At 50.8% G+C, this 57273-nt stretch carries 60 protein-coding genes, 1 other RNA gene and 2 other annotated features (1 of these 63 running past the window's edge); of the genes, 7 read left to right on the plus strand and 54 right to left on the minus strand.

Going from position 1 to position 57273, the window contains the following annotated elements:
* Positions 1 to 78: 78 nt before the first annotated feature.
* From NSQ22_RS13195 to NSQ22_RS13230, 8 genes are read right to left on the minus strand one after another with little or no spacing between them, the layout of a single operon-like run.
* A complete protein-coding gene (locus tag NSQ22_RS13195; RefSeq protein ID WP_011887848.1) occupies positions 79 to 822 on the minus strand; it encodes a class I SAM-dependent methyltransferase in 744 nt (247 codons plus the stop codon).
* A complete protein-coding gene (gene rsfS, locus NSQ22_RS13200; RefSeq protein ID WP_008879935.1) occupies positions 819 to 1175 on the minus strand; it encodes a ribosome silencing factor in 357 nt (118 codons plus the stop codon). The genes NSQ22_RS13195 and rsfS overlap by 4 nt, the downstream gene beginning before the upstream one ends.
* Positions 1176 to 1180: 5 nt before the next feature.
* The gene (gene yqeK / locus NSQ22_RS13205) at positions 1181 to 1750 is read right to left on the minus strand and encodes a bis(5'-nucleosyl)-tetraphosphatase (symmetrical) YqeK (RefSeq protein WP_008879936.1); all 570 of its coding nucleotides are present in this window, start codon (positions 1748 to 1750) and stop codon (positions 1181 to 1183) included.
* Entirely contained in the window at positions 1659 to 2309 is a 651-nt protein-coding gene (locus NSQ22_RS13210; protein WP_011887850.1) for a nicotinate-nucleotide adenylyltransferase, read from the minus strand. Before NSQ22_RS13210 ends, yqeK begins: the two co-directional genes overlap by 92 nt.
* 39 nt (positions 2310 to 2348) lie before the next feature.
* Positions 2349 to 2642, minus strand: a complete 294-nt coding sequence (gene yhbY / locus NSQ22_RS13215; protein WP_008879937.1) for a ribosome assembly RNA-binding protein YhbY — start codon at positions 2640 to 2642, stop codon at positions 2349 to 2351.
* 3 nt (positions 2643 to 2645) lie between these two features.
* Positions 2646 to 3476 carry a shikimate dehydrogenase gene (gene aroE / locus NSQ22_RS13220; RefSeq protein ID WP_011887851.1) on the minus strand — a complete coding sequence of 277 codons (831 nt, stop codon included), beginning with the start codon at positions 3474 to 3476 and terminating at the stop codon, positions 2646 to 2648.
* 21 nt (positions 3477 to 3497) lie between these two features.
* Positions 3498 to 4607 carry a ribosome biogenesis GTPase YqeH gene (yqeH, locus tag NSQ22_RS13225; RefSeq protein WP_029760684.1) on the minus strand — a complete coding sequence of 370 codons (1110 nt, stop codon included), beginning with the start codon at positions 4605 to 4607 and terminating at the stop codon, positions 3498 to 3500.
* Positions 4608 to 4609: 2 nt separating this feature from the next.
* The gene (locus NSQ22_RS13230; RefSeq protein WP_008879940.1) at positions 4610 to 5125 is read right to left on the minus strand and encodes a YqeG family HAD IIIA-type phosphatase; all 516 of its coding nucleotides are present in this window, start codon (positions 5123 to 5125) and stop codon (positions 4610 to 4612) included.
* Positions 5126 to 5463: 338 nt separating this feature from the next.
* Here NSQ22_RS13230 and NSQ22_RS13235 point away from each other — a divergent pair, with 338 nt between their 5' ends.
* The gene (locus NSQ22_RS13235; RefSeq protein WP_008879941.1) at positions 5464 to 5604 is read left to right on the plus strand and encodes a sporulation histidine kinase inhibitor Sda; all 141 of its coding nucleotides are present in this window, start codon (positions 5464 to 5466) and stop codon (positions 5602 to 5604) included.
* A 46-nt stretch (positions 5605 to 5650) separates the two neighbouring features.
* Here NSQ22_RS13235 and NSQ22_RS13240 read toward each other — a convergent pair whose 3' ends face one another.
* Positions 5651 to 6430, minus strand: coding sequence for a phosphatidylserine decarboxylase (locus NSQ22_RS13240; protein ID WP_008879942.1), 780 nt, complete (start codon positions 6428 to 6430; stop codon positions 5651 to 5653).
* A 123-nt stretch (positions 6431 to 6553) separates the two neighbouring features.
* On the opposite strand from NSQ22_RS13240, the gene pssA reads away from it, so the two are divergent.
* From pssA to motB, 3 genes are all read left to right on the plus strand, one after another.
* Positions 6554 to 7093, plus strand: a complete 540-nt coding sequence (pssA, locus tag NSQ22_RS13245; RefSeq protein WP_008879943.1) for a CDP-diacylglycerol--serine O-phosphatidyltransferase — start codon at positions 6554 to 6556, stop codon at positions 7091 to 7093.
* Between the two features lie 170 nt (positions 7094 to 7263).
* Complete coding sequence (motA, locus tag NSQ22_RS13250) at positions 7264 to 8055, plus strand: flagellar motor stator protein MotA (protein ID WP_008879944.1); 792 nt, start codon at positions 7264 to 7266, stop codon at positions 8053 to 8055.
* On the plus strand, positions 8048 to 8830 hold the full coding sequence (gene motB / locus NSQ22_RS13255; RefSeq protein WP_011887858.1) for a flagellar motor protein MotB: 783 nt from the start codon (positions 8048 to 8050) through the stop codon (positions 8828 to 8830). Before motA ends, motB begins: the two co-directional genes overlap by 8 nt.
* A 164-nt stretch (positions 8831 to 8994) precedes the next feature.
* On the opposite strand, the gene ytvI is transcribed toward motB, so the two are convergent.
* The 9 genes from ytvI to NSQ22_RS13300 form a co-directional block, all read right to left on the minus strand.
* A complete protein-coding gene (gene ytvI / locus NSQ22_RS13260) occupies positions 8995 to 10020 on the minus strand; it encodes a sporulation integral membrane protein YtvI (RefSeq protein ID WP_327993477.1) in 1026 nt (341 codons plus the stop codon).
* A gap of 149 nt (positions 10021 to 10169) precedes the next feature.
* Positions 10170 to 11435, minus strand: coding sequence for a cation:dicarboxylase symporter family transporter (locus NSQ22_RS13265; RefSeq protein ID WP_339263612.1), 1266 nt, complete (start codon positions 11433 to 11435; stop codon positions 10170 to 10172).
* Positions 11436 to 11743: 308 nt separating this feature from the next.
* Entirely contained in the window at positions 11744 to 12457 is a 714-nt protein-coding gene (sigK, locus tag NSQ22_RS13270) for an RNA polymerase sporulation sigma factor SigK (RefSeq protein WP_008879948.1), read from the minus strand.
* Between the two features lie 518 nt (positions 12458 to 12975).
* On the minus strand, positions 12976 to 13119 hold the full coding sequence (locus NSQ22_RS13275; protein WP_008879949.1) for a YrzI family small protein: 144 nt from the start codon (positions 13117 to 13119) through the stop codon (positions 12976 to 12978).
* Positions 13120 to 13483: 364 nt separating this feature from the next.
* Positions 13484 to 13729 carry a YrhC family protein gene (locus tag NSQ22_RS13280; protein ID WP_008879950.1) on the minus strand — a complete coding sequence of 82 codons (246 nt, stop codon included), beginning with the start codon at positions 13727 to 13729 and terminating at the stop codon, positions 13484 to 13486.
* Between the two features lie 61 nt (positions 13730 to 13790).
* A complete protein-coding gene (locus NSQ22_RS13285) occupies positions 13791 to 14924 on the minus strand; it encodes a bifunctional cystathionine gamma-lyase/homocysteine desulfhydrase (RefSeq protein ID WP_339263615.1) in 1134 nt (377 codons plus the stop codon).
* On the minus strand, positions 14921 to 15850 hold the full coding sequence (locus NSQ22_RS13290) for a cysteine synthase family protein (RefSeq protein WP_011887863.1): 930 nt from the start codon (positions 15848 to 15850) through the stop codon (positions 14921 to 14923). Before NSQ22_RS13290 ends, NSQ22_RS13285 begins: the two co-directional genes overlap by 4 nt.
* 60 nt (positions 15851 to 15910) lie before the next feature.
* Positions 15911 to 16621, minus strand: a complete 711-nt coding sequence (gene mtnN / locus NSQ22_RS13295) for a 5'-methylthioadenosine/S-adenosylhomocysteine nucleosidase (protein WP_011887864.1) — start codon at positions 16619 to 16621, stop codon at positions 15911 to 15913.
* 14 nt (positions 16622 to 16635) lie between these two features.
* Entirely contained in the window at positions 16636 to 17283 is a 648-nt protein-coding gene (locus NSQ22_RS13300; RefSeq protein WP_011887865.1) for a class I SAM-dependent methyltransferase, read from the minus strand.
* Positions 17284 to 17475: 192 nt separating this feature from the next.
* Here NSQ22_RS13300 and NSQ22_RS13305 point away from each other — a divergent pair, with 192 nt between their 5' ends.
* Positions 17476 to 17685, plus strand: coding sequence for a YrzA family protein (locus NSQ22_RS13305; RefSeq protein ID WP_008879955.1), 210 nt, complete (start codon positions 17476 to 17478; stop codon positions 17683 to 17685).
* 101 nt (positions 17686 to 17786) lie between these two features.
* Here the strand turns inward: NSQ22_RS13305 and NSQ22_RS13310 are convergent, their stop codons facing one another.
* The 23 genes from NSQ22_RS13310 to NSQ22_RS13420 form a co-directional block, all read right to left on the minus strand.
* Positions 17787 to 18419, minus strand: a complete 633-nt coding sequence (locus NSQ22_RS13310) for a YrrS family protein (RefSeq protein WP_011887867.1) — start codon at positions 18417 to 18419, stop codon at positions 17787 to 17789.
* A 62-nt stretch (positions 18420 to 18481) separates the two neighbouring features.
* Positions 18482 to 20248 (minus strand): penicillin-binding protein 2, encoded by a 1767-nt coding sequence (locus NSQ22_RS13315; protein ID WP_011887868.1) that lies wholly within the window; start codon positions 20246 to 20248, stop codon positions 18482 to 18484.
* 138 nt (positions 20249 to 20386) lie between these two features.
* Positions 20387 to 20863 carry a transcription elongation factor GreA gene (gene greA, locus NSQ22_RS13320; protein WP_008879958.1) on the minus strand — a complete coding sequence of 159 codons (477 nt, stop codon included), beginning with the start codon at positions 20861 to 20863 and terminating at the stop codon, positions 20387 to 20389.
* 107 nt (positions 20864 to 20970) lie between these two features.
* Positions 20971 to 21606 carry a uridine kinase gene (gene udk / locus NSQ22_RS13325; protein WP_011887869.1) on the minus strand — a complete coding sequence of 212 codons (636 nt, stop codon included), beginning with the start codon at positions 21604 to 21606 and terminating at the stop codon, positions 20971 to 20973.
* 1 nt (position 21607) lies between these two features.
* Positions 21608 to 22879 carry a U32 family peptidase gene (locus NSQ22_RS13330; protein ID WP_011887870.1) on the minus strand — a complete coding sequence of 424 codons (1272 nt, stop codon included), beginning with the start codon at positions 22877 to 22879 and terminating at the stop codon, positions 21608 to 21610.
* A gap of 17 nt (positions 22880 to 22896) precedes the next feature.
* The gene (locus NSQ22_RS13335; RefSeq protein ID WP_011887871.1) at positions 22897 to 23826 is read right to left on the minus strand and encodes a peptidase U32 family protein; all 930 of its coding nucleotides are present in this window, start codon (positions 23824 to 23826) and stop codon (positions 22897 to 22899) included.
* The gene (locus NSQ22_RS13340; protein WP_011887872.1) at positions 23823 to 24476 is read right to left on the minus strand and encodes an O-methyltransferase; all 654 of its coding nucleotides are present in this window, start codon (positions 24474 to 24476) and stop codon (positions 23823 to 23825) included. Before NSQ22_RS13340 ends, NSQ22_RS13335 begins: the two co-directional genes overlap by 4 nt.
* A gap of 204 nt (positions 24477 to 24680) precedes the next feature.
* The gene (gene mltG / locus NSQ22_RS13345) at positions 24681 to 25772 is read right to left on the minus strand and encodes an endolytic transglycosylase MltG (protein WP_011887873.1); all 1092 of its coding nucleotides are present in this window, start codon (positions 25770 to 25772) and stop codon (positions 24681 to 24683) included.
* 328 nt (positions 25773 to 26100) lie between these two features.
* The gene (locus NSQ22_RS13350; protein ID WP_008881012.1) at positions 26101 to 26397 is read right to left on the minus strand and encodes a DUF1292 domain-containing protein; all 297 of its coding nucleotides are present in this window, start codon (positions 26395 to 26397) and stop codon (positions 26101 to 26103) included.
* Between the two features lie 17 nt (positions 26398 to 26414).
* Positions 26415 to 26831 (minus strand): Holliday junction resolvase RuvX, encoded by a 417-nt coding sequence (gene ruvX / locus NSQ22_RS13355; protein WP_008881013.1) that lies wholly within the window; start codon positions 26829 to 26831, stop codon positions 26415 to 26417.
* Between the two features lie 3 nt (positions 26832 to 26834).
* Positions 26835 to 27101, minus strand: coding sequence for an IreB family regulatory phosphoprotein (locus tag NSQ22_RS13360; protein ID WP_008881014.1), 267 nt, complete (start codon positions 27099 to 27101; stop codon positions 26835 to 26837).
* A gap of 69 nt (positions 27102 to 27170) precedes the next feature.
* Complete coding sequence (gene alaS, locus NSQ22_RS13365; RefSeq protein WP_236934280.1) at positions 27171 to 29807, minus strand: alanine--tRNA ligase; 2637 nt, start codon at positions 29805 to 29807, stop codon at positions 27171 to 27173.
* A gap of 46 nt (positions 29808 to 29853) precedes the next feature.
* Positions 29854 to 30076: a binding site (T-box leader), on the minus strand.
* A 47-nt stretch (positions 30077 to 30123) separates the two neighbouring features.
* Positions 30124 to 31185 (minus strand): AI-2E family transporter, encoded by a 1062-nt coding sequence (locus NSQ22_RS13370; RefSeq protein WP_008881016.1) that lies wholly within the window; start codon positions 31183 to 31185, stop codon positions 30124 to 30126.
* Positions 31186 to 31307: 122 nt separating this feature from the next.
* Complete coding sequence (locus tag NSQ22_RS13375; RefSeq protein ID WP_008881017.1) at positions 31308 to 31442, minus strand: YrzQ family protein; 135 nt, start codon at positions 31440 to 31442, stop codon at positions 31308 to 31310.
* Positions 31443 to 31453: 11 nt separating this feature from the next.
* Complete coding sequence (locus NSQ22_RS13380; RefSeq protein WP_008881018.1) at positions 31454 to 31645, minus strand: hypothetical protein; 192 nt, start codon at positions 31643 to 31645, stop codon at positions 31454 to 31456.
* Positions 31646 to 31660: 15 nt separating this feature from the next.
* Positions 31661 to 32134, minus strand: coding sequence for a PRC-barrel domain-containing protein (locus tag NSQ22_RS13385; RefSeq protein ID WP_008881019.1), 474 nt, complete (start codon positions 32132 to 32134; stop codon positions 31661 to 31663).
* Positions 32135 to 32159: 25 nt separating this feature from the next.
* Complete coding sequence (locus tag NSQ22_RS13390; protein ID WP_008881020.1) at positions 32160 to 34523, minus strand: ATP-dependent RecD-like DNA helicase; 2364 nt, start codon at positions 34521 to 34523, stop codon at positions 32160 to 32162.
* Between the two features lie 17 nt (positions 34524 to 34540).
* A complete protein-coding gene (locus NSQ22_RS13395; RefSeq protein ID WP_008881021.1) occupies positions 34541 to 35203 on the minus strand; it encodes a tetratricopeptide repeat protein in 663 nt (220 codons plus the stop codon).
* 108 nt (positions 35204 to 35311) lie between these two features.
* A complete protein-coding gene (gene mnmA / locus NSQ22_RS13400) occupies positions 35312 to 36427 on the minus strand; it encodes a tRNA 2-thiouridine(34) synthase MnmA (protein WP_081156967.1) in 1116 nt (371 codons plus the stop codon).
* A 13-nt stretch (positions 36428 to 36440) separates the two neighbouring features.
* Positions 36441 to 37583 carry a cysteine desulfurase family protein gene (locus NSQ22_RS13405; RefSeq protein WP_008881023.1) on the minus strand — a complete coding sequence of 381 codons (1143 nt, stop codon included), beginning with the start codon at positions 37581 to 37583 and terminating at the stop codon, positions 36441 to 36443.
* 22 nt (positions 37584 to 37605) lie between these two features.
* Entirely contained in the window at positions 37606 to 38022 is a 417-nt protein-coding gene (locus tag NSQ22_RS13410; protein WP_008881024.1) for an Rrf2 family transcriptional regulator, read from the minus strand.
* The gene (locus NSQ22_RS13415) at positions 38022 to 38678 is read right to left on the minus strand and encodes a membrane protein (protein ID WP_060476075.1); all 657 of its coding nucleotides are present in this window, start codon (positions 38676 to 38678) and stop codon (positions 38022 to 38024) included. The genes NSQ22_RS13410 and NSQ22_RS13415 overlap by 1 nt, the downstream gene beginning before the upstream one ends.
* 64 nt (positions 38679 to 38742) lie before the next feature.
* Complete coding sequence (locus NSQ22_RS13420) at positions 38743 to 40038, minus strand: replication-associated recombination protein A (RefSeq protein ID WP_008881026.1); 1296 nt, start codon at positions 40036 to 40038, stop codon at positions 38743 to 38745.
* A gap of 293 nt (positions 40039 to 40331) precedes the next feature.
* Between NSQ22_RS13420 and NSQ22_RS13425 the strand changes: the two genes are divergently transcribed.
* Positions 40332 to 40982, plus strand: a complete 651-nt coding sequence (locus tag NSQ22_RS13425) for an RsfA family transcriptional regulator (RefSeq protein ID WP_008881028.1) — start codon at positions 40332 to 40334, stop codon at positions 40980 to 40982.
* Positions 40983 to 41120: 138 nt separating this feature from the next.
* Positions 41121 to 42689: an IS1182 family transposase gene (locus NSQ22_RS13430; protein ID WP_087959916.1), complete on the plus strand. Its 1569-nt coding sequence runs from the start codon at positions 41121 to 41123 to the stop codon at positions 42687 to 42689.
* A gap of 126 nt (positions 42690 to 42815) precedes the next feature.
* On the opposite strand, the gene NSQ22_RS13435 is transcribed toward NSQ22_RS13430, so the two are convergent.
* The 13 genes from NSQ22_RS13435 to secDF all read right to left on the minus strand — a co-directional run.
* A complete protein-coding gene (locus tag NSQ22_RS13435) occupies positions 42816 to 43577 on the minus strand; it encodes a tRNA threonylcarbamoyladenosine dehydratase (RefSeq protein ID WP_060476077.1) in 762 nt (253 codons plus the stop codon).
* Between the two features lie 151 nt (positions 43578 to 43728).
* A non-coding RNA gene (ssrS, locus tag NSQ22_RS13440) (6S RNA) lies at positions 43729 to 43917 on the minus strand.
* Between the two features lie 78 nt (positions 43918 to 43995).
* Positions 43996 to 45768: an aspartate--tRNA ligase gene (aspS, locus tag NSQ22_RS13445; RefSeq protein ID WP_029760673.1), complete on the minus strand. Its 1773-nt coding sequence runs from the start codon at positions 45766 to 45768 to the stop codon at positions 43996 to 43998.
* Positions 45769 to 45771: 3 nt separating this feature from the next.
* Positions 45772 to 47052, minus strand: a complete 1281-nt coding sequence (hisS, locus tag NSQ22_RS13450) for a histidine--tRNA ligase (protein ID WP_011887886.1) — start codon at positions 47050 to 47052, stop codon at positions 45772 to 45774.
* A 47-nt stretch (positions 47053 to 47099) separates the two neighbouring features.
* Positions 47100 to 47329: a binding site (T-box leader), on the minus strand.
* 144 nt (positions 47330 to 47473) lie between these two features.
* Positions 47474 to 48997 carry an alkyl hydroperoxide reductase subunit F gene (gene ahpF / locus NSQ22_RS13455; RefSeq protein ID WP_339263624.1) on the minus strand — a complete coding sequence of 508 codons (1524 nt, stop codon included), beginning with the start codon at positions 48995 to 48997 and terminating at the stop codon, positions 47474 to 47476.
* A gap of 14 nt (positions 48998 to 49011) precedes the next feature.
* Positions 49012 to 49575, minus strand: a complete 564-nt coding sequence (gene ahpC, locus NSQ22_RS13460) for an alkyl hydroperoxide reductase subunit C (RefSeq protein WP_008881033.1) — start codon at positions 49573 to 49575, stop codon at positions 49012 to 49014.
* Between the two features lie 357 nt (positions 49576 to 49932).
* Positions 49933 to 50106 (minus strand): hypothetical protein, encoded by a 174-nt coding sequence (locus tag NSQ22_RS13465; protein WP_008881034.1) that lies wholly within the window; start codon positions 50104 to 50106, stop codon positions 49933 to 49935.
* Positions 50107 to 50184: 78 nt separating this feature from the next.
* Positions 50185 to 50643 carry a D-aminoacyl-tRNA deacylase gene (gene dtd / locus NSQ22_RS13470; RefSeq protein ID WP_008881035.1) on the minus strand — a complete coding sequence of 153 codons (459 nt, stop codon included), beginning with the start codon at positions 50641 to 50643 and terminating at the stop codon, positions 50185 to 50187.
* 22 nt (positions 50644 to 50665) lie between these two features.
* Complete coding sequence (locus tag NSQ22_RS13475) at positions 50666 to 52864, minus strand: bifunctional (p)ppGpp synthetase/guanosine-3',5'-bis(diphosphate) 3'-pyrophosphohydrolase (RefSeq protein ID WP_011887887.1); 2199 nt, start codon at positions 52862 to 52864, stop codon at positions 50666 to 50668.
* A 146-nt stretch (positions 52865 to 53010) separates the two neighbouring features.
* Positions 53011 to 53523, minus strand: coding sequence for an adenine phosphoribosyltransferase (locus NSQ22_RS13480; protein ID WP_008881037.1), 513 nt, complete (start codon positions 53521 to 53523; stop codon positions 53011 to 53013).
* Positions 53523 to 55880, minus strand: coding sequence for a single-stranded-DNA-specific exonuclease RecJ (recJ, locus tag NSQ22_RS13485; RefSeq protein ID WP_171355463.1), 2358 nt, complete (start codon positions 55878 to 55880; stop codon positions 53523 to 53525). The genes NSQ22_RS13480 and recJ overlap by 1 nt, the downstream gene beginning before the upstream one ends.
* A gap of 57 nt (positions 55881 to 55937) precedes the next feature.
* A complete protein-coding gene (locus NSQ22_RS13490; protein WP_172437891.1) occupies positions 55938 to 56840 on the minus strand; it encodes a cation diffusion facilitator family transporter in 903 nt (300 codons plus the stop codon).
* A gap of 145 nt (positions 56841 to 56985) precedes the next feature.
* Positions 56986 to 57273 carry the final stretch of a protein translocase subunit SecDF gene (gene secDF, locus NSQ22_RS13495; RefSeq protein ID WP_171355459.1) on the minus strand. It continues 1965 nt past the right edge of the window, so 288 of the gene's 2253 nt are visible here — the last part of the coding sequence; its start codon lies off the right edge, out of view; its stop codon occupies positions 56986 to 56988.

Raw genomic sequence — 57273 nt, forward strand, 5'->3', positions numbered from 1 at the left:
GCTTCGTTCGACAAAAATAGACCCCAGCTTGTTCGGCTGGGGTTTTTGCGTTGCTTTGATCTTTTTCACTCTTCACTCTCATCGCTTCCGCGCCACAAAAAACAACCGCTCCGCCGTCTCGGTCGGGGGCGCATCCGTAAAATCGGCGGTCACCTCAAGCACTTCAAAGCCGGCCGCAGCAAGCCATTGCTCATAGACGGCGCGCTCGAACGTGCGCTGTTCGTGCCATTCGTCGAAGCGCTCGTAAAGATCGCCGCGACGGACAAAAAACGTCAGTTCATGACTGACGCTATGCGGCCATTCGAGTGGATGGCATATCCATATGTAGCTGATGTCCTCTCCGTGATCCGCAAACACGGCGTCACGGAACAAAACGTCCATTTTATAGACGGAATGGACATCAAACAAAAGCAGCCCATCGGCACCGAGCGCCCGGTAAACGGCGGAAAACGTCCGCTTCACATCGTCTTCGTCTGTCAAATAGTTCAGAGCATCACAAAAAATGAAGGCGCCGTCAAGATCGGAAAACCCGTCGAGTTCCGCCATGTTTTGTTCAAAAAACGGCACATGGATACCAGCTGCCTCCGCTTTCTCTTGAGCGATGACAAGCATATGCTCGGACACATCGACGCCGGATACTTGCCATCCGGCCTTCGCGAGGCGGATGGCAAGCTCTCCTGTCCCGCAGCCGATGTCGATCACCTGTCTACCGGGCCGTTGGGCATATCGGTCAAAGGCTCGTTCCACAAACGACTGCCACTGATCATACGGTGCCTCAGCCATAAGCGCGTCATACCAATCGGCAAAATGGGTATATGTCATGGCTGCAACACGGCCGCGACGTCTTCCGTCGGGGCGTCCCCCCAAAGCCGCTCGAGGTTGTAATACTCGCGCTCGTCTTTGGCAAACACGTGAGCGACGATGTCGCCCAAATCGACAAGCACCCATTTCGCTTCTTGGAATCCTTCGATCCGTTTGACCGTCAGGCCGTTTTCTTCCGCTTGATCTTGGATTTCGCGGGCGATTGCCTGCACTTGTTTGTCTGAGTTGCCATGACAAATGACAAAATAATCGGCGACAAGTGAAATGCCTTTCATGTTTAAGACGACGATATTTTCCGCTTTTTTATCATCCGCCGCGCGGACGACAAGCTGTAATGCTTCTTGTTCAGTCACCGACTTCATTCCCCCTTCACTTCGCGCACGAGTGAATTGTACGCATGAATCGTATCCGGATAAATGAGTTGCCCCTTCTCTAACAAAAAGGCGATCGTGTTTTTCACCGCCTGCAACAGCGCCCGGTTGAGATCTTCTTCCGCTAGGCGCCGTACGTCATCAACGCCGGGAAACCGCCGCCCTGGCTCAATATAATCGGCCAAATAAATGATTTTCTCAAGCAGCGTCATGCCAGCGCGGCCAGACGTATGATAACGAATGGCATCGAGCACTTCCGGGTCGTCAAGGCCGACTTCCGTTTGCACGAGATAGGCGCCAACGGGCGCATGCCACAATTCGCTATTGTACACGAGCAAATCGTTGGGCATATTTTGCGCTAAAATGAGTTGTTTCATTTCTTCAACTGGACGAAATTTCGCATAGTCATGAAAAATCGCCGCCAATTCTGCTTTTTTTACGTCAGCCCCATACCGTTCAGCGAGCTTAACAGCCGTCTCGACAACGCCAAGCGTATGCTCGTAGCGATGTTCCGTCAGCTGCTCTTTCACAATCCGCAACGCTTGTTCTCGCTCCATATAACCCCTTCTCCTCAATATAAAGTCTGACACCTTCCGGCACTAAATAGCGGATCGTTTGCCCGTTTTGTACTCGCTCGCGGATGAGCGATGACGATATGGCAAACTGCGGCACTTCCACCTCGATGACCGGATATGGCGTTTCCATCGAAAAGCCTGGACGTTTGACGCCAACAAACGTCACAAGCTCGATGAGCTCATCGATGCGGTGCCAGTTTGGCAAATATTCGACCATATCGGCACCGATGATAAAGTAAAATTCATCATCCGGATGCATCGCCGTAAGCTGTCGAATCGTATCGTACGTGTATGAAGGCCCTTCCCGTTCGAGTTCGATCGTCTCAATATGAAAACGTGGATGGCCGGCCACCGCCAACTCCAGCATGCGCAGCCGATCCTCGCTTCTTGTCACCTGCTCATTCTGCTTATGGGGAGGAATGCGGTTTGGCAGAAACCAAATTTGTGACAATTGAAGGGCATCAAGCACTTCATTAGCCATAATTAAATGGCCGTAATGCGGCGGATCAAACGTGCCGCCAAAAATCCCGATTTTTCCCATCTTCCTTCCCCCTGCCGTCTGCCTTGGCCGCACGGTTTCTTAGTCAGGCAGAACGATTTGTTTATGTTCTTTCGACTCTTTATACAAGACGATCGTATTACCGATCACTTGTACGAGCTCCGCTCCTGTTCCTTCAGCAAGCTGTTCGGCGACAACATCGCGATCTTCTTCACAGTTTTGCAAGACGCTCACCTTCAGCAGTTCGCGTGCCTCAAGCGCCGCAGCGATTTGCTCAGTCATCGCCTCCGTCACGCCACCTTTGCCAACTTGAAAAATCGGCTTTAAATGGTGGGCTTGCGCCCGTAAAAATCGTTTTTGTTTTCCCGTTAACATATGTTACCTCCTCAACTGATTGATGACAAGCTGTTTCATCCGATTGACATCCGGCCATTGGCCAGTCCATTTTTCAAAAGCGAGCGCCCCTTGGTACACGAGCATACCGACGCCGTTTTGCACGCGGGCGCCGCGCGCTTTCGCTTCCTTCAGCCATTTCGTTTCCAATGGATTGTAAATAATATCCGATACAACCGTTCCCGGCCGCATCTGTTGAAGGGAAAGCGGTTGTTCATCAACATGCGGATGCATGCCGACCGAAGTCGTATTGATAATAATATCATATTCAGCCAGCCGTCTCTCGGCCTCAGCAAGCGGGAAAAAAGTGGAGCGGCGCTCGTCCCCTTCACCGATAAGCCGCGCCGCTTTTTCCGCCGTTCGGTTAGCGATATCAATGCGCTCGGCTGCGGTCGACAGCAGCGAAAAATAAATACCGCGCGCCCCTCCGCCGGCACCGATGAGCAAAATCCGCTTGCCATCAAGATGGATATCCATTTCCTCTTCGAGCGCCTTAACGTATCCAGGTCCGTCCGTATTATAGCCGATAAGCCGGCCGCTGTCATTGACAATCGTGTTGACCGCCCCAATGCGGCGCGCATGCTCGTCCACTTCGTCCAAAAACGGAATGACTGCCATTTTATGCGGAATTGTCACATTCACCCCGGCGATACCGAGCGCCCGCACCCCGGCGATGGCTTCACCGACTTGCTCCGGGTTGACGGAAAACAAGTGATAGCGCGCCGAAATGCCGAAATAGGCAAACGCGTCATTATGCATGAGCGGTGACAGCGAGTGCTCAACCGGAAAACCGAGCAGCCCGTATACGTTTTCCATTTTTCTCCCCTCCCGTACTCGTTAAATCAACGACTGGCGAATAAACACATCGACTCCTTTAGGAGCATGGACGACGAGTTGGGCGCCCGGATCGTTGCACGTCACCCAGCCGAGCCCGGAAAAAACAATATCCATTTTTCGTTCCTTAACCGACAACGGGCGCGACACAAGCGGTGGAAACTCATCCGCATAGCGTTTGCTTGGCGGAGCGAGCAAGCTGCCAAGCTGGTTGGCATAAAGCGAGTCGGCTTTTTCAAGCTTTGTCCGATGAATCGTTAAGTCGTTGGCAACGTAACAGACGAACGAGCGGCGTCCACCTTTGACGTAATCAAGGCGGGCCAAGCCGCCGAAAAAGAGCGTTTGCCCTTCATTGAGCTGGTACACGCGCGGATGGATTTCCCGCTTCGGTGTAATGATTTTCAAATCACGTGCATCAACGAAATGCGCCATTTGGTGATGGTTGATAATGCCCGGTGTATCATACAGCGATGCCCCACCCTCAAGTGGAATTTCGATCATATCAAGCGTCGTTCCCGGGAAATACGAGGTTGTAATGACGTTCCCTTTGCCGGTCGCCTCTTTAATGATTCGATTAATGAACGTCGACTTGCCAACGTTAGTGCAGCCGACAACATAGACGTCCCTGCCCTCGCGGTAGCGATCGATCGTCTCCATGACACCCGTCATGCCTATCCCTTTCGCTGCACTGACAAGGCGAACGTCAATCGGGCGCAGCCCGAGCTCCTCAGCCATGCGGCGCATCCATTGCAACAGCTTCGGATATTTCACCGACCTTGGCAACAAATCGGCCTTATTGCCGACAAGCAAAATCGGATTGTTCACCGCAAACCGCGGCAAACCAGGAATCCAGCTGCCGTTGAAGTCAAAAATATCGACGATGTAAACGACAAGCGCCTTGGATTCCCCAATGCGGTGCAGCATATGCAAAAAATCGTTATCATCAAGCGGCACATCTTGGACTTCGTTGTAGTGTTTCAAACGAAAGCAACGCTGGCAAATGATTTCTTCCGTCTCTTTCTCAAGCACGCTTTTCGGCGCATACCCCGCCTTTTTCGGGTCTTCAAACTGGATGGCCGCCCCGCAGCCGATGCAACGCAGTTGTGGCTCCACAATCATTCCTCCCAGTAAATCATCCCTTTTTTCCGCATAGCATTTAAAATTTTCCGCTCTATTTTCCGATTAAGTCGTGTCCATATCCCGTCCGTCTGTGCGACCGGGACCACTAAAATCGTATTTAACCCAAGGCGGTTGCCGCCGAGCACATCGGTCAACAACTGATCGCCGATGACAACGACTTCCTCTTTTTTCAGCCCCATCATCTCCAACGCCTGCAAAAACGCGCGCGTCAGCGGTTTACGCGCTTCGAAAATGAACGGGATGTCGAGCGGTTCAGCAAACGACTGCACGCGTCGTTTATTATTATTCGATACGATGACGACCTTAATGCCCGCTCGCTTCATCGTCTCAAACCAAGCGGCTAGTTCTGGAGTCGCGCTTGGTCGATCCCATTCGACGAGCGTATTATCCAAGTCGGTGATGATCCCTTTTACCCCTTTTTTCTTCAGCTCGTCTGGCGTAATGTCGATCACCCGCTTGGCAAATTGGCTTGGCAAAAAGTAATGAAGCACATCGTCCACCTGCCTTTCGCTCTGCTTTTCCCATCATAGCGGATTTTCCCTCTCGTTTCAAAACAAAGTTTGCCAACCATCCGCGAAGTTGGCAAGGCAAAAAAGTTTTCGACAAATTTTGCACCTGCTGAATTGTGGATAACTGTTGCCCACATTATACACACAATAGCGATAAGGTCCTACTCACGTTATAAACATCTTTTCCACATGTTATCCACTGCCTTCTGTGGATAATAGAACGGTTGTTCTCGTTTGTAAATCGTGATACAGTGAAAGTAACCTACCATTATATGTATGGACTGCCTAACATATTCCTTCAAAAAGGAGGGAGAGCGCCGATGAAGCATTTGTCCGATGAACTGTTGATCGAATCATACTTCAAGGCGAAAGAACTCAATTTAAGTCCGGAATTCATCGAACTAATCGAAAAGGAAATCCAGCGCCGGTCATTGACTCATAAAATTAAATTGTCATCATAAACGAAGGGCCCTTGGGCTTTTTTTTGTTTGTCCAAACAGCCCGCGCCTAGCACCAATAGCCAAGGCGCTCGCCGACTTTAATCGGCATCGGCGGATGGATGCGCGGGTCGGGCGCAAAACTTCCTTGTTCAAACAACAGCACAACTGTCGAGCCGAACGAAAAATACGCCATTTCCTCCCCTTTCACCAACCGTTCTTCCTTATGGGTCAGCTCGATGCTGTTAACAAACATGGCGCCGATTTTGACAATTGCCATGCGCTTGCCGCCGGCCGTGACCTCTGTGATGAGACGATAATTTTTTTCGAGCGGCCGCCGCCCGTATTTTAAGCCGAGACGGTTGACCGGATATGACTTGCGGCCGAGCGACCACTGTTTTTCGATCACGCCAGATATTGGGCTATGAATGCGATGATAATGGCTTGGGCTCAAATACAGAATAAAAAAGAACCCGTTCACATACGGTTGCGCAGCTTCGGCACTGCCAAGCATCTCCGCAATCGAATACGGTTTCCCTTTGACAATTATTTCGCTGTTTTCTTGAATCGTCCCCATTTCTTCAATGATCGCATCAACCGGACTGACGATGGCATGTTCATCAGCATCAACCGGTCTTGTTCCGGCTTTGAGTCGGCGGACGAACAGTTGCTGCAATGTTTTATAATTTTTTAAGCTTTTTTCCATTTCTTCTTGGTTAATATGATAAATTTTCGCATACGATGGTATCAACAGTGCACTGAGACGCGATCGAGCAAACGAAGCGAGCAGCTTCGAGGAAAGCGAGTGATTAGTGAGCTCAATAAACAAACGATACAGCCATTTTCGCAAGTATGTCCCCTCCAGTTATACAGCATCTCTAGTTGTTACTACCTTTCATATTACCGTCAAAATGAGTATAATGGTAGTAGAATTTTCTTTTTGTGTTTTCTGTTGACAAAGGAGTGAGGAAAGTTGTTCTTATCGGATTATTTAGATTATACGTTAAAAAAGTTAAAAGCAAACATGGCTAATATTTTGACGATGACGAACTTATCACTTGGTGGATTTTCTATCTTAACTTCGCTAAACGGGCAGCTTCACATGAGCGTGCTTCTCATTTTTTTAGCGGCATTTGTCGACCGCTTTGACGGCGCTGTCGCCCGCAAGCTGAACATCGAATCTGAGCTCGGCAAACAGCTCGACTCGATGAGCGACATTGTTTCCTTTGGCGTCGCTCCTGCCTTGCTAATGTACAAAGCCTTGTTCTATGAATTCGGTGCCCCGGGAGCGGTGTTCACCATTTTGTACATCGCTTGCGGCGCTTTCCGCCTCGCCCGCTTTAACATCACAGAGAACAACGGCTATTTCGCCGGGCTTCCGATTACAGCGGCCGGAGTACTGATGACGTTAGGCTATTTGGCCATTCCGTACTTTCCACCGCATTCGTTTATGTTTCTAGCACTAATCTTATCGTTCTTAATGGTCGGGACATTTAAACTAAAAAAAATGTAACCATCGCCGAAGCCGCCCAATCCATTGGCATATGGATTGGGCTTTTTTTACGCCCAAAGTCACACTTTTTTCCCTTTTCAACCTTCTCTATTCAGTATATGATAAATATGGTTTCTTCATAAAACAAAAGAAACATAGATCTTTTGTACTGAAAGAGCGGGGGGATCAATTTGGATAAAACATCAGTCGTCGGTGTCATCCTTGGCGTGATCGCGGTCGGACTCGGGATGTACTTTAAAGGCGTAGCGCTATCTGTGTTAATCAATCCGGCCGCCCTTTTAATTATTTTTGTCGGGACGGTCGCTGCAGTTACGATCGCTTTTCCAACACGAGAAATTAAAAAAGTGCCGAAGCTGTTGAAAATCATTTTTACCGAACCGGCCATTCCAACGGTCGAACAGCTCATTCCGATGTTCGTCGACTGGGCGAACATCGCCCGCCGCGAAGGACTGCTGGCGCTTGAGGCGAAGTTGGACGACATCGATGACCCATTTTTACGCAATGGGCTCAGCATGGCGATCGACGGACAGACGCAAGAGTTCATTCGCGACGTAATGACGGAAGAAATTGCGGCTATGGAAGAGCGACATGAAGCGAATGCCGCCATTTTTACGCACGCCGGCACATATGCGCCGACGCTCGGGGTGCTTGGTGCTGTCATTGGCTTGATTGCTGCGCTTGGAAATATGGAAAATATTGCTGAGCTCGGACAAGCAATCAGCGCGGCATTTGTAGCGACACTGCTCGGGATTTTTAGCGGCTACGTGCTTTGGCATCCGTTCGCCAACAAATTGCGGCGGAAATCAAAAGAAGAAGCGAAAGTGCGCTACATCATGATCGAAGGAGTGCTGTCCATTTTGGAAGGACAAGCTCCGCGCATGATCGAGCAAAAACTCGCTTCGTATTTGTCGGAAAGCGAGCGGCGTCAAGTGCTAACACAAGGGGAAACGGTCAATGGGTAAGAAGAAAAAAAACAGGCGCAGCGAGCATATGAATGACTCATGGCTGATTCCATACGCGGATTTACTGACACTGCTACTTGCTTTGTTCATCGTCTTGTTTTCGAGCAGCCAGATTGACCAAAAAAAATTTCAAAAAATCGCGAGCTCCTTCAGCAGCGCCTTTACCGGCGGAAACGGCGTCCTTGATTTTCCAAACCCGGTGGAACCAATCACTCCACCGGCGGCCCAAGATGAGCAAGGGCAGGAACGGGAAAAGCAGCCCTCTCCGGCTATGAGCCAGAAAGAAAAAGAAGGGCTGGCACAGGTGAAAGAAAAGATCGACGTCTACATTCAAGAAAACAAGCTCGGTGGAAAACTGCAAACGTCGTTGACTGAGGAAGGGCTCGCCATTACGATTTTAGACGATATTTTATTCGACTCCGGCAGTGCGGAAGTGCGTATGAAAGACCGCCGCTTGGCATCGGAAGTAGCCGCCTTGCTTGTTATGAACCCGCCGCGGAACGTGATCATCAGCGGCCATACGGACAACGTGCCGATCCATAACGCCCAGTTTGCTTCGAACTGGGAACTGAGCGTCATGCGCGCCGTCAACTTTATGAAAGTGCTGCTTGAAAACAAACAGCTTGATCCGCGCTACTTCAGCGCGAAAGGGTACGGCGAATACAAGCCGATCGCTTCAAATGAAACAGCTGCCGGACGGATGAAAAACCGGCGCGTGGAAATTTTGATTTTGCCGCGCACTGAGTTCAATCATTCACAAATGCCTTCCGAGTAAAAGACCGCCACCCATCAAGGCGGTCTTTTCGCTTTCCATCAGCTGTAGCTGATCCGCTGCCGCAGGTTCCCATGCGCCTTTCCCAAAATGTATAAGACGGCAACCAAAAACGGTTGCCTTTGCATTCCTCATTGATAGAACAAGCCGGTTTTTCACCGGCTTGTTTATAGTTTAATCGTCCATTTAATAACTCCTGCTTTGACGAGCGTCTCCACTAAAATCACAATGACTGGCCCAATAAACGCCCCTAGCAAGCCAAGTATCTGAAAGCCGAGGTAGACACTGACGAGCGCCGCCAGTGGTGAAATGCCCAAATTCGTGGAAAACACTTTCGGTTCGATGATCCGACGCACAACGGTAATGATGACAAACAGCACAATCAGTCCAATACCGAGCCCAGTGCTGCCGTTGATGATGCTAATAATCCCCCATGGAACGAGCACCGAACCAGTTCCTAAAATCGGCAAAATATCGACAACGACGATGATGAATGCCATTAAAGCAGCATAATCAACGCCCAATATTAACAGGCCGGCCAGCGCAAGGAAAAACGTAACTAAACTGAATAAAAACTGAGCTTTAATAAAGCCAACTCCCGCCTTGCTCAACTGACTGACGACCATTGAAAGCCGTTGATGAGTACGCTCTGACAAATAACGTCTGATTCCTTGTTTCAACTGTGGCAAATCGAGACAAATAAGAAAAAGGGCGACTAAATAGACTAAAAAGTGAATAAAAAATGCCGGAATGGCGGCAATATAATGAACAAGCGACTGTGTCAGATTCGTCGCAAACGACAGCAGCATTTGTTGCACCGTATTGACGCTGCGCTCCAACGAATCAATGATTTCTTGAGGAATCGAACTCGAATACGACTGCCATGTTTGGATGAGTTCGTCAAGCACTTTCGTCGCCTCGCTAAATACGTAAGGAAGCTTCTGCGAAAGTGCCATCACCTGTTGAACGAGAATGACGATTAAAAAGTAAAGTGAAAACCCGACGATCACTAAAAATAGCGTAAAAATGGCCGTCACAGCATGTACGCGTTTCAGCCGATAATTCTCTTGCAAGCGGCGAATGGACGGCTCTAACAGAAGGGCAGTGGCAAGCGCCAATAGAAGCGGTACGCTATATGGCAACAGCCATAATACAAAAGCGAGCAAAAGTACGATGATGATCCAACGTCTCACGTTCGTCCCTCATTTAATCAAAAATTTAGTGAAATGCCATTTCATTATAAATATAGCGGACAGTCTTCAAGACGGCAACTATTTTTTCCTTATCACCGTTTTTTGAAAAGAAACAAAAAAAGCGGCTCCCCATTCAGCCGCTTTTTCAGTTAGGCGCTTTGCCGCAACTCTTCCAAATATTGTTTTCCTTGCTCTTCGTCATATTGCCCTTCCCATTTCGACATAATGACAGCTGCTAGCGCGTTGCCGACAACGTTCACAGCTGTGCGCGCCATATCTAAAATGCGGTCAATACCAGCGATAAACGCCAGCCCTTCAACTGGAATGCCGACCGTGCCAAGCGTCGCCAGCAAGACGACGAATGAAACACCCGGAACGCCGGCAATGCCTTTTGAGGTGACCATCAAAACAAGCACGAGCGAAATTTGCTGTGAAATCGGCATGTCGATGCCATACAACTGGGCGATAAAAACAGCTGCCAACGCCTGGTACAGCGTCGAGCCGTCTAAATTAAACGAATAACCAGTTGGTACGACAAATGACGTAATGGCTTTCGAGCATCCGAATCTCTCCATTTTTTCTATGATTTTTGGCAGCACCGTTTCGGAGCTCGACGTGCTATACGCCAATACGAGTTCATTTTTCAAAATTTTAATAATATGAAAAATATTTATGCCCATCAATTTTGCCACGCCACCGAGCACAACAAGCACAAAAAATGCCATAACTCCATAAACGAGCACGACGAGTTTGCTGAGCGGAAGAAGTGAAGCGACCCCAAACTTCGATACCGTCACACCGATGAGCGCAAAAACACCGAACGGCGCGAACTTCATCACTTGGTTTGTCACGTAAAACATCGCTTCCGCGGTGCCCTGGAAAAAGTGAAGCACCGGCTTTCCTTTTTCGCCGATCGCTGCCACGCCCAACCCGAACATGACCGAGAAGAAAATGATCGGCAGTATATTGCCGTTCGACAGTTCCTCAAACAAGTTTTTCGGCACAATGTTAACAAACGTTTCCACCATCGAGTGGTGCTGCACTTCGTTTGCCGTATCAATGTATGATTGAATATCTGTTTTCTCGAGCGACTTCATATTGACACCAGCGCCTGGCTGGAACACATTCGCTGCCAAGAGGCCGACGACAATTGCAATCGTCGTGATGATCTCAAAATAAATAATCGTTTTTCCGCCCAATTTCCCGAGCTTTTTCACATCACCGACATTGGCGACGCCTACAATTAAACTCGAGACGACAATCGGAATGACGATCATCTTAATTAAACGGAGAAAAATATCTCCGACCGGCTGCAAATACGTCGCTACTTTAGGATTTCCGTAAAAAATAGCTCCGACGACAATCCCGAGAATAAGGCCGATAAAAATTTGCCAAGCTAGTCCGATTTTCCGCAACGTTTTTCGCCTCCTTTAGACAAAATTAGACAAAAACAGACAAAATTATTTTACTTTTAAAAACAAAACTTGTCAATGTTTTTGGATGAAACCGCTTTGCTACGCAATATTAGAGATAGATTTTATTTTTTCAGAATAATTTTTTAATTTCTCTATTAAAAACAAACAAAAAAAGGTGTCTTAAAAGAGAGTAAGACACCCTTTTTCACCACTATTATATAATATATGAACACCGAGTACTTCTGCAAGACTATATCTGGTATCAATATGAAAGCTAGGCACCTTTTAGGACGGCCCTCTCTCCTTCTTTATGGCCGCCGTTTTTCTTTTTCTTGCCGGTAAAACTCGTGAAACATTTTCATTAATGCCCGTTTTTCGATGCGCGAGACATAACTTCTTGAAATACCGAGCTCTTTGGCGATTTCACGCTGTGTTTTCTCACGTTGCCGGCCAAGGCCAAACCGGTTGACGATCACTTCTTTTTCCCGCTCGTCAAGCACACTGATGTATTTTTTTACTTGTTCAAGCTCCATGTTCAGCTGGATTTCATCGACGATGTCTTGCCCTTCCGATTTTAAAATATCAAGCAGGCTAATTTCATTCCCTTCTTTGTCTTGACCGATCGGTTCATGGAGGGAAACGTCTTTGCGCGTTTTTTTCAACGAACGCAAGTGCATAAGTATCTCGTTTTCAATACAGCGGGCCGCATATGTCGCCAGTTTCGTCCCTTTATTTGGTGAATAGCTCTCAATCGCTTTGATCAGCCCGATCGTGCCAATGGAAATTAAATCTTCTACTTCCTCTCCAGTATTTTCAAACTTTTTGACAATATGGGCGACAAGGCGTAAATTATGTTCGATGAGCCGGTTGCGAGCCTGTTCATCACCTTTTGCCATCAACTCCAAATATTTTTCCTCTTCTTTGGGGCTTAACGGCTGGGGAAACGCATTGTTTTTAATGTACGAGACGAGAAACGTCAGCTCTTTCAACAAAAACGCAAACGCCGAAAAAATGCCGGACATGCTCTCACCCCCGCCTGCTGTCATCGGCGGAAACCGCCCTACCGTATGTATATGCAGAGGTGCGGTTGTCCGTGTCTAGACAAAAAAATTCAGCCGACCCTGAAAGAAGCCGGCTGTGAACAAATGTATCACCTATGTCAATGAACAAAATGCAACTCGTTCTGTTGGTTTCCCCTCCATTACAGACGAAGCTCACTCTCATTACACTTCTGCTTCAACGCTTACTTCAGCAGCGACAACAAACGCAATGGACGCTGTAATGACAAGTGACATGATGATGGCGAACATCCCTGTTCCCTCCTTGGCTTCCTACTTTATTTTTATTTTACCAAAGAAGACGAGGAACGCTTCCGCCACATTTTGAACAATTGGTGAAACTCTATCGTCAGCAACAACACGCGGAGCACCGGTTACACCCCTTCAGCGTGAGTCAAGTCGAATTGCCCTTCTGTTCCATCCACATGATAAGCCACGCCGGTACCATTAACATGAATCTTCTCCCCTTTCATCCTCATTTTTTAAAACACCCGTTGATGGACAGAACATTTACGGTCAAGCAATTCCTCCTCAGCCGCACGCGCGAACCGCTCCTCTTCAATGCTCCGCTTCCGCGGCTTTCTCCTCTCGATCGTGATCGTGATAAAAAACAAATGAATCGTCATGTCCGCTCACCTCCTTTCTATGCAAAAAACCGCAGAAGGAAGACGCTTCTGCGGCTAAGAATACAAAAAGCCGCAGAAAACGAGACTACTCCCCTTCTGCGGCCCGATTGCTGTTTGTTGTTAACGGTGCACGTTCATTCCCGATCGGCGGAAGGTCGAATAGCCTTTTGATTGAAAGAATACATCGATTTTGTCCCCATCATCATCATCATTGTCATTGCCTTCGACCTCCCTTCGGAAATAACGTGGTAGAGGTAATTATACCCAAAATTCGTTCTATTGTAAACAATTCTTTTACAAAATAAGCAAAAAGCCCTCTGTCATCTCTCAATAAAAAACCTGCCTTTCAGTAAAAAAGGCAGGTTTACGGTTCGAACGAGTTCTCTTCTTCAAGTTGACAGACATAACGGGCAGCGCGGCGCGAGCAGTATAATGCCGCGGCCAAGCAGCCGGCAACGGCCACCAAGGCAAACGGTTTTTTCGCTGTCTCAAGTGCTCCTGGGATGATCGTGCCCAAATAGAAAAACGCACCGAGCGCGAACAAAACAAGGCTGTACGTCCTGAAGTCACCCGCCTTCGTGCGCAGCACGTTCCGTTGTTGTTCATTCACTGCCAATTCCTCCTCTCGCCCTCACTTTACCATAAAGGGCGAAAAAGGAGGAGCGGCAATTTCAACCAAGCGCTTGCGCCAAATCGTCAATCAAATCATTGACGTCTTCAAGGCCGACCGATAGACGGATGAGCCCATCAGTAATGCCGAGCTGTTCACGCCGCTCTTTCGGGATCGACGCATGTGTCATTTTCCCTGGCAATGAAATTAAGCTTTCGACTGCCCCTAAACTTTCAGCTAGCGTAAAGTAGCGGACACGCGACAGCACCGTTTCAGCGCGCTCAAGGCTGCCGACATCGAACGAAATCATGCCGCCGAACCCACGCATTTGTGCTTTCGCCAGCTCATGGTTCGGATGCTCCGGAAGCCCAGGATAATACACGCGGGTAACCGCCTGATGCTCCGCCAAAAAGGCGGCAATTGCCCGCGCATTTTGTTCATGCTCTTCCATCCGCACGCCAAGCGTTTTCATCCCGCGCATAAGCAGCCACGAATCTTGCGGTCCAAGGATGCCGCCCGTCGAATTTTGCACGTAATGAAGCCGCTCGGCGAGCTCGGCGGTGCGGACAACAGCCAGTCCGGCGACGACGTCACTATGACCGCCTAAATATTTCGTCGCGCTATGGATGACGATATCAGCGCCAAGCTCAAGCGGCGTTTGTAAGTACGGTGTCGAAAACGTGTTATCGACGATCAATAGCAGCCCGTGCGCACGGGCAATGGCGGCGGCGGCCTTCAAATCCGTGATTTTCAACAACGGATTCGTCGGTGTCTCAATGTAAATGGCTTTCGTATTTGGACGAATGTGCGCCTCTATGTTGGCGATGTCGCTCGTATCGACGAACGTCGATTCCAATCCGAATCGGTTTAACACGTTCGCCATCACTCGATACGTGCCGCCGTAAACGTCATCGGTGAGCACAATATGATCCCCGCTGTCAAACAGCATCATGACGGCCGTAATCGCCGCCATTCCGGAAGCGAACGCGAACCCGGCCTCGCCGCCTTCGAGGTCAGCAATCAGTTTTTCGAGCGCTGCACGCGTCGGGTTGCCGGTACGCGAGTATTCAAATCCTTTATGCTTTCCAACTTCTTCTTGCTTGTACGTACTCACTTGATAAATCGGCACCGACACCGCCCCTGTATGCGGGTCACCCGGAATGCCGCCATGAATGAGCAACGTTTTTCGTCTCATGAGGATCCTCCACCTTCGTAAATGTTTTTGCTTAAATACCGCTCGCTCCCGTCAGGGAAAATGACGACGATGTTTGTCCCCGGCTTCGCCTTCTCAGCCTCAAGCAAGGCGGCATGAAAGGCGGCGCCGGATGAGCTGCCGACCAAAAGCCCTTCTTGCCGCGCCAGTTCGCTCACGCGGCGGAATGCGTCATCATCGCGAATCGTATAGATGGCGTCAAAATAATCCGGATCCATAAACGGCGGCAAAAACTCCATGCCAATTCCCTCCGTCCGATGTGGACCGGGCTCACCGCCGCCTAAAATCGAGCCTTCTGGTTCGACAATGACCGTTTTAATGGCCGGATTTTTTTCTTTTAAAAACGTCGCCGTCCCCATAAACGTACCGCCGGAACCGGCTCCGGCGACAAAAATATCGATTTGCCCGTCCAGATCATCCCACAACTCCGGTCCAAGTGTCTTGTAATACGTGTTGGGATTGGCCGGATTTTGAAACTGCTGCGGGCAATACGCTCCCGGGATCGTGCGGGCAAGCTCTTCAGCTTTGCGGATCGCCCCTTCCATCCCCTCTTCAGTCGGCGTATGGACGATTTGGGCTCCGAGCGCTTTCATCAGTTGCTGCTTTTCGATGCTGAATTTTTCCGGCACGCAAAAAATGACATTCACATTTTTGCCGATCGCCGCTAACGCCAAACCAATACCAGTATTGCCGGCGGTCGGTTCGATAATCGTGCCGCCTTCTTTCAGCTTTCCCGATTCCAACGCTTCACGCAAAAGCTCCTGTCCGAGCCGGTCTTTAATGCTTCCTCCTGGATTAAAGTACTCGAGTTTTGCAAATAGACGAACCCCTTCGGGCAAAGGAAAACGCGTAATTTCGATGACTGGTGTATGACCGATCAGCTCATGGATGCTTTTTGCTACCTGCATATGAGTCACTCCGTTTCTTCACGTCCATTTGGCAGCGAGACAGCGGCGCCTTTACGCTTTTCACTGTTTAGCCTTGCTTTGGACCACCGTCAACATCGACAACACAAGCTCAGCCGAATGTTTCGCCGCCGTCTCCAAAAACTGCTCAAACGACACATTCGACTCTTCACCGGCAATATCAGACAACGCCCGGATGATGACAAACGGCGTTCCGAACTGCACGCACACTTGGGCGATTGCCGCCGCTTCCATTTCGACGGCGCACAACTCCGGAAACTGTCCACGCACAAATTCAACACGTTTCGGGTCGTTCATAAATGAATCGCCGGTTGCGATCAAACCGATGGCCGCTTGGAGGCCATCAAGCTGCGCCGCGGCCTGCTTCGCTGCCTCGACAAGCGCCTCATCGGCCCGATAACGCGCCGGCAAGCCGGGCACTTGCCCGTACGCATAGCCAAACGCCGTCACATCAACATCATGATGAACGACTTCATCAGAAATCACAAGGTCGCCAACACGCAGCGATGGCAAAAAACCGCCGGCTGAGCCAGTGTTGATCACAAAATCAGGACGGAATCGGTCAAGCAAAAGTGTCGTTCCCATCGCAGCGTTCACCTTGCCGATGCCAGACTTCAACAACACCGCTTCGACACCGTCAAGGCGTCCAGTGGAAAATTCGCATCCGGCGATCACTACCTCTTCGCGCTCTTCCATGCGCGACCGCAAAATGGCTACTTCTTCTTCCATTGCTCCAATAATAGCTGCTTTCATCGTTCTCCCTCTTTCTATGTCGTTTGTTTCACCGCCTCCATCACCCAGACAAACGCGTTTTGCTGTGCAAAGGAGACGGAAAAGCCGTGGTTGGCAAATAGCGAAGCCAATACATCAAGCGTCGTATAATATTCGCGTTCCAAATCATCAGCTAAATCATGGAAGCCGCGTGCCCGAGCGGCTTCCACCGTCTGGCGGAACGCCTCTTTGTCGCGAAACGCCGTATCGGCAAACACTATTTTACCACCGGAGTGAAGCAGTTGACTATATTTGGCGATCGCCTCGTCTTTTTCAGCATCGGTCAAATGGTGGAACGCATACGTACTGGCGATCGTGTCGATCGGTTCTGGCGGCAGCGGAAACTGCAAAAAGTCGCCATCCATAATGACTGCGCGTTCTCCGAGCTTTTCCGCCGCCTTTTTCCGCATCGGCGCTGATGGCTCAATTCCATATACCGTTTTTCCGCGCTCGAGCAACTTTTTCGTCAAATTGCCGGTGCCAATACCAAATTCGAGCACGACTTGGCCCGCTTTATCAGCAACCGTGCTTAAAATGCGATCATAGCCGGCAAACACGTCACGGTATTGTTCATCATAGCCTTCGACCGATTGGTCATACGACTCTGCCCATTGCTCAAACAAATCAAGAAATTCCCTACCCATGTAGTCACACCTCGTAAAGTTTATAATTCCTATAAATATAGTATGTTTTTGGTGATTACCTGTTCCCAATGTAGCATATGTTTTTCTTTTGTTCAATGATCATGTTTGCCACTACATGTATTGTTCCCCCTTATGAACTGGTGGATGAGGGCAGGAAAATTTGCTACACTGGCTTTGAAAGGAGGCAAAACGATGTTCAACATTTCTCTTGATTTAATCGAAGACAAAGTGGAATTTTTTGAAGCGGATGATTTACAGACACTTGAGAAAAAAATTAACGAGCAAATCGAACATAATAAAGCATTGTTGCTTTCCGTTCACCATGTGTCGCACCAAATGCATGTCATGGAAAACGGGAAACGGTTTTACAGTGCGGTTGTCCACTTCAAAGCAAAAAAATAACAGGTGCCCATGCTGCTTCGGGCACCTGCTTGACACCACATCTAAATGCATCTCTAACGTTTCCATTCCGACACTGGCCGGGTCCATACTTTCCAAAGGCGTTACGGCCTTTTCTTCAGTTTTTGCACTTTTGTCGGCTTCCAGCCTTCATTCGTCACCCATTCAATATACACTTTGTAATGAGCGGTTTGATCCTTCTTGGAAATTGTAGCGACCGCTTTGTTCGGTCCGTTGTTGCCGATGAACCAAACAATCATCTCTTCGGGAGCAATGCCGGTCGCATAACTAACTGCATCAAGCATTTCTTTCCAGTCGACTGAGTCTTTCTTAAACACCGTTTCGTGCGGCTCTGATTGTGTCGTACCGACTGGTTGCCATGCCGGGTTGACAATTTCTTTTTCAATGTTCGACCCCGGCGGCCCCGGTGTTTCCGTCACTTCGGCTTCATCTTCATCTTGATCTTTCTCCTCGGTGGAAGCCTCATCGTCCTCTTGCTGAGGTTCCTCCGTTTCGGTCGGCGCTGCTGTTTCCACTTCCACTCGTTTCGCGTTGTTTGCTGATTGAGCTGTTTTTGCCCCAGCTTCAGTCTCCTCACGGCTTGGCGAGCTGCTAAACAGCAAATTCCAAGCAACAACGACAATGAGCAGCACGACAATGGCAATCGCCCCGTTCAGCCAGCGGTTGATTTTCCGCCGCTTAGCGCGGGCGGCAAAGCGCGTCCCTGTTTGTGGCATAGTCTCCTCCCCCTTTTTTATGCGGTTTTCCTGCTGAAAAACGGGTTCTCTATACGAGTTCGTTATCCCTGCTCGTTTTTGTCATAAGCGTAAAGCGTTTCGACGGCAGCAGCAAACACGTCGTTCGTCACGGTGCGCCCATTCGGGCGGTCGAGCTCGACGACGACAAGAGCATATTTCGGACGATCAACTGGGAAATAGCCGGCAAACCATTTATTAATTAATTCACCCTCGTCATCCGTTTTTCCTGTCTCCGCCGTTCCCGATTTGCCGGCGACAGCATACGGCAATGAGCGGAAGCGGCGCCCGGTTCCTTCTTCCTTAGTGACGACACCGCGCAACAGCTGCTGGAGCTGTTGTACCGTTTTTGGCGCGAGCGGCTCCTGATTTGTCGCCGGTTCGGGTGAAAATGAAAACAACGTTGTACCGTTTTTATAGAGTACTTGATCGACGGCTCGCACTTTAAGCGCTTCACCACCGCGGGCGATCGTCGCCATCATATTGGCAACGCCAAGCGGCGAGACGCGTACATCTTTTTGCCCGATCGCCGTTTGCGCTACAGCGAGCGGCACCTGCTTGTCATGCCGATCGTGCCAGATCGTTCCTTTCCGCTCTTCCGGGAACTGGCGAAATTGCTCTTCACGGTAAACCGTCCCCTCCCAGCCAGCCATCGGATACAGCCCAAGCTTTTCGGCATACGTCTCAAATGCGTCTGAATCATGCTGAATTAACTTTTTGCCGAGGGTGGCGAAGGCGTTATTGCAGCTGACAGCAAAACTGTCAGTCAAGTCGAGCATGCCGTAATCGTGCTCCTTATCGCGGGTTATGCCGTCAATTTTTTTGCTGCAGTCAAACATCGTCTTGAACGAAGCAAGCCCTTCGTCGAGTGCCGCCGCGGCGATCACTGTCTTAAAGATGGAGCCGGGAATGTGCGGCAGCACCATTTGATTTTCCGCTCCGCGGTTTTTGTACGGATCGCGCGGATCCATATTCGGGCGGCTGACTAGAGCGAGCACGCTGTTTGTATCGATATCTAGCAAGACGAGACCACCTTTTTTCAGTCCGTATCGATCCACGATCCGCTCCATCTCTTGCTGTATATCACGATCAAGTGTGGTTTGGACGGTCACCGGATAAAACGGGTTACCTGGTTCGCTATATTTCACATCGAGCCCAAACAGCGGCCTTCCTTCAGCATCGACGTGATAAAGCAGCTTCGTCTCATCATCGGCGAGCAAAAATTCGTCAAACGCCTTCTCGAGCCCTTGAATACCGGCCTCGGCCCGCGGTGGGATCGGTCGTTTTGGATAACGTTGACGCAACAGCTCGCGATCCGGACGAGTGAAGCCAAGCACATGCGGAGCGTACACCGTCTCGAGTGCATATTGTTTATTGACGGCCAAGACACCTGGGATGCGCAAATCGTTAATTTGTTTCATCTGCCTTTCGCTTAACGCGAGTGGCTCACCGTCTTGCTCGAAGACGAACGGCCCGTTTGCCCGCTCGAGCTGACGGCGAATCTCTTCCTCAGGGACATCTATGATGCGCGCAACTTGTTCAATTGGCCATGTCACCGTGTTTAAAAACGGAAATAACACAAGCGATGGCACGTACCGTTTTGTAAGCGGCTTTCCATTTCGATCGACGAACGACCCACGGCCATCATCGATCATCAATTCTTGTGTGCGCTGGGCAACGCTCTCGGCAATTAAATTATGATTGGAAAACGATTCCGTGTCAATGAGCTGAAGCTGGGCCAATCGCCCGATAAGCAGCAGCAAACCGAATTGAATGAGCGCCAGCATGGCGAGCGTCCGTTTTTTCCACATAAAGAAAACACCTCATCATCAGTTTTGACGAGGTGTTTTCGTTTGAAACGTACCAAAGGCAGTGATTTTCCCGCTTTGTTTACACCGCTGTCCGTTTGGCTTGAGCCGCCGCTCATTTCATAAGACAGCACGGTGCGCTTATTTCACTGCAACAATTTTCACGAGCATTTCCCCGCCTGGCGTTTGTACAGTCACTTCGTCGCCGACGCGGTGGCCGATCAGCGATTTGGCAATCGGTGAGTCGTTGGAAATTTTCCCTTCAAACGGATCGGCTTCGGCGCTACCGACAATTGTATACGTCTCTTCCTCACCGTCCGGAAGCTCAATGAACGTCACCGATTTGCCGAGTGAGACGACGTCTGGGTTTTCTTTGTCTTCTTCAATGATGACCGCGTTGCGAATCATCGTTTCGAGCATTTGAATGCGTGATTCGACAAACGCCTGCTCATCTTTTGCTGCATCGTATTCCGAGTTTTCCGATAAATCACCAAACCCCCGTGCAATTTTAATGCGTTCGACAACTTCTTTTCGTTTCACGGTTTTTAAATACTCAAGTTCTTGCTCCAGTTTCTCTTTTCCCTCTTTCGTCATCGGATACTGCTTCTCATTAGCCATTGATCTCACTCCTCTATGTTCTTCATTATGTAAAACGTACGAACAGAAAAACAACTGTTCGTACGCTTACTTGTTATATAATATATTGTTTTGTCTCTGTTATGTTATTATAAAACCGATTTTTGTTCAAGGACTGTGCGAATTTTTGCCACCATTAAATCGATAGCGACGACGTTTTGCCCGCCTTCCGGGATGATGACGTCTGCATAGCGCTTCGTCGGTTCGACAAACTGGTTGTGCATCGGCCGGACAACGGATAAATATTGGTCAATGACCGAGTCAAACGTGCGGCCGCGCTCTTTAATGTCACGGATGAGGCGGCGGATGATGCGAAGGTCCGGGTCGGTGTCGACATACACCTTGATGTCCATCAAATTGCGAAGCCGCTCATCCTCTAAAACAAGGATTCCTTCTAAAATAATGACATCTCTCGGCTCAACGTGGATGACTTGATTCGAACGAGTATGCAGCGTATAGTCATACACTGGCTTGTCGATCGGTTCATAGCGAAGCAGTTTATGCACGTGTTCGATCAATAAGTCGTTGTCAAACGCCAGCGGGTGGTCGTAATTTGTCTTCAGCCGCTCCTCAAACGGAAGATGGCTTTGGTCTTTATAATAAAAGTCTTGCTCCAAGACAAGAATCGAGCGGTCGCCAAAATGGTCGTAAATCGCGCGGGCGACGCTCGTTTTCCCTGAACCGGAGCCGCCGGCAACGCCGATGACAACGGGTTTCTTCGCCATCTTAATTCTCCTTTCTCATCATGTTGTATGGGAAGAGAGGGCGCTTGACTGGAACCTTGACGATTTGCAGCGGATGGCGCGCTGCATCAAGCTCGTTGCCGTCTTCATCCCAAATTTTTTCAATGACTTGGGTAAAGTTTTCAATTTCCGGACCAAAAAATTCGACTTCGTCGCCCGGTTTAAAATGGTTGCGCTGTTGGATGGTGGCGATACCCGTCTCCCGGTCGTAATCAAGCACCAAGCCGGCAAACTCATGCGTCGTTTTTCGGCTGTGCGTGCCATACATATGGTTTGTATAGTCAGGAAAGCCTTCAAAAAACGAAGAAGCCGTTTCACGGTTGGCACATTTGTCGAGCTCACGTACCCACTCTTCACGAATCGTGAAATGGTCGGGGTCAGCACAGTAAGCGTCGATCACTTTCCGATATACGCTGACGACCGTCGCCACGTAATGGATCGATTTCATCCGTCCTTCAATTTTCAAGCTGTCGACGCCAAGTTCAATCATCGCCGGAATGGCGCGGATCAAGTTTAAATCTTTCGCGCTCATGGCAAACGGCGCGTCATTTTCAGAAAACAGAGGGATTTCGCGGCCATCATCAGACAGCTGGTACAAATCGTAATCCCAGCGGCATGACTGACAGCACCCGCCACGGTTCGAGTCACGAGCGGTCATATGGTTGCTCAATACACAACGGCCCGAGTAGGCGGAACACATCGCTCCATGGATGAATGCCTCGATTTCAATATCGACTTTCTCCTTAATTTGCCGAATTTCTTCAGCACTCACTTCGCGGGCAAGCACAACTCGCTCGAGCCCTTCCTCTTTCCAAAATTGGACCGCTTTCCAGTTGGCAAGCGACTGCTGTGTGCTCAAATGCACTTCGAGCTTCGGCGCCACTCGGCGCGCTGTTTCGATGATGAGTGGATCGGCGACGATAATGCCGTGAACGCCAGCATCTTCTAGTGCCCGCAAATAGTCGTCAAGGCCGGGAATGTTTTCGTTATGCGCGTAAATGTTGGCCGTTACGTACACTTTTGCCCCGTACTGATTGGCAAATTCCACTCCTTCGCGAATTTCCTCAATCGTAAAGTTGTCAGCGTTGGCCCGCAAACTGTATTCCTGACCGCCGATAAAGACGGCGTCCGCACCGTAATGAACGGCGATTTTCAGCTTTTCCAAGTTGCCGGCCGGCGCGAGCAACTCCGGCTTTTTTACGATGACGCGCTTGCCGTCAACGATCTCGGAAATGCGTTCATTTTTCAGCAACATGTCGTTTCCCTCCTTTTTCAATAAATCGTTTCTTTGAAGAAAAATCCGGTATCAATTCGGCGGTGCGGCGGCTGGAGCGCTTCAACGGCAGCGAGCAAATCGTCTTTCTCCTTCTCGTAGCGCTCACGGTCATCGGCGCATAAATCGATGGCATGGCGATACAGCTTCGTCACTTCGGTAATGTAGCCCGGTTCATGCAAAATACCGTCGATTTTAAAGCTGTCAATGCCAGCATTCACCATGTCGCCCAGTTCGTCAATAATGCAAAGATCGTTCGGGCTCATAATGTGTGTGCCGTTTTCGTCTTCAAAAATCGGGTATTTATGGTCGCGTTCTTTGTCGTACAGGAACATCCCTTTTTCATACTTTTTCCGTTCAATTTCCATCACTTTTCCTTGATATTCAAAATAGTTGCCGATCAGTGAACGCTTCGACTGATACATGCACGTCATGCCATGCACTTGCACTTCGATTTCCACTTCGGCATGGGCCTTGATTTCTAAAATGGCGTCCATGTTCAGCTCGCGCGCCAAGACGGCGCGTTTCGCTCCTTTTCGTCCCCAGTAGTTGCACGTATACCAGTTTGTCGCTGTCGTTTCCGTGCTCCAATGGAGCTTCATATGAGGGGCGGTTTCTCGTACTGTCAGTAAAACCGCTGGGTCGCCGAAGACGATGGCATCAGCGCCTACGTCGGCGACAAAGGCGACGTAATCAGCGAGTTCGTCCACTTTATCATTATGAAAAATGGCGTTCATCGCCACGTAAACATTCATGCCGTGCCGGCGGGCCGCTTCAACAGCCGCGGCGACATCGGTGCGGGAAAACTCGCCAGCGAGCCGCAAGCCATAGCGCTGTTCGCCGACAATGACAGCGTCCGCTCCCGCTTTCGCGAGTTCGTCAATATGGGAAACGCTCGTCGGTGTGACGAGCAATTCCGGTTTTTTCATTCTCGTTCACCTCGTTTTTTCGATATAGCGAGCCCGTCCCCGACCGGAATGATGATCGTGTCATAATCGCTCCGGGCCATCAGCCATTCGTTGTAGCGACGGATTTTTTTCGCAATGTTCCAAAGCCGCTTATTGTCCGCGGGCGTTTCGGCGGCGACGAGCCCTTTAAACAGCACGTTGTCGCTGATGATGAGGCCGCCTTCAGCAAGAAGCGGCTCATAGAGCGTAAAAAAGCGTTCATACTGCCCTTTGGCGGCGTCAATAAACATGGCATCAAACGGGGCGGCAGCGGCCACATCGGCCTCAACCGCGAGCGCATCACCAAAGACGGCTTCGATTTGATGTTCGGTATTCGTCTTCCCGATATAAAAACGGGCGCGGTCGTATCGCTCCCGGTCTTTTTCAATCGTCACAATGTGCGCCTCCGGCAACGCTTTCGCCATTCGGATCGCCGAATAGCCGATCGCTGTGCCAATTTCCAAAATACGGCGTGGTCTGACGGTTTTCAACACAAACAGCAGCACTTCCATGCTCACCGGATCCATAATCGGCACGCGGTGTTCATGCGCGTACTGTTCCATTTCCGCGATATCCGGATCCGGTGCCGGGCGCAGCTGCTGCAAATAGTGAACGACGTCTTTTGCGAGCAAGACGATTCCTCCCCGGCATCAACAAAGTGAAAAGCGCCTGCCTAGAGCCGATCGACAGCCCCAAGGTTTGCGCTTCATCATCATGAAAAATAAGAGCCGCAAGCGGACTCTTATCATTAGCCTGTTCAACTTTATCTATACTACCACAAAACAGCGAAAAAGCGAAGCCATTTAGCCCGATTGGCCAGCAACTTCCGTTTTACTCTATTGTTTCCCAATATGCTTCGCTTTTTCTCGGTTATGCTCATCCAATGTTTTGGTGAAAATGACGTCTCCAGCTGGTGTCGCCAAAAAGTATAAATAGTCGGTCGTCGCCGGCTCGAGCGCCGCTTCGATCGACATCGTGCCAGCATTGGCAATCGGCCCTGGCGTCAGCCCTTTATGAATGTACGTATTGTACGGTGAGTCGACTTTCAAGTCTTTGTAAAAGACACGCTCCTTATGTTTGCCAAGCGCGTATAAGACAGTGGGGTCAGTTTGCAGCGGCATGCCGATGCGCAGCCGGTTGTAAAATACGCTAGCAATTTTCTCGCGGTCGGCTTTTTCCGTTGCCTCTTCTTCAATTAATGACGCCATCGTCAACAGCTGATGCGGCGACATCTGCCTTTCCTTCATCGCATCCTTGTATGTGTCGAGCACGACCGCTGTTTTGGCGACCATTGCCTCAATGATTTCCGGAAGCGGCGGCTTTTTGTCCGCAAACACATAAGTGGCTGGGAACAAGTAACCTTCAAGCGGATAGCGAATGTTTTTATGAAAAATATCGTTCGTTAATAAATCAGGATATGTCTTCATCAGCTGTTCAATGTACGCACGGTCATTCATCTGCTTCATAATCTCTTCTTGCTTGTACCCTGTTTTTGCGGCGATGAGATCGGCGATTTGCACAAGCTGCGATCCTTCGGGGATCGTCAACTTCAATCCGATTTTCAACGACTTCCCGGTTTTTAACAGCTCAATGATGCGCGTCATCGGCAGCGCCCGCGTCAACTCATACTCACCGGCTTGAAAGCCGGACTCGTTTTTCCAGCGAACGTAGTAGCGGAAGACCGTCGCGCTTTTAATCAGTCGCTTTTGTTCAAGTTGTTCGGCAATATCCGCCACCGATGAACCGATTGGAATGGAGACATGCACCGGAGTGCGGTCATCTGGGTCGACTGGCTCGAACGCTGAACGGATATATAGAAAACTGCTGGTGCCAGCGATGACAAGCGCGACCAGCAGGACGGCGCAAACAATCAAAACCATTTTCCTTACCAGCCGTGCCTTAGACATCTGAAAATCGCCCTGTTTCATCTTCAACCTCCTTTCATCGGTCATATTATACTACAAAATTCTCCATTTTTCGCGTTTTAGCGATTAAAAAGCGTGACATGGATGAGTTCTGATCCCCATCGACCGTTGAAACTCATCGCTCACCGTTCAAAAAATTCATCGAACAGAAATGCTCTGTGAGCAAAGTTTGCTCTCCACCTACGTATGAAAATGGTAACCCGAGGTACACTCATTTTCACAGAAAGATCCATGAGCCAAGTTTCCTCTCTCCCTAGGCATGAAAATGTCCGCTCAAGATGTGTGCATGTTCACAGAAAAAGCGGCCGCCCCTAGGCAACCGCTTTGTTCGTCACTCTTCACCTTCTTCTTGTTCAGCGCAAAATGTATTCCACACTTCTTCGATCATATCCCATTCTTCTTCCGTCTCAATCGGAAGCAGCTCGCCTTCCTCATTTTCGTCGCCGGGGATAAACGCTGAAACGTGCACTTCCGTCTCACCGTCTTCGTCTTCAGCCTCGGCGCTGACCGGATAGTAAAACACGTACGATTTACCGAAATCGTCTGATTCAAACGTAAACAAAATTTCGCACAGCTGCTCGTTGCCTTGTTCATCGACAACGGTAATATGACGGTCTCCATGTTCCATTGATATTCTCCTCCTACTCACCGTTTACTGTCCAAATACGATTGCAAAATGACGGCCGCTGCCATTTTGTCGATCACTTTCCGCCGCTTTTTCCGGCTCACATCGGCAGCGATCAGCATGCGCTCGGCAGCCATCGTCGACAGCCGCTCATCCCAAAGCACGACCGGCAAAGAAAACTCCTCACGCAGCTTGGCAGCAAACCGCTCGCTCGCCTCGGCGCGCGGCCCGAGCGTGCCGTTCATGTTTTTCGGCCATCCGACAACGATCGTATCGACACCATATTCGTCGATGATGGCGCGCAGCCGTTCGAAACCATAGTGGCCGCGCTCCTCATCGATGGCGATCGTCTCCAAGCCTTGCGCCGTCCAACCGAATTCGTCGCTGACGGCGACGCCGAGCGTTTTCGTTCCGAGATCTAGTCCTAACGTTCGCATCGGTTAACCCTTTCGTTGTCCCTGTAAATAGAATTTCACCAATTCTTCGATTAATTCGTCGCGCTCAATTTTGCGGATGAGCGTGCGCGCATCTTTATGGCGCGGGATGTAAGCCGGGTCACCGGACAACAAGTAGCCGACAATTTGGTTGATCGGATTGTAGCCTTTTTCTTGCAAGGCGTCGTACACCGTCAGCAACACCTCACGAACGTTCGTTTCGGCCGGCTCCTCCGGGAAATGAAACTGCATCGTTTGGTCAAACGAGCTCACCGTTTCCACCTCGCTCTTCATTTGGGCCATCCCGTTATCTTACATCCATTGTACACGATTCGCGCCCATTTAGGAAATGGATTTGACCCATGTTTCGACATAATCGAGCGCTTCGCCGACTTTGTTCGCGTCCTTCCCACCGGCCTGCGCCATATCAGGACGTCCGCCGCCTCCGCCGCCGCAACGTGAAGCCACTTCTTTGACGAGTTTGCCGGCGTGGTATCCTTTTTTCACTAAGTCATCAGTCACCGCAGCAATCAATTGGACTTTACCACCTTGCACGGCCGCTAACACGATGACCGCCGTCCCTAGTTTTTGCTTCAAGTCATCAGCCATCGCCCGCAATTGGTTCATGTCGTTCGCCTGCACTTTTGCGGCTAATACCGGCACACCGCCCACCTCTTTCACTTGACGGGTGAGGTGTTCCGCCTCCATATGGGCGAGACGGGCAGCAAGCGACTCATTTTCGCGCTGCAGTTGGCGCAGTTCGGCAAACAGCCCATCAAGGCGGGCATTCAGCTCTCTCGGGCTCGTTTTCAGCTTTTGCGCCGCTTCTTGCAACAGAGCAAGTTGTTCGCTCATAAAGCGGTATGCCGCTTCCCCAGTCACCGCTTCAATCCGGCGCGTGCCGGCACCGATGCCGGACTCGGAGACGATTTTAAACAACCCAATGGCCGCTGTATTCGGCACATGGCAGCCGCCGCACAACTCTAAGCTGTAGTCGCCAACTTTAACAACGCGGACGATATCGCCGTATTTTTCACCAAACAGCGCCATGGCCCCCATCGCTTTTGCTTCCTCGAGCGGTTTGTAAAAAATGTCGACCGGAATACTTTTCCAAATTTGTTCATTGACGATCGCCTCAATGCGCTCGAGCTCATCAGGCTTCACTTGCCCGAAATGAGTAAAGTCAAAGCGAAGCCGATCCGGAGCAACGAGTGATCCGGCCTGGTTGACATGGCGGCCAAGAACGTCTTTTAACGCTTGATGAAGCAAGTGGGTCGCCGTATGGTTTTTCACGATTTGCGACCGCTTCACTTCATCGACGCGCGCCGTATAGCGATCGCCTTTTTTCACCGCACCGCGTTCGACGACAATCGAATGGAGGTGCTGACCGTTCGGTGCTTTTTGCACATCTTTGACGACCGCTGTTCCCGTTTCGCCTTCAAACACACCTTGGTCAGCGATTTGTCCGCCGCTTTCGGCGTAAAACGGCGTCACATCAACGATGATTTGTGCTTCCTCGCCAGTCCCGACTTCCTCTACGAGCTGTCCGTCTTTAACGATGGCAATGACCGTCGAAGAAACGACGAGCTCATCGTAGCCGACAAAACGGCTTTCGTCTTTAATGTCGCCGAGCACCCCGCCTTGTACTTGCATCGAATCGACATCTTGGCGAGCGGCACGGGCCCGTTCGCGCTGGCGCTCCATCTCGCGCTCAAAACCGGCGTGATCGACCGACATGCCCGCTTCAGCAGCATATTCTTCCGTCAGCTCGAGCGGGAAGCCGTACGTATCGTACAAGCGGAACGCCTCTTCTCCTGGAATGACAGTGCTTCCTTGTTTTTTCGCCTTTTCCATCACTTCTGCCAAAATGGCGAGCCCTTCATGAAGCGTTTCGTGGAACCGCTCTTCTTCCGTCCGAATGACGCGGGCGATGAAATCGGCTTTTTCTTTCACTTCCGGATAATAGTCTTGCATAATTTCACCGACAACCGGAACAAGCTCATACATAAATGGACGGTCAATGCCGATTTGTTTCGCATAGCGCACAGCGCGGCGAAGCAGGCGGCGCAATACATAGCCTCGTCCTTCGTTCGACGGCAGCGCCCCGTCGCCGACCGCAAACGTCACGGCACGAATATGGTCAGCAATGACCTTAAAAGCAACGTCTTTATTCGGATCTTTGCCGTATTGCTCACCCGCGATCTGCTCAGTTGCGCGGATGATCGGCATGAACAAATCAGTTTCAAAGTTCGTCGGTACATCTTGCAAAATCGAGCACATCCGTTCTAAGCCCATGCCGGTATCGATGTTTTTCTTCGGCAGCGGCGTGTACGTGCCGTCCGGGTTATGGTTGAACTGTGAAAAGACGAGATTCCATACTTCTAAGTAGCGGTCATTTTCCCCGCCTGGATACAGTTCTGGATCGTTTGGATCGTTGCCGAACGCTTCACCGCGGTCATAAAAAATTTCCGTGTTCGGACCGCTCGGGCCTTCACCGATATCCCAGAAGTTTCCTTCTAGGCGAATAATCCGCTCTTCAGGAAGACCGATCTCGTTGCGCCAAATGTTATACGCCTCTTCGTCTTCCGGATGAACAGTGACTGACAACCGCTCTGGATCAAAACCAATCCACTTCTCACTTGTTAAAAACTCCCATGCCCAATGAATCGCTTCACGCTTGAAATAATCACCGATCGAAAAGTTGCCGAGCATTTCAAAAAACGTATGGTGGCGAGCCGTTTTCCCGACATTTTCGATGTCGTTTGTGCGGATCGATTTTTGCGCATTGCAAATGCGCGGGTTGTCCGGGATGATACGGCCGTCAAAATATTTTTTCAGCGTCGCGACACCGCTGTTGATCCATAATAACGACGGGTCATCGACAGGAATGAGCGAAGCGCTCGGCTCGACCGCATGGCCTTTTTCTTGGAAAAACTGCAAAAACATACGCCGCACTTCGGCAGACGTTAACTTTTTCATAACAATCCTCCCCTTTGGTCTTTTATATAAAAAAACTCTCATCCCCTTCAGGGACGAGAGTTGTGCTCGCGGTACCACCCTGTTTATGGGCAAAAAGCGCCCATCACCTCTTTGGCCGTAACGCAGCCTTGCGTCAGGTTTTGCCTGCGCTCCGGATTAGCCTTCTGTTGCCCTTCATCTGGAATTTCTTTCAGCCACGGAAATTCCTCTCTGTGCGCCAACGCGCGTTAAGATGGACTGCAACATACTCGATCCGTCATCGCGTTATGTATTCGCTTTTTTCATTGAAAAATTATAGACAAGCCGCGCCCATTTGTCAATGCGGAGCATAATGCTCTTTCCAATGCACGAGGGCTACTTTCAGCACCGCCGCAGTCGGAACGGCGAGAATGAGGCCAGGCACACCGGCAAGTTCGCCCCCGGCAAACAACGCGAACATAATGACCAGCGGATGCATATGAACGCTTTTGCCGACGATCAGCGGCGACAAGACGTTGCCTTCTAAAAACTGCAAGGCAAAAATCAAGGCAAGCACGATAATGACCATTTTGAGCGAAATGGTCGCCGCCAAAATCGCTGCCGGAATAGCGCCGATCAGTGGGCCGAAATACGGGATGATGTTCGTCAATCCAATCACAAACCCGAGCAAGAGAGGATAGTCCATGCCGGCGAGCCAAAGGCCGAGCGATGCCGCCAAACCGATGGCCGCACAGACGAAGAGCTGACCGCGAATATAGCCGCCGAGCGACTCATCAACATCTTTTAAAAACGCTATCCCCGGTCCGCGCCACCGCTTCGGGGTCATATACCAAACCGCTTTTTTCAACACATCAATATCTTTTAGCATATAAAATACGATAAACGGGATAAGAAGAAACATCGCCGCAGAACCGATAAATGATTTGACCGCATTAATCGCCATCGTCACTGCTCGGGCAACTACCTGCTCAAGCTGCACAAACATCGCTTCAATGCGCGTATGCACTTCCATCGGCCACGTTGACGTTTCATCGTGGATGTGGCGCGCCCACTGCCGATATGTATTCATCAATGATGGCAACCGTTCATCCAGTTCACGCAGCTGGGCGATCAGCACCGGTATGCCGCGGTAAAGACCGTAGCCGACCGAACCGAAAAACAACAAATAAATGAGCAAAATGGCCAGCGCCCGTGGCACCCCCTTGCTGTGGATATACTCAACAAGCGGGTGCAACAAATATGTAATAAACGCCGCCAACAAAAACGGCGTCAGTACGGTAGTGACAAATTCGACGACCGGCCACCAAATCTCTTTCATCCGGACGATTAAATAGACGATCACAGTCACGAGCAGCCATTTCCCGATGCGAAAGAATGACAGCCATTGTTGCTCCCCCATCGCCACACCTCCTACCGTTTAGTGTAGGAGATGGAGGGAGAAATATGCCTTCACGGTTCCTTCCACTATTTAACAACCAAGAAAAGCCGCCGTCCCCCTTCAACCGGGAGACGACGGAGCCGTCAGCGGATTGCCTGCATCAAGCGGCGACGCATTTTCCGCATCGTGCGGCCGTTCATCAAATTGTTGCGCTGGGCAAGCTGATAAGCAGCGACTCCTACCCCGATTGCCAACAGTGAAGTCATCGTCCGGTTCATGCTCGTCCCTCCTAAAATTGGATCGTGCGTTCATGGTCGTCAAACAAATCATCGAGGGAGCTTAACGTTCCATCCTCTTCCACTTGATGGGCGTGAATCATTCCTTTAGAAACGGACAGCTCAATAAAACAGTCCCAGCAGTAATATTGGTTGACGCCGATCTTCCCTAAATTTTTCCGTTTGCAATTCGGGCAAATGAGCATCGACAGCCACTCTCCTTACCTCATTGTTTCGACGGTGACGACGCCTTCTTTGGCGGTGAACGGAGCTGCCTCCATTCGTTTTTTTCCTTCGGTCAAGTCGGAAAAAAATCCCTCACTAATCTCGTATCCGTCAATTTTGCCCAATTGCCCGTCAAAATATACATCATCCAGCAAGCCGATCGTTGTTCCGTCTGCGGCGACAACCATGCTGCCGGCGATGCCGCGTTCACCGTAAAGAGAGTGGCCACTGTCAAGAGAGGGGAACGGCTGGAAACTGCCAGCATCACGGATGATGACCCGGTCGTTTTGAAACGACTGCACAGCCGAAAGGGGCAAGTAGCGGCGGCGGTTAAATAGACCGCTCCGTTCCGCGATAAACCCTTTGACTGTGCCGTGGCTGGTAAACCAAATGTCAGCGATCGTCCCGACCGCTTTCCCTGTCGTTTGTTCATAAATGGGAAGCCCTTTGACGTCGGAAAACGTCCGCATCATTCTCCCACCTTTCCAGCCACTTTTAGCTTGACCCATCGTCCATAAAGTCATACGGCGTAACGTTTTCCATCCCGATGTTCGCATCCTCAAGCGGCAGTTCCCCTTCGACAAACAGCGCAGTCGAAGCCGCCAACTTTTCTGCAAGCGCCGTCTGGCGCGCTCCGTCGCCCCGCTGGGCAACACCAAACCGGAATGCTTCTTCCTCCCCGCATAAAATCAGAAATTGTTTGCTTCTTGTCACCGCCGTATACAACAAATTCCGCTTCAACATCCGGTAATAACTTTTGACAACAGGCAAAATGACAATCGGAAACTCGCTCCCTTGCGCCTTATGGACGGAGCAGCAATATGCATGGGTAATTTGCGCTAAATCTTGCCTTGTATACGTCACTTCAATGCCGTCAAATGAGACGACGAGCAAATCTTGCTTTTCTGTATTTTCTTTGGCATAAAAAATGGCCACGACTTCACCGATATCGCCGTTAAACACGTTGTCTTCCGGTTGATTGACGAGCTGGAGCACTTTATCGCCGACGCGATACACTACGTCGCCAACGGAAAGTTCTCGCTTCCCATCCGTTGGTGGATTAAACAGCTCCTGCAGCACTTTGTTTAGCTGATCGATACCGGCTGGGCCGCGGTACATCGGAGCGAGCACTTGAATGTCTTTGACGGAAAACCCTTTGTTACGCGCATTTTCGGCGATTTGACGCACGACACTAGCCACTTGTCCGGCGCGGCAGCGGATGAACGAACGATCCGCCTTCGGGGCAGTCAAGTCGGCCGGCACGTTCCCACGCTTCATCTCATGGGCGAGCTCGATAATCGATGACCCTTCCGCCTGGCGGTACACCTCGGTCAGCCGCACGGACGGGATAACACCCGACTCGAGCAAATCTTTCAACACTTGCCCTGGCCCGACGGATGGAAGCTGGTCTTCATCGCCAACGAAGATGACTTGCATCCCATTAGGCACCGCTTTTAACAGGTGATTAGCCAACCACGTATCGACCATCGACACCTCATCGACGACAAGCAGCTTACCGGCAATCGGCTCATTTTCATCGTGGCTGAACCCTTCCGCTCCATTCCAGCCGAGCAGCCGGTGAATCGTCGCCGCCGGCAGCCCGGTCGCCTCACTCATCCGCTTTGCAGCCCGTCCAGTCGGAGCAGCGAGCAGCACAGGAAACGGTTCACCGTTTTTGTAATCGTCGGGGGAAAGTGATATGCCATTTAGAACCGCAAACAGCTCAACAATTCCTTTAATGACCGTTGTTTTTCCTGTTCCTGGACCTCCCGTCAAAATAAAGAGCGGCGAAGACAGCGCCCGTTGAATCGCTTCTTTTTGCTGCGGAGCATATTGCATCCCGAGTCGTTCTTCAAGCGCCCCGAGCGCCAGCAAAAACTCCGACTCCGGAAATGAGGCCGATGGTGGCGTTTGCCCGAGCAACCGCCGAATGTTAGAAGCGATCCCTTTTTCGGCGAAGTAAAGCGAAGGAAGATAATAGCGGCCTTGTTCCGCGATCATCTTTCCTTCTTCGCTTAACATAAGGAGCGTCTGTTCGATAGCTTGTCCATCAACCGCCCCGTTCGACCTTCCGCCAAGCAGCTCCCCAATGCGGCTGACGAGCTCTTCTTTCTTCATGTAGACGTGTCCTTCTTGCAAGCATGCCTGCTCAAGGACAAACAGACAAGCGGCGCGCAGCCGGGCTGGATGACTGCCGGAAATGCCGAGCTGCCGCCCGAGCTCATCGGCGCGACCAAAACCGATCCCTTCAATATCTTCGACGAGCTTGTACGGGTTTTCATGAATGATGTCCATTGTCTCTTCGCCGTATACTTGGTAAATTTTCATTGCCAGCTGTGGACCAAAACCGAGCTGAGCGAGGGCGATCATCGTCTGCTCGAGCCCTTCGTGGGCGCAGAGCGTTTCGTACAATTGCTTCGCTTTTTGTTTCGTCAGCTTGGGCACACGTTCGAGTGCCCCTGGATCACGCAAAATGGCGGCGATCGCGTTTTCACCAAGCGCATCGACAATCGCTGTCGCTGTTTTTTTGCCGATCCCCTTAAACAAGCCGCTCGACAAATAATCGATGACTCCTTCTTTTGTGTTCGGAAGCTGTTTGCGGAACTGCTCGGCCGCATACTGGCGGCCAAAGCGCGGATGTTGGCGGAATTGCCCGTAAAAGATGTACACGTCCCCTTCATTTAAACGTGGAAAATAGCCGGTGACGACCACTTCTTCCTCCGCAGCCGCTTCATTCGTTTCTTCGACGCGGATACGGACAACGGTATACAACGTCTCCTCGTTATGAAAAATGACGGCCAAACACACCCCTTTAATAAACGTGCGGCCGTCCAGCGCAAGCGATTGCTGCTCTTGCAACAGTCATCCCCTGCCTTTTACGGCGCAAGCCGCTTTTCCATCAGTTTCTTTCCGTACCCAGCGAGCACGTGATCCGGGTTGGCATCTAAAGCGGCGGCAAATAAATCACGGGCAGCGGCCAGATCATCTTTGTACGCATAAATGACGCCTAAATTGTAGTACGCATCCGCATGGCGCGGATTCCGTTCCAACGTTTTTTCGAAATACCGTTTCGCCTCATCGACATAATCGAGAGCAGCGAGACAAAGACCAAGTTGAAAGAGCGCTTCGGCATCTTCTTCATTCAGTTCAGCGGCCCGCTGCAAATACGGCAGCGCCAAGCGCGGCATCTCAAGCCGACATAATGACATTCCAAGCATAAAATGCGTATCCGCATCATTCAGCCCGAGCGCCAGCGCCCGTTCAAACATATCTTTCGCCTGAGCAAACTGCTCGCGCCTGTAGTGGACCGTACCGATGCCATAATAGGCTGCCGCTGCTCGCTCATCAAGCATAAGCGCCTGTCGGAAGCATTCGAGCGCCTTCTCTTCCTCGCCGGCAGCGGCAAGAACGGTACCGATGTTAATATAACCAGCCGGGTCATCCGGATGTTCATTCACTGCTTCAGAAAAGCAGCGAAGCGCTTCTTCGTACTCTCCTGCGCGCATATGCGCTAACCCCTGTTCATTGAGATTGGCCACGCTCATCCCTCCTACTTCTAGTTTAGCACATATGTTCGTTCTTTTCGAGCAATTGCAAAAAACACCTCAACCCGACTCCGGGTTGAGGTTTTTCTTCCGCTCGTGCAATCAGCCGACATACCAAAGCTTTTCACCGTTGCGGAACACTTCGTCAATCGTGCCGCCACCGAGACATTCATCTCCGTTGTAAAAGACAACAGCCTGCCCCGGCGTCACCGCCCGCGCCGGTGCATCAAAGACGACTTCCACCTTGCCGTCCGCAAGCGGATGAACCATGACACCGATATCCGGCTGGCGGTAGCGGAATTTCGCCGTGCAGCGGAACGGTGCTTCCGGTTTGCGATCGGACACCCAATTGACGTCCACCGCTTTTAACGAAGTGGAATACAAATATTCGTTTTCAAACCCTTGGGCCACGTAAAGCACGTTTTCGCGCACATCTTTGCCGACGACAAACCACGGTTCGCCGCTGCCGCCGATGCCAAGTCCGTGACGCTGGCCGATCGTGTAATACATCACTCCATCATGCCGCCCTTTCACCTCGCCATCGAGCGTTTTCATCACCCCTGGCTGAGCCGGCAAGTAGTGGCTTAAAAACTCTTTGAAATCGCGCTCACCGATAAAGCAAATGCCGGTGCTGTCTTTTTTCCCAGCGGTGGCAAGCCCCGCTTCTTTTGCGATCCGACGGACATCGGCTTTCTGCAAATGACCGATCGGGAACATCACTTTCGACAGCTGAGCTTGGCCAAGTTGGTTCAAAAAGTACGTTTGGTCTTTGTTCGGATCGGCCCCGCGCAACATTTTGTATTCGCCGTCGCGAAACTCGACGCGGGCATAGTGGCCGGTCGCGACATAATCGGCGCCGATCGACATAGCATGCTCCAAAAACGCCTTGAACTTAATTTCTTTATTGCACATCACGTCCGGATTCGGCGTCCGTCCAGCTTTATATTCATTCAAAAAATACGTAAACACTTTGTCCCAATATTGCTTTTCAAAGTTGACTGCATAGTATGGGATGCCGATTTGGTTGCAGACGCGCACGACATCTTCGTAGTCTTCCGTCGCTGTGCAGACGCCGTTTTCGTCGGTGTCATCCCAGTTTTTCATAAAAATGCCGATCACATCATATCCTTGCTCTTTTAACAATAGCGCAGCGACAGATGAGTCAACTCCGCCGGACATGCCAACAACAACGCGCGTTTCATGCGGTGCTTTGTTCATGCTGCTTCACCCCTCACTGGTTCGTGAGCCGTTTGACGATCTTTACCGTTTCTTCTGCGGCCCGTTCAATTTGCTCATTCGTATTCCCCAGTCCGAAGCTGAAACGAACGGACGAGCGGATGCGCTCCGACTGTTTTCCGCACATGGCAACAAGCACATGCGATGGGTCGATCGAACCGGCCGTACATGCCGAACCACTTGAAGCGGCGATGCCGGCTAAATCCAAATTCACAAGCAGCGATTCAACGTTCGTTCCCGGAAAAGCAACGTTTAAAATATGCGGCAGACCGTCTTGACTTCCGTTAACTACATAGTCAATGCCCGCTGAGCGAAAAATATCAAGCATTGCCTCGCGCCAAGCCGTGTATTGTTTATGCTTTTCCTCCCTCGTCCGCTCGGCGATTTCCGCTGCCCGCGCCAAACCGATGATACCGGGGACGTTTTCCGTGCCAGCGCGCCGTTTCCGCTCTTGTTCACCGCCAAAAAGCAGCGGAGTAATGCGGACCGTCTCCCGAGCATACAATGCCCCGCTTCCTTTCGGACCGTTAATTTTATGGCTTGAAAGTGACAACAAATCGACCCCATATTCATTCACATCAATGGAGAGCAGCCCATACGCTTGGACGGCGTCGGTGTGAAAATAGGCCGGGTGATCACGAAGCAACGCGCCGATTTCACGGATCGGCTGGATCGTACCAACTTCATTGTTGGCAAACATGACCGACACTAAAATCGTCTCATCGCGCAGCGCAGCTTTTACATCATCGACCGACACAAGCCCTTGTTCATCAACCGGCAAATACGTCACGTCAAACCCTTGTTTTTCCAAATATTCACAAGCACGCAATACAGCGTGATGCTCGATAGCAGTCGTAATAATATGATTGCCGCGCCCCCGGTTGGCCATCGCCGTCCCGATGAGCGCAAAGTTATCCGCTTCCGTACCGCCACTTGTAAACACAATTTCTGTCTCTTTCGCCCCGAGGCTGCGAGCGATGGTTGCCCTTGCTTCGTCAATCGCACGGCGGCTTTGTCGACCAAAATAATGGATGCTTGACGGGTTGCCGAACTGTTCGGTCATCCAATGGACCATACCGGCTGCCACATCTGGATGCACGGGAGCCGTGGCGGCATGGTCCAAATAAATCCGTTCCAACGCTCATTCTCCTTTCTATCGCTTAAATATAAAACATATATGCTCCTTCATCTCCGTCGTTATACTTCGCCAAATCTTCCAATGTCGTGCTATCAAGCACTTCCTCGACCGCATCACGGATGCGGATCCACAACTCACGCTTTGCCGGCTCCTCCTCTTCAAGTTCCTCGACCGGAGTAATCGGTCCTTCAAGCACACGAAGAATATCGCCGGCCGTAATTTTGGCCGGATGCTCGGCAAGCACGTAACCGCCATACGCCCCACGAATGCTTTTGACAAGCCCAGCGTTGCGCAGCGGCGTGACAAGTTGTTCCAAATAATGTTCGGATAAATTGTTCGCCCTGGCGATCGAACGAAGCGAAATCGGACGATCCCCATATTTTTTGGCTAATTCGATCATAATCGTCAACCCGTACCGGCCCTTCGTCGAGATTTTCATCATATCCCCCCTAACGACTTAACCCTTCCACGTGAGCGCTTGTCACTCCAAGCAGACGGCTGGTTATTTTTCCAGTATTGCGGCAACACCAAGCCGGCACTCGAGCCGATCATCACGCAAAAAAGAAGCGTGCCAAACAACATCGGCCCACCAAGCAGCCAACCGATAAGCAACACGAGCGCTTCCATTCCCATGTACGCTCCCTTCCACCTAGTCAGCACGGTCAAGGCGAGCATGGAACTGTCGCGTGGATCAGCACCAACGCCAGCAGAAATATATAACCTCATGCCATAGCTAATCACTATGATGCCCGACATTACCATTGCATATTGCTCAAGCGGCCATTCAGGTGTTTTGAGATATGGAATTATCATCCATCCATCGATCAAAATTCCAACCGTCACTATATTCAAAAAAGCGCCAAGACGCGATGGTCGCTTTACGAGCAATGAGGAAGCCGCAAGCACTATCAGCCCGGCAATGATCGACCACGCGCCGATCGTCAAACCAAATTGTCGTTGCCACCCAATATGAAGCATATCCCACGGTACGCAGCAGATATCGGCTGTAATTGTCAACACGATGCCAAATGACATGGCGAGCAAACCGAAAAAGGCAATGTCCCAACGCAGCCATGGGATATCGTTATGAGCCATTATGGATGCGCCTCCCCTGTTGAGCCAATCGCCTGTGTTATTATATCATAAATGCTTCTTCCATTCACGGCTCAACATTGTCCTCTTGTTTCAACTGCTGAAGCCGTCGGTACACTTTGGCATAATATTTCTCCTCGCCATGCTCTTTCGGTTCATAATAGCGAGTTCCTTCAATAGAAACGGGTAAATAGGCTTGAGCTACCCAGCCGTTTGGATAATCGTGCGGATATAAATAGCCTTGGCCATGCCCAAGTATGGACGCTCCTTTATAATGAGCATCTTTTAAATGATCCGGAATCTCGCCGAGCTTGCCGGCTCGCACGTCAGCCAACGCCGCATCAAGCGCCTTGTAGGCGCTGTTTGATTTCGGGCTCAAACAAAGTTCAATCGTCACAACAGCGAGCGGAATGCGCGCCTCCGGCAGCCCGATCCGCTCCGCTGCCTCCACGGCTGCCTGCACTTTCACCCCCATCATCGGGTTGGCGAGCCCGATATCTTCGTAGGCAATGACGAGCAACCGCCGGCAGACGGCGGCCAAATCCCCTCCTTCAAGCAGGCGCGCCAAATAATGAAGCGCAGCATCGGCATCGCTGCCGCGCACACTTTTTTGAAACGCGGAAAGCAGCGAATAGTATGTATCGCCGTATTTGTCATGAGTAAACCCTCGATTGGCGGTACACGACGCTATGATGTTCTCATCAATATACAAACACCCGTCGCGTTCATCAGCAGCGGCGACCGCCGCCTCAAGAAGAGAGAGTGCTGCGCGTGCATCCCCACCGGCCGCCTCGGCAATGCGCCATAACAGTTCCTCAGCGATGATCACCGGCGTCTCTCCGACCCCGCGTTCCGAGTCAGCAAGCGCTCGTTTCAAAATCACGAGTATATCAGCCGGCTTAAGCCGCTTTAATTGCTGAATTTGCCCACAGCGGCTGCGGATCGCTGGATTGACCTCATGAAACGGATTTTCCGTCGTCGCCCCGATCAACGTCACGAGCCCTGATTCAAGATGTGGAAGCAGCACATCTTGCTGCGCCTTATTCAAGCGGTGAATCTCGTCGATAAACAAAAGGACATTGCCTGACCAACGAGCCGCTTCGGCCGCCTCTTCGATCTCCTTCTTTCCGGCTGACGTCGCATTGATGGCGATCAGCTCCCGCTCGGCAGTGCGGGCGATGGCGTAAGCGAGCGACGTCTTCCCTGTCCCCGGCTCCCCGTAAAGCAATAGCGAGGGCACATACCCTTTCTTAATCATTTTATAAAGCGGCGTCTCTGGTCCGATGATATGTTCCTGCCCAACGATGTCATCAATCGTCCGCGGCCGCATCCGTACTGCCAACGGTTCCGTCGTTTTTCGCATGCTGACCCCTCCTTCGTTTCATTGTACAGCGGCCGCTTCGTCAAATACAACCTTACTGCCCATGTCATAAAACGCCCGCTCCTTTTAGTGCTATGTAGTAGACTGGTTGATTGAGACTGTGCAGCTTCGTTATGTTGAAGCAGCTCGCGCCTTACATCTTTGTTCAAGCACCGTTGGAGCAACGCTGGATAAGCAGGAGGGAAAATGGCAAAAATGAAGGGAGCGAAGTTTAAATTAGAAAAACAACGGAAAAACTATTATCATATCAACATTATCTTTGCGGGGTGGACAGCATGAAAACAAGACAAGATGCATGGTCACACGAAGAAGACGTACTGCTCGCTGAGACGGTACTGCAATACATACGCGAAGGAAAGACCCAACTCGCCGCTTTTGAAGAGGTCGGAAGACAGTTGCACCGGACAGCGGCAGCATGCGGCTTCCGCTGGAACGCCGAAGTGCGGAAACGGTATCTCGACGCCATTGAACAGGCAAAAAAGCAACGAAAAGAGCGAAAACGAGCGTTAGAGATGGTGAAAAAATGGCAAAAAGAAGCGAACGCTATCACATTGAGTGTTCCTGATAAGAACACGTCTGCCGAAGGGTCATCCCCGTTTCTCCCGGCTGCTCCGCTGACGCTCGACCAATGCATTTCCTTTTTGCAAACGCTACGGCGCGATGCGGAACAGTTGGAGACCGTCCGCCAGGAAAATGAGCGGCTGAAACGCGAACGAGCCGAATGGCAAGCGCGCAACGAGCAGCTGGCACAAAAGCTATCGCGCCTCGAGGCACGACAGATGACCGTTCAAGAAGATTACGAGGCGCTCATCAAAATTATGACTCGCGCCCGCCAGCTTGCTTCTGAAGAAGGTGAACGCTTTTCTCTCGCACATCTACTTCTTGCGGAAACGGGCGAACAAAACGAACCAATGGCTCATTCATAATAAAACAAGAGGATGTCCCAAAAGTGTTCGCATAGCGTTCGCTTTTGGGACACTTTTTTGGATAAAAAAGAAGAAAACCGTTCCTCTTTTGGTATAATAGAGTCACCACAACCCTACCAAAGAAAGGACGGTTTTCTTATGTACATTTATTATAACCGAGATCAACTCATTTTGCCAATGGATCTTGAAATTTTCATTCCCAAACATCATCTTTGCCGGATTGTGGATCTGGCAGTGGAAAAAATGGATCCGGCTCTGTTCGTTTCCCTCTATCTTGGCGGAGGGCGTCCAGCCTATCATCCGAAAATGATGTTGAAAGTCATCCTGTATGCCTACGCCAATCGGATCTACTCCTCTCGCCAAATCGCCAAGCAGTTGAAAGAAAACATTTACTTTATGTGGCTATCCGGCCATCAAACACCGGATTTTCGCACGATCAACCGATTTCGGTCGGAACGGATGAAGGACATCATTTACGAAACGTTTTTCTCCATTGTCGATCTTCTGCGTCAAGAAGGGCTGGTCAAGTTAGAGGATTATTTTCTGGATGGAACGAAAATCGAAGCCAATGCCAACCGATATACATTCGTTTGGCGCAAATCAACGGAAAAGTACGATCAGAAACTGGAGGAGAAATTCCGGAAAATCGTTGCCTCGATCGAACAGGTGACGAAAGAAGATGAAGAGGCGGAACAAGAGGGGGATTTTCAAGAAAAGCTGGAAGCTTCACCGATCACGTCCGAAAGGATCGAAGCCGTCATCGAACAAGTGGAAGAGCGCCTAAAGAAAGAGCCGAAGAATCGTACGTTAAAGAAAGCCAAACGGCAATTGGAACAAGATCTTCTCCCCCGTAAGAAAAAATATGAAGAATACAAAGAAAGATTAGGCGAACGGAACAGTTTTTCGAAAACGGATCCGGATGCCACGTTTATGCGGATGAAGGACGACCATATGAAAAACGGCCAGCTCAAACCGGGGTACAATGTGCAGATTGGGACAGAGAACCAATTCATCACTGGATTTAGCGTGCATCAACGGGCAGGGGATGCCGGATGTTTCATTCCGCATTTGGAGCAATTGGCCGCCTATGGGCGTCCAATGCCTAAACAAGCCATTGCGGATTCCGCCTATGGGAGTGAGGAGAACTACACGTACTGTGAGAAAAAGGAGATAGTCGCCCTGATCAAGTACAACACGTTGGATCGGGAACAAACGAAAGCGTGGGCGAAGGAGATCGGCCGAATCGAGAACATGACGTATGATGAGGAGCTGGATGAGTGGATTTGCGTCAAAGGGGAACGGTTGGTGTTTGTGTATGAACGGAAGGAAACGACCGACAACGGGTACGTTACCGTCAAACGGACGTATCGTTGTACGGCTTGTGCCGGATGCCCGTTTCAGGCGACATGCGCCAAAGGCAAAGACACGAAAACCATCCGCGTTTCCTTGAGAAATCAACAACAACGGCAAGAGATCCGTAAACGGCTGTCCACGGAAGAAGGGGCGGCGACGTACCGAAAACGACAAATCGAAAACGAGCCGGTGTTTGGGCAAATCAAGCACAACCAGCAATTTCAGCGCTTTTTGTTAAGAGGGCTCCCAAAAATTACCTTGGAATGGGGGCTTATTTGTGCTGCTCACAATTTGAGAAAGTGGGCGGCCACAACCGATCCAACAAAGAAAAAACAGGATAAAATTCAGAAATAAGGAGAAATTCTCGTTTCAAAAAAGGAATAAATAACCAAATAGTAAAGAAAAGAAACAGAGGCTGTCCCCAAAAGGTCGGTTTAACGACCTTTTGAGTCAGCCTCTTGTTTATGACCAATTACGTTTTCATTCGCCAACACGAGCAATCGGGATGTCTTTCAACAGTTCGTTAATTACATACGACGCCATAATGAGCCCGGCAACTGACGGGACGAAAGCGTTCGATGATGGCGGCATTTTCGCTTTGCGAATCGGCGAGGCATCATTACCGACGACTTGGCGGACGTCTTCGCGAATTTTCACCGGTTTCTCGTCGGAAAAGACGACCGGAATGCCGCGGCGGATGCCTTCTTTACGAAGTTTCGCACGGATCACTTTGGCGATCGGATCGGTGTGCGTTTTCGAAATATCAGCAATGCGAAAACGCGTCGGATCCATTTTGTTCGCCGCTCCCATGCTTGAGATGATCGGGATGCCGCGCTCAAGGCATTGCTTCATTAAATGCACTTTATACATAATCGTATCGGACGCATCGATGACAAAATCCAAGTTATAAGCAAAAAACTGCTCGTACGTCTCTTCCGTATAAAACATTTGCAAAGCGATCACTTCGCACGCCGGGTTAATGTCAGCAATGCGCTCTTTCATCAATTCAACTTTCGAACGGCCGATGGTCGACAATAAAGCATGAATTTGCCGATTAATGTTCGTAATATCGACGTTGTCTCGGTCAACAAGTACAAGCCGGCCAACACCGGAACGGGCGAGCGCCTCGACAGCGAACGACCCGACGCCGCCGACGCCAAGCACAGCGACGGTGGCATTTTTTAATTTCTCAAGCCCTTCAGGACCAATCGCCAGTTCATTGCGAGAAAATTGATGCAGCATCGTTCTCCTCTCCATTTATTCAGAAATTAATCGTTATGCCGCTTTCTATCCTACATGAAGTCAGCCGATGTGGCAACGGCATTTTGTTGCCAAAACAAAATCCCCTATGCGCTTCGCATAGGGGGAATGGTTCTTTCATTCTCCTATGTATACCAGTCCCAATCGTGCCGTCGATGCCTTCGTTTTGAACCCGCTCCCACATAGGTGGGTGCCCTGTTCCAAGGTTTGCGCTTCCCCCCTGCAACGAAGGGGCATGCACGCCGCTTGGAAACCCCGGGCTCCCGGATCATCGACTGTTCGGTCAAAACGATGGGTGACCCGACGAACACATCAGGACGGTTGATTGGTTGTTCTCATTTTATCACATTTTTCAGCGTTTGTGAACCATCTGCTGCTGATGTTTCTCTTTCAGACGCCGTTATTGCTGGTCAGGAAGCACCACAGCCAAATGCAACTCTTTCAGTTGTTTTTCACTGACCGGTCCCGGCGCTTCAGTAAGCAGGCAGCTGGCGCTCGCAGTTTTCGGGAAGGCGATCGTATCGCGCAAGTTTGTGCGCCCAGCTAAGAGCATCACAAGTCGATCGAGGCCGAGGGCGATACCGCCATGCGGCGGAGTGCCATATTCAAACGCCTCAAGCAGGAAGCCAAACTGGCGGCGCGCCTCTTCCTGGTCAAATCCTAGAGCGCGGAACATTTTTTCTTGTACATCGCGCTCAAAAATACGGAGCGAACCGCCGCCAAGCTCATAGCCGTTTAACACTAAATCATACGCCTGTGCCCGAACAGCGCCTGGGTTTGTCTCAAGCAGCGGGATATCGTCACGCACCGGCATCGTAAACGGATGGTGGGCGGCGTAATAGCGGCCTTCTTCTTCGTCGTACTCTAAAAGCGGCCAATCTGTTACCCATAAAAAAGCGAGCTTTGTTTCATCGATCAAGCCAAGCTCTTTGCCGAGCTTTAACCGCAACGCACCAAGAGCCGCCGCGACAATCGCCTTCTCGTCAGCAACAAACAACAGCAAATCCCCATCTTCGGCAGCAAGCAGCTGGCGCAGCGCTGTTTGCTCATCATCGACGAAAAACTTGGCGATCGGCCCTTTCAGCTCCCCTCCTTCAACTTTTAACCAAGCTAGCCCTTTCGCTCCGTAGCGGCCGGCAAACTCCGCTAACGCGTCAATGTCTTTACGCGAATAACGGCTCGCCGCTCCTTTTACGTTGATTGCCTTCACTTGACCACCTTGCTCAACGGCGCGGGCGAACACTTGAAACGCGGAGCCGCGGACCGCTTCCGACACATCGACAAGCTCAAGGCCAAAACGTACATCCGGCTTATCGGAACCGTAACGGCTCATCGCTTCGTCATACGTGATGCGTGGAAACGGGCGCGGAATGTCAATCCCTTTAGTTGCTTTGACGACCGCCGCCATCATCCGTTCGGTTAAATCGATGATGTCTTCTTGGTCGACAAACGACATTTCAATGTCAATTTGCGTAAACTCTGGCTGGCGGTCAGCGCGCAAATCTTCATCGCGGAAGCAACGAGTGATTTGGTAATAGCGTTCAAAACCGCCGACCATCAAAAGCTGCTTAAAAATTTGCGGCGACTGCGGCAAGGCGTAAAATTCCCCTGGATGAACGCGGCTTGGCACTAAATAATCGCGCGCCCCTTCCGGTGTGCTTTTCGTCAACATTGGCGTCTCCACTTCTAAAAAGCGTTCGCCGTCTAAAAAGTTGCGCACCGCCTTCGCCACTTTATGACGAAGCTCAAGTGTTTGAAACATGGTCGGGCGGCGCAAATCCAAGTACCGGTATTTCAAACGCACATCTTCCGCCGCATCTGTGTCATCAGCAATCGCAAACGGCGGCGTTTTCGCTTCATTGATAATGTCGATGCGCTCCGCATGAACTTCGATGCGGCCGGTCGCAATGTTCGGATTGACCGTCTCCGGTGTGCGGGCGACGACCGTCCCTTCAACACTTAGCACATATTCGCTCCGTACGCGCTCCGCTGTCGCCAGCGCCTCGACCGAGACGTCTGGGCTGGCGACAACTTGGACAATGCCTGTCCGGTCACGTAAATCGATGAAAATCAACCCACCCAAATCACGGCGCTTTTGCACCCAGCCTTTGAGCACAACACGCTCGCCGACGGCCGTTTCCGGCACTTCACCACAATAATACGTTCGTTCCACTTTTTACTCCTCCCGTTTTGTTCGTTCTATTAAAAAGGACGCCAACTCTCCAAGCGGCACATCAGTTTGCTCGCCGCTCGCCATGTGTTTCACAGCTGCTGTCTGTTTTTCCAGCTCCTCGTCGCCGATGATGGCAACGAATGATGCGCCAAGACGGTCAGCTGCCTTCAGCTGTGCCTTCATTTTTCGACCTAAATAGTCTTGCTCCACACGCAGGCCGGCACGGCGCAATTCGTAAACGAGGCGGACAGTTTCATCTTTTGCCCGCTCACCGACAGCGACAACATAGCAATCGATTCCTCGATGGATCGGCAGTTCAATCCCTTCCGCTTCAAGCGCCGCCAGCAGCCGTTCAATGCTTAACGCAAAGCCGATGCCAGGCGTTTCCGGGCCGCCAATTTCTTGCACAAGCCCGTTATAGCGTCCGCCGCCGCAAAGAGTCGCCGCTGCGCCGAATCCTTCAGCCTCGCTCATAATTTCAAACGTCGTATGGTTGTAATAATCGAGGCCGCGCACGAGCCGCGAGTCAATGACAAACGGGATGTCAAGCATCGTTAAATATTGCTTCACCTTCTCAAAATACGCGCTCGATTCGTCATTCAAATAGTCTAAAATCGACGGTGCTGACGCCATCAGTTCATGATCGCGGTCCTTTTTACAATCGAGAATGCGGAGCGGATTCGTCTCAAGCCGCGCCTGACAGTCCGGGCACAGTTCATGAATGCGGTCAGAAAAATGGCGGACAAGCGCTTCGCGATGCGCCCGGCGGCTGTCTACATCGCCTAAACTGTTGATTACGAGCCGGATGTGTTTTAAACCAAGCGCCTTATAAATATGCATCGCTAACGCCATCACCTCGGCGTCAATCGCCGGATCACTGCTGCCAATTGCCTCAACACCAAACTGGACGAATTGGCGGAACCGTCCGGCTTCCGGCCGCTCATAACGGAACATTGGTCCCGCATAATACAACTTGACCGGCTGATTCGGGCTGCCGTACAGCTTATGCTCGACGAACGCCCGCACGACCGGTGCGGTTCCTTCCGGACGGAGCGTCAACGCACGCCCCCCTTTGTCTTCAAACGTATACATCTCTTTTTGGACGATATCGGTCGTATCACCAACGCCACGTAAAAACAGCTCCGTATGTTCAAAAATCGGCGTCCGTATTTCTTCATAGCCGTACCGTCTACACAGGTCGCGGGCCACTTGTTCGACATATTGCCATTTTTCCGTTTCACCCGGTAATAAATCTTGTGTCCCTCTTGGAATTTGAAAAGCCATACTCTTCCTCCTTTGCCCAAAATAAAAACGCCCTTATCCCCATCATCGATAGGGACGAGAGCGTCATTCCCGCGGTGCCACCCTAATTGAAGCATACAGCTTCCTCTTGTCGCCGCTAACGCGTGGCGCGCGTTCCCCCTTACTGGCGCAAAGCGCGTTCAAAGGGAAACCTATGGAGTGTCTTTCGTTAAGCCATCATGGAGAAACGCTCGCAGCCTCAGGCGTTTCCTCTCTGGCCATGTGGGCCTTAACTACTTTTCTCCGTCATCGGTTATCACGTATAGAAAATGTAATTTTATATTACGGAGAAAGCCGAACGTTGTCAAGTTGTCTTTGCTGTGAAACAGCTCTTTGCCTGCGTCTGATTGATATCATGCATGAATGGGCATTTGTAAAAAGAGAGCCGTTTTCGGCTCTCTTTTTAGTGGCGAATTAAGTAATCAAACGCACTCAATGCGGCAGTAGCGCCTGAACCCATGGAAATAATGATTTGCTTATAAGCGCTGTCCGTGCAATCGCCCGCGGCAAAGACGCCTTCAACATTTGTCGCGCCGCGTTTATCGACGATGATTTCGCCGATGCGATTCCGTTCAACCGTTCCTTCCAGCCACTCTGTATTCGGCACAAGTCCGATTTGAACGAATACACCTTGCAACTCGATATGGTGCTCTTCCCCTGTTTCGCGATCGATATACGTAAGGCCATTCACTTTGTCTGTACCGGTAATTTCTTTCGTTTGCGCATTTTTAATGACCGTCACGTTCGGCAAGCTATACAATCGCTCCTGCAAAACAGCATCCGCTTTTAATTCAGGAGCGAACTCGAGCACAGTCACATGTTTAGCGATGCCAGCGAGGTCAATCGCCGCTTCTACGCCGGAGTTACCGCCGCCAATGACCGCCACGTGCTTGCCTTCAAACAGCGGGCCGTCGCAATGCGGGCAGTAGGCAACCCCTTTGTTTTTGAACTCTTCCTCACCCGGCACACCGAGATTGCGCCAACGTGCGCCAGTGGAAATAACCACCGTTTTGCTTTTCAGGACAGCACCGTTTTCCAGCTCGACTTCAATAAGATCTTTCTTCTCGAGCCGTTTGGCACGCTGGATCATGATGTCGACATCGTACTGTTTGACATGCTCCTCAATGCTGACTGCCAGCTTCGGCCCTTCGGTATATTTGACGCTGATGAAGTTCTCAATACCGAGCGTATCTAAAATTTGTCCGCCGAAGCGCTCAGCGACAATACCGGTGCGGATGCCTTTGCGCGCCGCATAAATGGCAGCTGTCGCACCCGCTGGTCCGCCGCCGATGACAAGCACATCAAACGGGTCTTTATCGGCAAATGAAGCAGCGTCCGGCTCGCTTCCTAATTTTGCGAGAATGTCTTCAAGCGACATGCGGCCGCTAGCGAACATCTCGCCGTTTAAAAAGACGGTCGGCACCGCCATAATGCCTTTTTGTTCAACTTCTTCCTTAAACGCCGCACCATCAATCATCGTATGCGAAATGTCAGGGTTGAGCACGCTCATGATGTTGAGCGCTTGAACGACATCCGGGCAGTTATGGCACGTTAAGCTCACGTACGTTTCAAAATGATGTTTGCCCCGAATTTGTTGAATGCGGCGCACCACATCCTCGCTGACTTTTGGCGGCCGCCCGCTCACTTGAAGCAGGGCAAGCACCAAAGACGTAAACTCATGGCCTAACGGAACGCCAGCAAAGGTGACGCCGGTGTTTTCGCCGACCCGGCTGACGCTGAAGCTTGGCGTTCGTTCAAGCGTTGCTTTTTCCACTTTGATTTTCGGCGACATCGCCGTTAATTCATCGATTAAAGCAAGCATATCGCGGGAAACGTTGTCGTCTCCCGCGCTTACTGTCAAGACAATGTCATTTTCAAGCAATTGCAAGTACTGGGCGAGTTGTGCCTTGATGTCAGCATCAAGCATTGTCAAATGCCTCCTTAAATTTTGCCAACAAGGTCAAGACTCGGTTTCAGCGTTTCAGCACCTTCTTGCCATTTCGCCGGGCACACTTCACCTGGATGGTTGCGCACATATTGAGCAGCTTTGATTTTATCAATCAATGCGCTAGCTTTGCGGCCAATGCCGTCAGCGTTGATTTCCACCGCTTGGATGACGCCGTCCGGATCGATAATGAACGTGCCGCGTTGAGCCAAACCTTGTTCTTCGTCAAGCACATCAAACATGCGCGACAATTGGTGCGAAGGATCGCCGATCATGACATATTCAATTTTGCTGATCGTCGGCGATGTGTCATGCCATGCTTTATGAGTAAAGTGCGTATCGGTCGAAACCGAGTACACTTCCACACCAAGTTCTTTGAACGTAGCATAATGGTCTTGCAAATCTTCGAGCTCCGTCGGGCATACGAACGTAAAGTCAGCCGGATAGAAGCAAACGATGCTCCATTTTCCGAGGAAGTTTTGTTCCGTAACTTCAACGAAATCTCCATTATGATACGCTTGTGCTTTGAAAGGTTCTACTTTTTTCCCTACGAGAGACATTCTTCATCTACCTCCTGCAATGGCTAGTCTTTAAATTAAAATGATTTTAATACGATATTTATTATCATATAGAAGTGTGTATTTTGTCAATAGATATAACTTAAAATTTTTCCATGGCGCCTAACCAGCTTCGGGTGGAGCACGGTGTGTCCATGTGATGCACAATGGAGTGGGGCTCTCTTTATTTATCGAAGATCCCATCCTGGAGACGGGTCAGCTGGTTTTGGCTTTCGCATGTCCACCCTTTTCTCACAAGCAGATCCATCTGACGAGCCAATTTGACACCATAGAACCTATGCCTAAACACTCGCACGCGAGACGCCGTTCCTCCACCCGAAGCGTTAGCACTGGCCATGTTCACGGGCGAAACCACTGTTTTTTCATCGTCTGCACATCTTTTAGTGTTACGCCGAACTCAGACGCCAGCTCAAAGGCACTATATTCGGCTTTCAGCCGCAGCCATTCGTGGAAATCGGCGGAAAGCACATCGTTCGATCGGTGCGCCTGCTTGCTTCTGCCCGTTTGCCGCATCGCCTTTCCTCCTTTCTATGCCGCCGGTTCGTTTTCATCTTTCCCATTTTTCGCTGAAAATAAAAAAACCGGGAAACATCATTCGTTTCCCGGTTTGTCACCGCTGTCGATAATCAAGGTGACTGGTCCATCGTTTGTGAGCGAAACGTCCATCATTGCGCCGAACACTCCTGTTTCGACATGGATGCCTTTTCCGCGCAAGAAGGTGTTGAATGCCTCATAAAGCGGCAAGGCGCGATCCGGTTTCGCTGCTGCCATAAAGTTCGGCCGCCGTCCTTTCCGACAGTCGCCGTAAAGGGTAAACTGCGACACCGACAGCACCGCCCCGCCGACTTCAAGCAACGAACGGTTCATTTTTCCATTTTCATCTTCAAAGATGCGCAAATGAGCAATTTTCTCCGCTAAATAGGCGGCGTCGGCCTCCGTATCCTCGTGCGTGACGCCAAGAAGCACGACAAGCCCCGCATCGATCGCTCCAACGACCTCGCCGTTGACGGTGACGCTCGCCTGCTTCGCCCGCTGGATGACCGCTTTCATTGTGTCCCTCCTTTCGACACCCCTAGTTGTTCATCAGCCGCTGAACTGAATAAATGTCAGGAATTTGTTTAATTCGTTCCACTACTTTTTGCAAATGGCTGATGTTATGAATGGCGATGGTCATATGAATCGTCGCGATTTTATGCCGATGATCCGAGCGGCCGGAGACGGCGGAAATGTCGGTGCGCGTCTCGTTTACAGCCTGCAGCACTTCATTCAGCAAGCCGCGGCGATCAAAGCCGATAATTTCGATGTCGACGTTATACTCACGCTCACCATTTGTGCCGCTTTCCCATTCAACAGGAATCAACCGGTCAGCCGCCTCTTCCACCTGCACGTTCGGGCAGTCGGCGCGGTGAACGGAAATGCCGCGGCCGCGGGTGATAAAGCCGATAATTTCATCGCCCGGCACCGGGTTACAGCAGCGCGACAAGCGGATGAGCAAGTTGTCGATTCCTTGGACACGAATGCCACAGTCACGTTTTTTGCCAGCCGGCAGCTTCGCTTCCGAGACCGCTTCAGCCAGTTTGCGCTGCTGTTCTTCAAGATCGCGCTGCTTTCGCCATTTTTCCGTCAACCGATGGGCGATTTGCGCCGCCGTAATTCCATGGTAGCCAACCGCTGCGTACATATCGTCTTCGTTCGAAAAATTGAATTTCTCCGCGACGCGCTTTATGTTGTCAGCCGTCATCACTTCTTTCGGCTCGAAACCGAGGCCGCGCACTTCTTTTTCAACCATCTCTTTGCCTTTATCAATGTTTTCTTCCCGTCGCTGTTTTTTGAAAAACTGACGAATTTTGTTGCGCGCCTGCGATGTTTTGGCGAGCTTCAGCCAATCTTGGCTCGGTCCATACGAATGCTTCGACGTTAAAATTTCGACGATGTCGCCCGTTTGCAGCTTATAATCAAGCGGCACCATTTTTCCGTTGACTTTCGCACCGATCGTTTTATTGCCGATTTCTGAATGGATGCGGTAGGCGAAATCAATCGGCACCGAACCGGCCGGCAGCTCGATGACATCACCTTTTGGCGTGAAGACGAACACCATGTCGGAAAACAAATCCATCTTCAGCGACTCCATAAACTCTTCGGCATTGCTGGCGTCGTTTTGCCACTCTAAAATTTCCCTGAACCAAGACAACTTTTCTTCAAACGAGTTCGGCTTCACCGTTTTTCCTTCCTTGTACGCCCAATGGGCAGCGATCCCGAACTCGGCGATTTGGTGCATTTCGAACGTGCGGATTTGCACCTCGAGCGGCTCACCTTTTGGCCCGATGACCGTTGTATGGAGCGACTGATACATGTTTGGCTTCGGCATGGCGATATAGTCTTTGAACCGCCCCGGCATCGGCTTCCAGCACGTATGGATGATGCCGAGCACGGCATAGCAGTCTTTAATACTGTTGACGATAATGCGGACGGCAAGCAAATCATAAATTTCATTAAACTGTTTATTTTGCATAACCATTTTTCGGTAAATGCTGTAAATATGTTTCGGCCGCCCGGAAATTTCACACGGAATATGCACTTCATTGAGCCGTTCACGCACTTCCTGAATGACTTCTTCCAAATATTGCTCGCGTTCAGCCCGCTTCTTCTTCATTAAGTTGACGATGCGGTAATATTGTTGCGGATTTAAATAACGAAGTGCGGTATCCTCAAGCTCCCATTTAATTTTCGAAATGCCAAGACGGTGGGCGAGCGGGGCGAAAATTTCGAGCGTTTCGTTAGCGATGCGCCGCTGCTTTTCCGCTGGCAAATGTTTTAACGTCCGCATGTTATGCAAACGATCGGCCAGTTTAATTAAAATGACGCGAATATCTTGCGCCATGGCCAAAAACATTTTTCGGTGGTTTTCCGCCTGCTGTTCCTCTTGTGATTTATATTTAATTTTGCCGAGCTTCGTCACGCCATCGACGAGCATCGCCACATCCGCACCGAATTCACGCTCGAGGTCCTCTTTTGTCGCCTCGGTATCTTCCACGACATCATGCAAAAACCCAGCAGCGATCGTCGTCGCATCCATTTTCAAGTCAGCCAAAATACCGGCAACTTGAATGGGATGGATGATATATGGTTCGCCCGACTTCCGGAATTGATCGCGGTGGGCGTGTTTCGCAAATTCATACGCCTTTTTTAAAAAGGCGACATCTTGTTCCGACAAATAACAGCCCGCCTGTTCAAACACTTGCTCCGCTGTCAGCACTTGTTCATTGGCCATATGGTTGGATCACCTTTGATTTTATAAAATGAAATTCACACGCTAAGGTGTTAACTTAACATCAATCACGTTAATAAGAAAGAGCACTCGTGCGAGTGCCCCTTTTTTCTCTATTGTAGCGGAAGAAGCGAACAATGTCGACTATTTTAAAACTGCATGAGCGTTAAAATATCGTATCCTTCCAATTTTTTGCGCCCACCAAGCTCTGTGAGCTCAATTAAAAATGCCAAACCGGCCACTACTCCACCTAATTGTTCGACTAAATCGATCGTCGCCCGCATCGTGCCGCCTGTCGCTAACAAATCGTCGGTAATCAAGACGCGCTGCCCCGGCTTGATGGCGTCTTTGTGCATCGTCAGCACATCTGTTCCATACTCTAATCCGTATTCAACACGAACGACTTCACGCGGCAATTTTCCTTCTTTGCGTACCGGTGCAAAACCAACACCGAGTGCATAGGCAACCGGGCATCCGATGATAAACCCGCGCGCCTCCGGACCAACAACGATATCAATTTGCTTTTCGCGTGCGTATTCGACAATTTGGTCGGTGGCGTATTTGTACGCTTCCCCGTTGTCCATCAGCGTCGTAATGTCTTTAAATAAAATTCCCGGTTTCGGAAAATCAGGCACGATTGTAATATACTGTTTTAAATCCATTATACGTTTGCCTCCTCGTACGTTTGCGAACGTGTCATTTCTGCTAAACAGCGTTTCAACTGCTCATAAGTGGAATATAATAACTGCTGTTCCACCTCAAGCTCGTCCCGCCGGCGGCGATATGTCGGTGATTCATGCAAATCACGCTTCTCTGGCGCATGGACAAGTGAGATGACGCCGTCTTGTTCGCGAATAAACTCAAGCTCTAAAAATACTTTCGCCATAAAATGAACCGTCTCTTCCGTCCAGCCACGGGCGCGCGCCAGCTGTCCGCCCCGCTCGGCGAGCGGAAACGAACGGTATTTATGCAAAAAGGCATAAAACCATTTAAAATGGTCGCGCGTCGGAAACGTGCGAAAAAACTGCGCTTCCGGCTGCGCAAACACCGCGTAAATGCGCTCCGGCTGCCCGTTGCCAAGCAAGACAGCGAGTCGGCGGAGCTTTGGCGGCAAGTCAAGCAGCACGACATAGCGGCCGTCAATCGCCAAGGCGCCCGCCTCTTCATCACTTGCTACATAATGAAGTTCGTCGCGAAACGCCGTCAAATTTAATTGATTTTCGGTTTCGCGGCGAAACAGGACAAGCAGCCGTTTCTCTTTCGGCATTCGCTCAATAAGCGGGTGGACATCGCGGCAGCCGCGGACATCAAACACTTGGCAGCTGCTTACCGCTACATCACATAACGACAACTGCGGCTTCGCTAACCCGTTCCATTCATTTACCGAAAGCTCTCCGACGGCCGAGACGCACGCCCCAGGGGCGATCTCCTCGCAAAGCGGCCCGAGACCGAAGCCAATGGCATCAATCGCTGCACCATTTTGGGAAAAGACCGCTTTCATATGGGCGCCGTTCGCTCCGACGCGGCGCATCGTTTCAACCGCCACCTCTTCAATAAGAAGAAGCGGCCGCGGATTGCTGACACCAAACGGGGCAAGCCGCTCAAAGCTGCGCGCGGCCGACAACGTCAGCTCATCAACAGAGCAGGCAGCATCAATAAACGTCGGCGGTGTAAAATCATCATCTGACAACGTCCTAGCGGCGATGGCATTCAACCGCTCCCGCAGTTCTTCGACATCATCAAGCGCTAAGGTCATTCCCGCCGCCATCGGATGGCCACCAAAATGAGGCAAAATGTCACGACATTGCGATAAACTTGCAAAGAGGTCAAAGCCGTGAATGCTGCGAGCCGACCCTTTGGCGATTCCTTTTTCCCGATCCATCGAAAGCACAACCGCTGGACGATAAAACTGCTCAACAAGTTTCGAGGCAACGATGCCAACAACCCCCGGATTCCATCCTTCACCCGCGACAACAAGAACGCGATGCTCTTCAGGCGGAAACTGACGCCGTACCATCTCTGCCGCTTCTTCAGCCATTTGCGCCACAAGCTGCTGGCGTTCACGGTTTAGTTCATCCATTTCTTGGGCCAACCGTGCGGCTTCGCCCTCATCGTCTGTCATTAACAGCGCCACGGCCGGATCGGCGCCGCCGAGGCGGCCGGCCGCATTCAGCCGCGGCGCGATAGCAAAACCGACCGTCTGTTCATTTACTGTCATCGCATCAATACGGCATTGCCGCCAAAGGGCGCGCAACCCAACGCGGTTCGTTTCGCGCAGCGCCTCGAGCCCTTGTGCGGCGAGCAGACGGTTTTCCCCAACGAGCGGCACTAAGTCGGCAATCGTCCCGATCGCTACCAAATCAAGCAAATGGCGCGGCACCCGTCCAAGCAACGCATGAGCAACTTTAAATGCGACGCCGACGCCGGCCAAATCGCGAAACGGGTATGTACTTCCCGGCTTTTTCGGATGAATGATCGCGTACGCCTCCGGTAACACCGGACCCGGTTCATGGTGGTCGGTCACAATGACATCAAGCCCCCACTCATTAGCGGCAGCGATTTCATCGACCGCTGCAATTCCATTGTCGACCGTCACAATAACGGACACGCCCCGCTCTTTCGCGGCACGAAATGCCGCCAGATTCGGACCGTATCCTTCCGTAAAGCGATTGGGAATGTAGAATTCGACCGACGCTCCCGCCTCTTTAAGGGCGCTCACCATCACCGACGTACTGCAGACGCCATCGGCATCATAGTCGCCATAGACAAGCACAAGTTCGCCGGTGTTGATCGCCCGCTCTAAGCGCCGAACCGCCCGTTCCATCCCATCAAGTAGAAACGGATCATGAAACGGCTGTCCAAGGGGATCAAGAAACGCGGCCGCTTCCGCTGCCGTCCGCACGCCACGGCGGACAAGAAGCTTTGCTAACAACGGCGCGATGTCGGCTTCCTCGGCCAGCCGCCTCACCGTCTGTTCGTCGGGGCAATCTACTTCCCAACGCGTTTTCGCTTTTAACATGTCCCCCACCTCAACTCTCCTTATTATACAAAAAGGAGAAAAGGGCAGGCAACGACATTACGTGTTTTTTTGCGGATCATACGGATTGATATGCACCATCACGTTGCGGACGCGCGGAAGTGTCAGCAACTTTTCCTTTACTTTTTTCCCAATCCGGTGTCCTTCTTCGACTGTCAGCCGTGGATCAACGGCGATCTTCAAATCGACAATAACGTAATGACCATGCTCGCGCGCATATAGCTCGTTAATTTGCCGCACGTCAGGAACCGACAGCACCGCCTCCCGCAAATAGCCCGTTTCCTCCTCATGGAGCACGTGGTCGATTGCCGTATGGATCGACTTCCGACCAAGCTCCCACGCCATTTTTAAAACAAGAATGGCGACGAATAGCCCAGCGAGCGGGTCGGCATACACGAGCCAGCCGATTTCCCACTTTCCGCCGAGAATGGCAGCACCAACACCAACGAGCGCAGCAAGTGAAGAGAAGACGTCAGAGCGATGTTCATAGGCGTTGACAACTAAGGCATCGCTATTGAGCTGTTTCCCTAGCCGGTATTTATAGCGAAACATCGCCTCTTTGACAACGATCGATAACAACAGAACATAAATGGCCGCCATCCCCGGTGGCGACAGTGGGGCGAAAAACGACATGAGCGCTGATCGTCCGATCTCGAGCCCAACAAGAAACAAAAGGACCGCCACAATAATGGCAGCGATCAATTCCGCTTTTCCGTGCCCGTACGGATGGTCTTCATCCGGCGGGCGCGCCGCGGCTCGCAGTCCGATCCAAACGGCGAACGATCCAGCAACATCGGATGCCGAATGAGCGGCATCGGCGATCAGTGCCTGACTTTGGCTCCACACCCCAACGATTGCCTTGATGGCGGCAAGCGCTATGTTGCCGACAATACCAATGATCGCCGCTGTTTTCGCCTGCCTGAATCGCTGTTCGTTTTCCATGGCCATCTTCCCCCACTTCACGTCTAGCAGCATCCCAGCCGTTTATGTTTCATCTGGCCATTAGTGTATCCATTTTCCGTTCCAAGCATCGTCGTCAAAAGAAAAAGCACCGGAAAAAGCGCAAGCACTTTTTCCGGTGCGGACATTACAGGTGCGGCTCGGTTTCCGGCGTGATTTTTTTCGTCCCTTTGCCTTTTTTGAGCGCATTTCCTTTCCAAACGAGCCACAGCTGTGCAGCGATGAACAGCGAGGAATAGACGCCGCACAACAGGCCGGCGAGCAAGGCAAGGTTGAAGTTGCGGATCGCCTCGCTGCCAAACAGAAGTAAGGCAATCACCGTAAACAAAACGGTCAATACGGTGTTGATTGAGCGTGTGAACGTTTGCTGCAACGCTCGGTTGACGATGTGCCTTAAATCGTCGACCGTTTTCAC

The organism is Geobacillus sp. FSL K6-3411, assembly GCF_037965715.1.
In the GTDB taxonomy this organism is placed as follows: Bacteria; Bacillota; Bacilli; order Bacillales; family Anoxybacillaceae; genus Geobacillus; species Geobacillus thermodenitrificans.

Excerpts from the sequence above, each read along its gene's own strand:
- NSQ22_RS13195 (WP_011887848.1), bottom strand. The coding sequence starts at position 822 with ATGACATATACCCATTTTGCCGATTGGTATGACGCGCTTATGGCTGAG.
- yqeK (WP_008879936.1), bottom strand. The coding sequence starts at position 1,750 with ATGGAGCGAGAACAAGCGTTGCGGATTGTGAAAGAGCAGCTGACGGAA.
- NSQ22_RS13210 (WP_011887850.1), bottom strand. The coding sequence starts at position 2,309 with ATGGGAAAAATCGGGATTTTTGGCGGCACGTTTGATCCGCCGCATTAC.
- yhbY (WP_008879937.1), bottom strand. The coding sequence starts at position 2,642 with ATGTTAACGGGAAAACAAAAACGATTTTTACGGGCGCAAGCCCACCAT.
- aroE (WP_011887851.1), bottom strand. The coding sequence starts at position 3,476 with ATGGAAAACGTATACGGGCTGCTCGGTTTTCCGGTTGAGCACTCGCTG.
- NSQ22_RS13235 (WP_008879941.1), top strand. The coding sequence starts at position 5,464 with ATGAAGCATTTGTCCGATGAACTGTTGATCGAATCATACTTCAAGGCG.
- motB (WP_011887858.1), top strand. The coding sequence starts at position 8,048 with ATGGGTAAGAAGAAAAAAAACAGGCGCAGCGAGCATATGAATGACTCA.
- sigK (WP_008879948.1), bottom strand. The coding sequence starts at position 12,457 with ATGTCCGGCATTTTTTCGGCGTTTGCGTTTTTGTTGAAAGAGCTGACG.
- NSQ22_RS13275 (WP_008879949.1), bottom strand. The coding sequence starts at position 13,119 with ATGACGATTCATTTGTTTTTTATCACGATCACGATCGAGAGGAGAAAG.
- NSQ22_RS13285 (WP_339263615.1), bottom strand. The coding sequence starts at position 14,924 with ATGAGACGAAAAACGTTGCTCATTCATGGCGGCATTCCGGGTGACCCG.
- NSQ22_RS13290 (WP_011887863.1), bottom strand. The coding sequence starts at position 15,850 with ATGCAGGTAGCAAAAAGCATCCATGAGCTGATCGGTCATACACCAGTC.
- mtnN (WP_011887864.1), bottom strand. The coding sequence starts at position 16,621 with ATGAAAGCAGCTATTATTGGAGCAATGGAAGAAGAAGTAGCCATTTTG.
- NSQ22_RS13300 (WP_011887865.1), bottom strand. The coding sequence starts at position 17,283 with ATGGGTAGGGAATTTCTTGATTTGTTTGAGCAATGGGCAGAGTCGTAT.
- NSQ22_RS13305 (WP_008879955.1), top strand. The coding sequence starts at position 17,476 with ATGTTCAACATTTCTCTTGATTTAATCGAAGACAAAGTGGAATTTTTT.
- NSQ22_RS13310 (WP_011887867.1), bottom strand. The coding sequence starts at position 18,419 with ATGCCACAAACAGGGACGCGCTTTGCCGCCCGCGCTAAGCGGCGGAAA.
- NSQ22_RS13315 (WP_011887868.1), bottom strand. The coding sequence starts at position 20,248 with ATGTGGAAAAAACGGACGCTCGCCATGCTGGCGCTCATTCAATTCGGT.
- greA (WP_008879958.1), bottom strand. The coding sequence starts at position 20,863 with ATGGCTAATGAGAAGCAGTATCCGATGACGAAAGAGGGAAAAGAGAAA.
- udk (WP_011887869.1), bottom strand. The coding sequence starts at position 21,606 with ATGGCGAAGAAACCCGTTGTCATCGGCGTTGCCGGCGGCTCCGGTTCA.
- NSQ22_RS13330 (WP_011887870.1), bottom strand. The coding sequence starts at position 22,879 with ATGTTGCTGAAAAATGAACGCATTTCCGAGATCGTTGACGGCAAGCGC.
- NSQ22_RS13335 (WP_011887871.1), bottom strand. The coding sequence starts at position 23,826 with ATGAAAAAACCGGAATTGCTCGTCACACCGACGAGCGTTTCCCATATT.
- mltG (WP_011887873.1), bottom strand. The coding sequence starts at position 25,772 with ATGAAACAGGGCGATTTTCAGATGTCTAAGGCACGGCTGGTAAGGAAA.
- NSQ22_RS13350 (WP_008881012.1), bottom strand. The coding sequence starts at position 26,397 with ATGGAACATGGAGACCGTCATATTACCGTTGTCGATGAACAAGGCAAC.
- ruvX (WP_008881013.1), bottom strand. The coding sequence starts at position 26,831 with ATGCGAACGTTAGGACTAGATCTCGGAACGAAAACGCTCGGCGTCGCC.
- alaS (WP_236934280.1), bottom strand. The coding sequence starts at position 29,807 with ATGAAAAAGTTAACGTCTGCCGAAGTGCGGCGTATGTTTTTGCAGTTT.
- NSQ22_RS13370 (WP_008881016.1), bottom strand. The coding sequence starts at position 31,185 with ATGGGGGAGCAACAATGGCTGTCATTCTTTCGCATCGGGAAATGGCTG.
- NSQ22_RS13375 (WP_008881017.1), bottom strand. The coding sequence starts at position 31,442 with ATGAACCGGACGATGACTTCACTGTTGGCAATCGGGGTAGGAGTCGCT.
- NSQ22_RS13380 (WP_008881018.1), bottom strand. The coding sequence starts at position 31,645 with ATGCTCATTTGCCCGAATTGCAAACGGAAAAATTTAGGGAAGATCGGC.
- NSQ22_RS13385 (WP_008881019.1), bottom strand. The coding sequence starts at position 32,134 with ATGCGGACGTTTTCCGACGTCAAAGGGCTTCCCATTTATGAACAAACG.
- mnmA (WP_081156967.1), bottom strand. The coding sequence starts at position 36,427 with ATGAACAAAGCACCGCATGAAACGCGCGTTGTTGTTGGCATGTCCGGC.
- NSQ22_RS13410 (WP_008881024.1), bottom strand. The coding sequence starts at position 38,022 with ATGAAAATCTCGACGAAGGGCCGGTACGGGTTGACGATTATGATCGAA.
- NSQ22_RS13415 (WP_060476075.1), bottom strand. The coding sequence starts at position 38,678 with ATGGCTCATAACGATATCCCATGGCTGCGTTGGGACATTGCCTTTTTC.
- NSQ22_RS13420 (WP_008881026.1), bottom strand. The coding sequence starts at position 40,038 with ATGCGAAAAACGACGGAACCGTTGGCAGTACGGATGCGGCCGCGGACG.
- NSQ22_RS13425 (WP_008881028.1), top strand. The coding sequence starts at position 40,332 with ATGAAAACAAGACAAGATGCATGGTCACACGAAGAAGACGTACTGCTC.
- NSQ22_RS13430 (WP_087959916.1), top strand. The coding sequence starts at position 41,121 with ATGTACATTTATTATAACCGAGATCAACTCATTTTGCCAATGGATCTT.
- NSQ22_RS13435 (WP_060476077.1), bottom strand. The coding sequence starts at position 43,577 with ATGCTGCATCAATTTTCTCGCAATGAACTGGCGATTGGTCCTGAAGGG.
- hisS (WP_011887886.1), bottom strand. The coding sequence starts at position 47,052 with ATGGCTTTTCAAATTCCAAGAGGGACACAAGATTTATTACCGGGTGAA.
- ahpF (WP_339263624.1), bottom strand. The coding sequence starts at position 48,997 with ATGCTTGATGCTGACATCAAGGCACAACTCGCCCAGTACTTGCAATTG.
- ahpC (WP_008881033.1), bottom strand. The coding sequence starts at position 49,575 with ATGTCTCTCGTAGGGAAAAAAGTAGAACCTTTCAAAGCACAAGCGTAT.
- NSQ22_RS13465 (WP_008881034.1), bottom strand. The coding sequence starts at position 50,106 with ATGCGGCAAACGGGCAGAAGCAAGCAGGCGCACCGATCGAACGATGTG.
- dtd (WP_008881035.1), bottom strand. The coding sequence starts at position 50,643 with ATGAAAGCGGTCATCCAGCGGGCGAAGCAGGCGAGCGTCACCGTCAAC.
- NSQ22_RS13475 (WP_011887887.1), bottom strand. The coding sequence starts at position 52,864 with ATGGCCAATGAACAAGTGCTGACAGCGGAGCAAGTGTTTGAACAGGCG.
- NSQ22_RS13480 (WP_008881037.1), bottom strand. The coding sequence starts at position 53,523 with ATGGATTTAAAACAGTATATTACAATCGTGCCTGATTTTCCGAAACCG.
- recJ (WP_171355463.1), bottom strand. The coding sequence starts at position 55,880 with ATGTTAAAAGCGAAAACGCGTTGGGAAGTAGATTGCCCCGACGAACAG.
- NSQ22_RS13490 (WP_172437891.1), bottom strand. The coding sequence starts at position 56,840 with ATGGAAAACGAACAGCGATTCAGGCAGGCGAAAACAGCGGCGATCATT.